40 protein-coding genes are annotated in these 44,053 nt (G+C 67.8%); 24 read left to right on the top strand and 16 right to left on the bottom strand.

Annotated elements, in window-relative coordinates:
• The first annotated feature begins 153 nt into the window (after window positions 1-153).
• Window positions 154-579 (top strand): VOC family protein, encoded by a 426-nt coding sequence (locus ALA01S_RS18715; RefSeq protein WP_066339407.1) that lies wholly within the window; start codon window positions 154-156, stop codon window positions 577-579.
• Here ALA01S_RS18715 and ALA01S_RS18710 read toward each other — a convergent pair.
• Window positions 561-1,340, bottom strand: coding sequence for an SDR family oxidoreductase (locus ALA01S_RS18710; protein WP_066339404.1), 780 nt, complete (start codon window positions 1,338-1,340; stop codon window positions 561-563). The two genes, ALA01S_RS18715 and ALA01S_RS18710, sit on opposite strands and share 19 nt — an antisense overlap.
• Before the next feature lie 456 nt (window positions 1,341-1,796).
• Between ALA01S_RS18710 and ALA01S_RS18705 the strand changes: the two genes are divergently transcribed.
• The 3 genes from ALA01S_RS18705 to ALA01S_RS18695 are packed head-to-tail and all read left to right on the top strand — an operon-like array spanning window position 1,797 to window position 4,669.
• Complete coding sequence (locus ALA01S_RS18705; RefSeq protein WP_066339401.1) at window positions 1,797-2,195, top strand: Zn-ribbon domain-containing OB-fold protein; 399 nt, start codon at window positions 1,797-1,799, stop codon at window positions 2,193-2,195.
• Entirely contained in the window at window positions 2,195-3,385 is a 1,191-nt protein-coding gene (locus tag ALA01S_RS18700) for a thiolase family protein (protein ID WP_066339399.1), read from the top strand. Before ALA01S_RS18705 ends, ALA01S_RS18700 begins: the two co-directional genes overlap by 1 nt.
• Before the next feature lie 45 nt (window positions 3,386-3,430).
• Window positions 3,431-4,669: an NAD(P)/FAD-dependent oxidoreductase gene (locus tag ALA01S_RS18695; RefSeq protein ID WP_066339396.1), complete on the top strand. Its 1,239-nt coding sequence runs from the start codon at window positions 3,431-3,433 to the stop codon at window positions 4,667-4,669.
• A gap of 274 nt (window positions 4,670-4,943) precedes the next feature.
• Here the strand turns inward: ALA01S_RS18695 and ALA01S_RS18690 are convergent, their stop codons facing one another.
• From ALA01S_RS18690 to ALA01S_RS18655, 8 genes are read right to left on the bottom strand one after another with little or no spacing between them, the layout of a single operon-like run.
• Window positions 4,944-5,450, bottom strand: a complete 507-nt coding sequence (locus ALA01S_RS18690; protein WP_066339392.1) for a DUF1993 domain-containing protein — start codon at window positions 5,448-5,450, stop codon at window positions 4,944-4,946.
• A 15-nt stretch (window positions 5,451-5,465) separates the two neighbouring features.
• Entirely contained in the window at window positions 5,466-6,293 is an 828-nt protein-coding gene (locus tag ALA01S_RS18685) for an SDR family NAD(P)-dependent oxidoreductase (protein ID WP_066339389.1), read from the bottom strand.
• A 9-nt stretch (window positions 6,294-6,302) separates the two neighbouring features.
• On the bottom strand, window positions 6,303-7,130 hold the full coding sequence (locus tag ALA01S_RS18680; protein ID WP_066339423.1) for an enoyl-CoA hydratase/isomerase family protein: 828 nt from the start codon (window positions 7,128-7,130) through the stop codon (window positions 6,303-6,305).
• A gap of 7 nt (window positions 7,131-7,137) precedes the next feature.
• On the bottom strand, window positions 7,138-8,103 hold the full coding sequence (locus ALA01S_RS18675) for a VOC family protein (protein ID WP_028998275.1): 966 nt from the start codon (window positions 8,101-8,103) through the stop codon (window positions 7,138-7,140).
• A 29-nt stretch (window positions 8,104-8,132) separates the two neighbouring features.
• Window positions 8,133-10,583 carry an efflux RND transporter permease subunit gene (locus ALA01S_RS18670; protein ID WP_066339386.1) on the bottom strand — a complete coding sequence of 817 codons (2,451 nt, stop codon included), beginning with the start codon at window positions 10,581-10,583 and terminating at the stop codon, window positions 8,133-8,135.
• A gap of 37 nt (window positions 10,584-10,620) precedes the next feature.
• Entirely contained in the window at window positions 10,621-11,721 is a 1,101-nt protein-coding gene (locus ALA01S_RS18665; protein ID WP_169805962.1) for a WD40/YVTN/BNR-like repeat-containing protein, read from the bottom strand.
• Window positions 11,722-11,750: 29 nt separating this feature from the next.
• Window positions 11,751-13,118: a DUF1329 domain-containing protein gene (locus ALA01S_RS18660; protein WP_066339380.1), complete on the bottom strand. Its 1,368-nt coding sequence runs from the start codon at window positions 13,116-13,118 to the stop codon at window positions 11,751-11,753.
• Between the two features lie 23 nt (window positions 13,119-13,141).
• Window positions 13,142-14,857: a DUF1302 domain-containing protein gene (locus ALA01S_RS18655; RefSeq protein ID WP_066339372.1), complete on the bottom strand. Its 1,716-nt coding sequence runs from the start codon at window positions 14,855-14,857 to the stop codon at window positions 13,142-13,144.
• A gap of 700 nt (window positions 14,858-15,557) precedes the next feature.
• On the opposite strand from ALA01S_RS18655, the gene ALA01S_RS18650 reads away from it, so the two are divergent.
• The 17 genes from ALA01S_RS18650 to ALA01S_RS18575 all read left to right on the top strand — a co-directional run bounded on the left by ALA01S_RS18650 (window position 15,558) and on the right by ALA01S_RS18575 (window position 31,807).
• The gene (locus ALA01S_RS18650; RefSeq protein ID WP_066339369.1) at window positions 15,558-15,881 is read left to right on the top strand and encodes a 2Fe-2S iron-sulfur cluster-binding protein; all 324 of its coding nucleotides are present in this window, start codon (window positions 15,558-15,560) and stop codon (window positions 15,879-15,881) included.
• A gap of 376 nt (window positions 15,882-16,257) precedes the next feature.
• The gene (locus ALA01S_RS18645; protein ID WP_084267709.1) at window positions 16,258-17,490 is read left to right on the top strand and encodes an acyl-CoA dehydrogenase family protein; all 1,233 of its coding nucleotides are present in this window, start codon (window positions 16,258-16,260) and stop codon (window positions 17,488-17,490) included.
• Complete coding sequence (locus ALA01S_RS18640) at window positions 17,487-18,236, top strand: TetR/AcrR family transcriptional regulator (RefSeq protein ID WP_066339365.1); 750 nt, start codon at window positions 17,487-17,489, stop codon at window positions 18,234-18,236. The genes ALA01S_RS18645 and ALA01S_RS18640 overlap by 4 nt, the downstream gene beginning before the upstream one ends.
• A gap of 33 nt (window positions 18,237-18,269) precedes the next feature.
• Window positions 18,270-19,925 carry a phytoene desaturase family protein gene (locus ALA01S_RS18635; protein WP_084267708.1) on the top strand — a complete coding sequence of 552 codons (1,656 nt, stop codon included), beginning with the start codon at window positions 18,270-18,272 and terminating at the stop codon, window positions 19,923-19,925.
• A gap of 211 nt (window positions 19,926-20,136) precedes the next feature.
• Window positions 20,137-20,343 carry a hypothetical protein gene (locus ALA01S_RS33215; protein ID WP_157119114.1) on the top strand — a complete coding sequence of 69 codons (207 nt, stop codon included), beginning with the start codon at window positions 20,137-20,139 and terminating at the stop codon, window positions 20,341-20,343.
• A gap of 19 nt (window positions 20,344-20,362) precedes the next feature.
• Entirely contained in the window at window positions 20,363-21,145 is a 783-nt protein-coding gene (locus ALA01S_RS18630) for an SDR family NAD(P)-dependent oxidoreductase (RefSeq protein WP_218011494.1), read from the top strand.
• A 5-nt stretch (window positions 21,146-21,150) separates the two neighbouring features.
• Window positions 21,151-22,446 (top strand): MFS transporter, encoded by a 1,296-nt coding sequence (locus ALA01S_RS18625; RefSeq protein WP_066339421.1) that lies wholly within the window; start codon window positions 21,151-21,153, stop codon window positions 22,444-22,446.
• A 33-nt stretch (window positions 22,447-22,479) separates the two neighbouring features.
• A complete protein-coding gene (locus tag ALA01S_RS18620) occupies window positions 22,480-23,760 on the top strand; it encodes a cytochrome P450 (RefSeq protein WP_066339360.1) in 1,281 nt (426 codons plus the stop codon).
• 57 nt (window positions 23,761-23,817) lie between these two features.
• A complete protein-coding gene (locus ALA01S_RS18615; protein WP_066339358.1) occupies window positions 23,818-24,849 on the top strand; it encodes a hypothetical protein in 1,032 nt (343 codons plus the stop codon).
• A 5-nt stretch (window positions 24,850-24,854) separates the two neighbouring features.
• On the top strand, window positions 24,855-25,205 hold the full coding sequence (locus tag ALA01S_RS18610) for a Cif family virulence factor (RefSeq protein ID WP_028998286.1): 351 nt from the start codon (window positions 24,855-24,857) through the stop codon (window positions 25,203-25,205).
• Window positions 25,202-26,206 carry a flavin reductase gene (locus ALA01S_RS18605; RefSeq protein WP_238455854.1) on the top strand — a complete coding sequence of 335 codons (1,005 nt, stop codon included), beginning with the start codon at window positions 25,202-25,204 and terminating at the stop codon, window positions 26,204-26,206. The genes ALA01S_RS18610 and ALA01S_RS18605 overlap by 4 nt, the downstream gene beginning before the upstream one ends.
• A gap of 28 nt (window positions 26,207-26,234) precedes the next feature.
• A complete protein-coding gene (locus ALA01S_RS18600; RefSeq protein ID WP_064735964.1) occupies window positions 26,235-26,657 on the top strand; it encodes a nuclear transport factor 2-like protein in 423 nt (140 codons plus the stop codon).
• Window positions 26,654-27,487, top strand: coding sequence for an SDR family NAD(P)-dependent oxidoreductase (locus ALA01S_RS18595; protein WP_066339355.1), 834 nt, complete (start codon window positions 26,654-26,656; stop codon window positions 27,485-27,487). The genes ALA01S_RS18600 and ALA01S_RS18595 overlap by 4 nt, the downstream gene beginning before the upstream one ends.
• A complete protein-coding gene (locus tag ALA01S_RS18590) occupies window positions 27,480-28,748 on the top strand; it encodes an MFS transporter (protein WP_259375530.1) in 1,269 nt (422 codons plus the stop codon). The genes ALA01S_RS18595 and ALA01S_RS18590 overlap by 8 nt, the downstream gene beginning before the upstream one ends.
• 252 nt (window positions 28,749-29,000) lie before the next feature.
• Window positions 29,001-30,068 carry a porin gene (locus ALA01S_RS18585; protein ID WP_066339352.1) on the top strand — a complete coding sequence of 356 codons (1,068 nt, stop codon included), beginning with the start codon at window positions 29,001-29,003 and terminating at the stop codon, window positions 30,066-30,068.
• Window positions 30,069-30,124: 56 nt separating this feature from the next.
• Window positions 30,125-30,481 (top strand): type 2 periplasmic-binding domain-containing protein, encoded by a 357-nt coding sequence (locus ALA01S_RS18580; RefSeq protein WP_307189680.1) that lies wholly within the window; start codon window positions 30,125-30,127, stop codon window positions 30,479-30,481.
• 165 nt (window positions 30,482-30,646) lie between these two features.
• Window positions 30,647-31,807 carry a GGDEF domain-containing protein gene (locus ALA01S_RS18575; RefSeq protein ID WP_066339344.1) on the top strand — a complete coding sequence of 387 codons (1,161 nt, stop codon included), beginning with the start codon at window positions 30,647-30,649 and terminating at the stop codon, window positions 31,805-31,807.
• Window positions 31,808-32,011: 204 nt separating this feature from the next.
• Here the strand turns inward: ALA01S_RS18575 and ALA01S_RS18570 are convergent, their stop codons facing one another.
• Window positions 32,012-34,735: a PAS domain-containing protein gene (locus tag ALA01S_RS18570; protein WP_169805961.1), complete on the bottom strand. Its 2,724-nt coding sequence runs from the start codon at window positions 34,733-34,735 to the stop codon at window positions 32,012-32,014.
• A 260-nt stretch (window positions 34,736-34,995) separates the two neighbouring features.
• On the opposite strand from ALA01S_RS18570, the gene ALA01S_RS18565 reads away from it, so the two are divergent.
• The 3 genes from ALA01S_RS18565 to ALA01S_RS18555 are packed head-to-tail and all read left to right on the top strand — an operon-like array spanning window position 34,996 to window position 38,417.
• The gene (locus ALA01S_RS18565) at window positions 34,996-36,222 is read left to right on the top strand and encodes a phosphotransferase (RefSeq protein WP_084267705.1); all 1,227 of its coding nucleotides are present in this window, start codon (window positions 34,996-34,998) and stop codon (window positions 36,220-36,222) included.
• A gap of 10 nt (window positions 36,223-36,232) precedes the next feature.
• Window positions 36,233-37,297: a phosphotransferase family protein gene (locus tag ALA01S_RS18560; RefSeq protein WP_169805960.1), complete on the top strand. Its 1,065-nt coding sequence runs from the start codon at window positions 36,233-36,235 to the stop codon at window positions 37,295-37,297.
• A 10-nt stretch (window positions 37,298-37,307) separates the two neighbouring features.
• On the top strand, window positions 37,308-38,417 hold the full coding sequence (locus ALA01S_RS18555; RefSeq protein WP_066339338.1) for a CapA family protein: 1,110 nt from the start codon (window positions 37,308-37,310) through the stop codon (window positions 38,415-38,417).
• Between the two features lie 50 nt (window positions 38,418-38,467).
• Here ALA01S_RS18555 and ALA01S_RS18550 read toward each other — a convergent pair whose 3' ends face one another.
• The 6 genes from ALA01S_RS18550 to ALA01S_RS18525 all read right to left on the bottom strand — a co-directional run.
• Complete coding sequence (locus ALA01S_RS18550) at window positions 38,468-39,286, bottom strand: tyrosine-protein phosphatase (RefSeq protein WP_066339337.1); 819 nt, start codon at window positions 39,284-39,286, stop codon at window positions 38,468-38,470.
• 672 nt (window positions 39,287-39,958) lie between these two features.
• Window positions 39,959-40,513, bottom strand: a complete 555-nt coding sequence (locus tag ALA01S_RS18545) for a glutathione peroxidase (protein ID WP_066339333.1) — start codon at window positions 40,511-40,513, stop codon at window positions 39,959-39,961.
• Window positions 40,510-41,040, bottom strand: a complete 531-nt coding sequence (locus ALA01S_RS18540; RefSeq protein WP_238455852.1) for a carboxymuconolactone decarboxylase family protein — start codon at window positions 41,038-41,040, stop codon at window positions 40,510-40,512. The genes ALA01S_RS18545 and ALA01S_RS18540 overlap by 4 nt, the downstream gene beginning before the upstream one ends.
• Window positions 41,037-42,212, bottom strand: coding sequence for a thiolase family protein (locus ALA01S_RS18535; protein ID WP_066339330.1), 1,176 nt, complete (start codon window positions 42,210-42,212; stop codon window positions 41,037-41,039). The genes ALA01S_RS18540 and ALA01S_RS18535 overlap by 4 nt, the downstream gene beginning before the upstream one ends.
• Complete coding sequence (locus tag ALA01S_RS18530; RefSeq protein WP_066339328.1) at window positions 42,209-43,114, bottom strand: 3-hydroxyacyl-CoA dehydrogenase; 906 nt, start codon at window positions 43,112-43,114, stop codon at window positions 42,209-42,211. Before ALA01S_RS18530 ends, ALA01S_RS18535 begins: the two co-directional genes overlap by 4 nt.
• Window positions 43,115-43,137: 23 nt before the next feature.
• On the bottom strand, window positions 43,138-44,053 hold a 916-nt coding region (locus ALA01S_RS18525), incomplete at its 5' end, for a fumarylacetoacetate hydrolase family protein (RefSeq protein ID WP_238455851.1).

Genomic DNA, 44,053 nt, shown 5'->3' with positions numbered 1-44,053 from the left:
GCTCAAGCCTCGTTGTGAAAGCGCGACGGCGGCCAACGAGGGTCGTCGCAGGAATCGGGTAAACCGCATCATGCCGTTATTGGGCATTTCGCGCAATTCTGTTCAACTTATGGTTTTCGCCAGGATGATGGCACCCTGGGACAGGAGGACTCGATGAACTGCATTCGACGCATGGACCACTTCACGGTCGTCACGGACCGGTTGGCGCAGACCCAGGCGTTCTATGAGCGGCTGGGCCTGCAGGTCGGGGCACGGCCTGACTTCGGGATCGGCGGCGTGTGGCTGTATGCCGGGGAGCAGGCGGTGTTGCATGTGGTCGAGGTGCAGCACATGCCCGCGCTGCGCCGTGGTGCGCTCGACCACATGGCGTTCCATGGCGACGACATCGTCGCCACGCTGGAGATGCTCAAGCGCGAAGGCGTGACCTACCGGCTGTTGCGCCTGCCGCGCCCGTGGAGCACATGGCAGGTGTTCTTCGAGGACCCCAACGGGGCCGAAGTGGAGATCGATTTCGATGCGGCGCAGAAGGTGCCGCCGCACCTCAAGGACGGCTCGGTCGTTCAGAGCAGCGCGTCGTAGGAGCCCCCGTCGACCTGCAGGTTCTGACCCGAGATGAAGGACGCCTGCGCCGAGCACAGGTAGGCACAGGCATCGCCAAGCTCATGCGGCGCGCCAAGCCTGCGCGCACGCACCATGCGCGTCTGCAATGTGCGGGCCTCTTCGAAGCTGATGCCCCGGTCGTGCATCATGCGCCGGGCCATTTCCTGCTGCCGGCCGGTGTCGATGTGCTGCGGCAGCAGGTTGTTGATGGTCACGTTGTCCGCCACGGTCTCGCGCTGCAGGCCCTTGGCAAACGCCGTGAGGCCGGTGCGCGCCGTGGTGGACAGACTCAAGCCGAAGCGCGGCGTCTTCACCACCGCCGAGGTGATGTTCACGATGCGGCCGAAGCGCCTGCGGCGCATGCCCTCCACCACGGCCGAGATCAGGTGCACGGGTGCCAGCAGGTTGGCCTCCAGCGCCGCCAGCCATGCGTCGTGGTCCCAGTCGGCGAAGGTACCCGGCGCGGGGCCGGCGTTGTTGGTCACCAGGATGTCCGGCTCTGCACAGGCCGCCAGCAACGCGTTGCGTCCGGCTGCAGTGTCCAGATCGGCGGCCACGGCGGCCGGCCTTCGCCCCGTGAGGCGCTCGATGCCATCGGCCGCCTCGGCCAGGCGCCCTGCGTCGCGGCCGTTGAGCGTGACGTCGCATCCCTCGCGAGCCAGCGCGGTTGCGCAGGCCAGCCCCAGACCACGTGAGGACGCGCAAACCAGTGCACGCCGTCCTGCAATACCAAGATCCATGTCGTGTTCAGTGCCCGGTGCAGGCCACGCCAACGCATCGGACCGCAAGGCCTCGCGCGGTGCAGTCATGCTCACCGGGGACACGGGTGCCCTCGGCGCAGCAGCACACGCCCTGGGGCTTCCCGCCCCCGCCCAACCGGCCCGGCCACCGGGTGGCCGCGTGGTGTAAACCCTTGGATTTATACATATTGACTGAATGTGTTCAGCAATTAAACTTCCTGTGCCGAACGACGTCAACCAGGAAGCCCCTTGCGATCCGAAGTCCGCTCCCACTGTCTTCCCCGCCGCCTGCTCGATGGCCCTGCCGGGACTTGGCTTTTCCTGGCCCCAGGAGGGCAACTCGACTGCAGCGCCGGCGGCACCACCGCGACAGCGCCTGGCGTGTGCAACTCGCCGGCCGATGAGCGTCATGCGTCCGGGCTGCCGGGCGCGGCAGCTTGAAAGCCGGAGCAGGCCATGCCACGCAAGCTCCCGGCCCTCACGCCAGACACCGCGCCGTTCTGGCAGGGTGGCGCGCGGGGCGAACTGCTTATCCACCACTGCACTGGCTGCCAGCGCTTCTTTCATCCACCGGCACCGGTATGCCCTCGCTGCGGCAGCCTCGATGTGGCCCCGCGCGCGGTGTCCGGGCGGGCGCGGGTGCTCACCTTCACCGTCAACCACCAGGCGTGGTCGAGCGAGCTGACGCAGCCCTACGTGGTGGCTATCGTCGGCCTGGACGAGCAGGATGACCTGCGCCTGCTCACCAACATCGTTGGCTGCGACCCGGCACAGGTGGCCATCGGCATGCCGGTGCGCGTGACCTTCGAGCCGCAGGAAGACGTGTGGATTCCGCTATTCGAGAGGGCCGCGTGATGGCCGTACCGCTGTACGAGAAGAATGTCGCGATCACCGGCATCGGCCAGTCCGAGGTCGGCCGCCCCTCCTCCAAGTCGGCCATGCGGCTGACGCTTGACGCCTGCCTGGAGGCCATCGCCGACGCAGGCCTCAGGCGCGAGGACATCGATGGTGTCGCCTGCTGGCCCGGTGACAACAACAACGGCAGCAGCTTCTCGCCGGTGGGCCCCAACGCGCTCATGAGCGTGCTGGGCCTGAAGGTGAACTGGTACGGCGCCGGTTACGAGGGTCCGGGTCCGCTGGCGGGCGTGATCAACGGCGCGATGGCCATTGCCGCGGGATTGTGCCGGCATGTGCTCGTCTTTCGGACCATCACCGAAGCCAGCGCGCGGCGTGTGAACAAGGCAGAGGCCGCGCTGACCAACAAGACCGTCGGGCGCGACAGCAGCTACTTCTGGCAGTGGTACACGCCCTTCAACGTGCTCTCGGCCATCAACCTCATGGCGATGTACGCGCAGCGCCACTTCCACGAGTACGGCACCACGCCCGAGCAGCTGGCGCAGATCGCCCTGACCTGCCGCCGTAACGCCGCGCTCAATCCCAAGGCGCTGTTCCGCACGCCCATGACGATGGAGGATTACTTCGCGTCGAAGATGATCTCCACGCCGCTGCGCATGTTCGACTGCGACGTGCATTGCGACGCCTCCACGGCCATCGTGCTCTCGCGCGCCGACGCTGCGCTCGATGGCCGCAACACGCCCATTCGCATCGAGGCCATCGGCGCCGCGCTGCACCAGCCGTGGTCATGGGACCAGATCTCGTTCACCGAGATGGCTGCCTTCGACGTCGGCCGCATGATGTGGTCGCGCACGGACTACAAGCCCTCGGACGTGCGCAGTGCACAGCTCTACGACGGTTTCTCCATCCTGACCATGATCTGGCTCGAGGGCCTGGGGCTGTGCCCTCGCGGCGAGAGCGGGCGCTTCGTCGAGGGCGGCAGCCGCATCGCGCGCGACGGCATGCTGCCCCTCAACACCAACGGTGGCCAGCTCTCGGGCGGACGCACCCACGGGTTGGGCTACGTCCACGAGGCCTGCACACAGCTGTGGGGTCGCGCCGGGGAGCGCCAGATTGCACCGCACCAGGTGGCGGTAGCGGCGGCCGGCGGCGGGCCGTTGGGCGGCAGCCTGCTGCTCGTAAAGGATTGACTTGCGAGGGCGCCACCCGCGCCCGCACTGAAAAAGGATGCCTCCATGTCTTTGAACTCCGTGGTGATCGTCGGCGGTGGCCAGGCCGGCTTCCAGGTGGCGAGCTCGCTGCGCCAGGACGGCTACGCCGGGCGCATTACCATCGTCGGTGATGAGCCGGGCGTGCCCTACCAGCGTCCGCCCCTGTCCAAGGCCTACCTGCTGGGCAAGATCGGCGCGCACGCGCTGCGTTTCAGGCCGCCGGAGTACTTCGACGAGCACCGCATCGACCGTCTCCACGACAGCGTCATCGCCATCGACCGCGCCCATCGCTGCGTGCGTTTGACCTCGGGCACGAGTGTCGAGTATGACCATCTGGTACTGGCCACGGGAGCGCGCAACCGCGTGCCAGCCGTGCCCGGGGTGGAGCTCGACGGCGTGTTCGGGCTGCGTACATTGGCCGACACCGATGCGCTGTCGCCGCGCCTGGGGAGCATCGAGAATGCCGTGGTGGTCGGTGCCGGTTTCATCGGGCTGGAGTTCGCGGCGGTGGCTGCGGCCAAGGGCATCAAGGTGCACGTGCTGGAGATTGCTGACCGGCCGATGGCGCGCGCGCTCTCGCGGCCGATGTCCGAGCTGTTCGCGCAGGCCCACCGCGGCTGGGGCGTGACGCTGGACCTGCAGCAAGGCCTGGTGCGCATCGTCGGCAAGAGCGGCAAGGTCACGGGGGTGGAGACGTCCGATGGGCGTCACCTGCAGGCTGACCTGGTGGTCTATGGCATCGGCGTCCTGCCCAACGCCGAGCTGGCCGTGGCAGCCGGTCTGGACGTCGCCAACGGCATTCGTGTCGACGAGCTGCTTCAGACGAGCGACCCGGCCATCTCGGCCATCGGCGACGTGGCCAGTTTCACCAGCCCGTACGCGAACACGCCTATCCGACTGGAGTCGGTGCAGAACGCGGTGGACCAGGCCCGCTCGGTGGCCGCGCGGCTGATGGGCAAACCCGTGCCCTATGCCGCCCTGCCCTGGTTCTGGACCGACCAGGGCGAGCTCAAGCTGCAGATCGCCGGACTGTCCGACGGCCACGACGAGACCGTGCTGCTGGGCGCGCCCGAGAGCCGGCAGATGAGCGTGCTGTGCTTCCGCCAGGGGCGCCTGATCGCTGTCGAGTCGGTCAACCGTCCGGTGGACCACATGAGCTCGCGCAAGATCCTCGCGCGCGCCGTGACCCTCACGCCGGCGCAGGCTGCCGAGCCGGGATTCGACCTCAAGGCCTACGAACTGGCCACGCGCGAGAACGCCTGACGGCGCCACGCCTGGGTCGAGGCGTCGTTCAAAAGCCGCGCAAAGCGGCGTGCTGCTGGAGGTATGCCGCTTTGGCGGCATGGCAACGCAGCGACAAGGCAACCTGGGACAAGGAGCTCCGTACCGGGAACAGGCTCAGCGGCCTGCAGGAGAGCCACGGCTGGTGCACCAGTGAGGCGGCAAGCACTGCCCCTATCCAAGCGCGTGCAGGCTCCCACGGAGCCCGTGGCACGCCGGGCCGCCTGGTGGCGGGCCCGGCATGGTGCAGCCAAGGTCACAGGCCGAGGTAGTCGGCCTTGCCCAGGTCCACGCCGGCGTGGCGCAGCAGCGCGTAAGTGGTGGTGGCGTGGAAGAAGAAGTTGGGCAGTGCCCAGCGCTGCAGGAAAGTCTCGCCCGTGAAGTGCAGCGACTCTGCGCTGCGCTGAGGCAGCACGATCTCGCGCGCATCGGAACCCTCGATGCTCCGGGGATCGATAGAGCGCACGAACGCCAGCGTGTTGCGCACGCGTTGCGCCAGCGCCTCCAGCGTCGTCTCGTCATCGGGGAACCTTGGTGCGTCCACACCCGCCAGGCGTGCCACGGCGAGCTTGGCCACGTCGGCAGCGATGCGCACCTGCGAGGCAAAGGTGAGCATGTCTGGCGCCAGCCGCATTCCGAGGTAGTTGGCGCTGTCAAAGCGCCGGGACTCGGCATGGGCCTGGGCCTTGACAAGCCAGGTCAGCAGGTTGTCCAGCATGCGCTCGAACACGGGCGCGCTGGCCCCGTACATGGACATCGTCATGGTGCGTTCTCTCCCTCAGAGCTTGTTGGAGCCTTGTCGCTCGAAGTACTGGCGCAGCGGCACCATGGCCGGCGAGTGGCTGGTGAAGCCGCCGTCCACGGGGATCACGGCGCCGGTGATGAACGAGGATTCCTCGCTGGCGAGGAAGGCCACCACGTCGGCGATCTGGCGCGGCCGGCCCAGCTCCGGCGTGAGGTGCTGCTCGAGCAGGATCTGCTTGATCTCCTCAGGCACTGTCTTCTGGGCATGATCGTTGATGACGAAGCCGATCATGATGGCATTGGAGCGGATGCCCTGCTTGCCATACTGCGCCGCTACCGAGCGCGCCAGCGCCATCAAGGCCGCCTTGGACGCGGCGTAGGCGGTAAGCGTCACGTCGCCGAGCTGGCCGAAGCCGGAGGTGGCGAAGACGATGGATCCGCCGCCCGCCTCCAGCATGTGCGGCACGACGTGCTTGCAGCACAGCATCGCGCCGCGCGCGTTGACATCGAGCGCCTTGTCCCAGGCAGCGACGTCGACATTGCACACGTCGCGGTCGGCCTGCCGTTGCGCAGTGTCCAGCGCCGCGGCGTTGTTGTGCAGCACGTCGATGCGCCCGAAGCGCTCGACGACGGCGCTCACCATGGCGCGGATCGATTCTTCCGAGGTGACATCGACCTGCACTGCGAGCGCCTGTCCGCCCGCAGCATCGATCTGCGCTGCCACGCCTTGCGCGGCGGCCAGTTCGATGTCCACCACGGCCACGCGCGCACCCTGCGCCGCCAGCACGCGAGCGGTCTCCGCGCCGATACCGTGGCCCGAGCCGGTGACGATCGCCACCTTGCCTTCCAGTCTTGCTGTCATCGCTTCTCCTCAATGGCCGGTGAACTGTGGTGCGCGCTTCTCGCGGAACGCCAGCGCCGCTTCCTTGACGTCCTGCATCGGCGCCAGCATCGCAAAGAGGTCGAGCTCCAGATCAAGTCCGCTCTTGAGGTCGAGCTGCTGCGCCGCGCGCGCAGCCTGCTTGACATAGGCGGTGGCCATCGGCGGCTTGGCGGCGATTGAATGCGCCAGTGCGGTCACCTCGGCCAGCAACGCTTCCTTGCTGGAGGCCACGCGCGTGACCAGCCCGATGGCACTGGCTTCCTGCGCGCTCATGCGTGCGCCGGTGAGCAGGATGTCCAGGGCACGGCCCGGGCCCACAACGCGCGGCAGCCGCTGCGTGCCACCACCGCCCGGGATGAGGCCCAGCCCCGTCTCCGGCAGCGCCAGCACGGCGTCCGGTGCTGCGAAGCGGATGTCGCAGGCCAGTGCCAGCTCCAGCCCGCCGCCCATGCAAAAACCGTGGATGGCAGCGATGACGGGCTTCTCGACGCGGTCCAGCGCCTCGATCCAGCGCGCCTTTTCCATGCGGCGGCGCACCTGCAAGGAGTTCTCAGCCTGGCGCTGCTCCTTGATGTCGGCGCCGGCGCAGAAGCCGCGCGGGCCCTCGCCGCGGATCACGATCACACGGATCGCTGGGTCGGCCTCGAGCTCGGCCAGCGCCGCGGGCACGCCGCGGCGGATGTCGTCGTTGATGGCGTTGATCTGGCCCGGGCGGTTGAGCACGATCCAGCCCACACCGGCTTCGCGCTGCACGCGCACGGCGCTCTCCACCGCCGCATCGCCGGCCATGGCGGCCTCCTTGGAAACCATCGTCATGGCCATCTCAGACCTCCTCGAACTCGACGAGCTGGCCCTTCAGGTCAGCCGGCTCGACACGGATCAGCGGCTTGCCACCGACGGCCTCGCACTCGTCAATCCAGGTGAAGCGCGTGCCGCGCCGGCGCAAGTCCTCGGCCTTGGCCGCCAGGCCGTTGACGGCAATGCGGATGTAGTACGGACCCGGCCCCCAGCTGTTGAGGTACAGGCCCGCCTCGCCGTTCCAGCGCGTGGCCTCGATCACGTCCAAGGAGGCACTGTTGGGCAGCGCGAACTCCATGGTCGCGCGACGGTAGCCCTCGCGCTCCAGCAACTCGACCGCCCCGTGGGGTTCCCAGTCCAGGTTCGCGGAGCAGCGGCGCAGCGTCTCGTCGAGGTTGCGCACGAGGAAGCCGCGCGCCGAAACGCGCACCATCTCGCCGGGCTCCGGGCTGCGGGGCTTGGGTGCGGGCGTGGCGAAGGTGTCGGCCGGCAGCTGCAGCGGCTCGGTGGGCATGATCTCGATGCACAGGCCACCGTCGACCGAGGGGTCGTAGCGGGGATCCTCAGGCGTGGCACCGAGCCACAACCGGTCGAAGGGCATGTCGGGCGTGCGTTGTGCCATGCGGAAGCGCAGCCGTCGCCGCATGAGCTTTTCCACCAGCGCATCGAACCGCGCCCCCTGCAGCGCCAGCACGATGGAGTGGGTCAGCATGGGGCGATGCCGGCCCTGGTAGTCCTTGAGGCTTTCCAGGAACTCGTGGAACATCGGGTCGCCCAGATTGGGCTTGTCCAGGTGTCCCTGCGGCTCCACGCGCGTGGGCGAGACGGCCAGCGACTTGTGCACGCGCAGGAAATGCGCGATGTACGGGTGGTCATCGAAGGCTTGGCGCCACCGCTCGTGCTTGTGGATGCCCAGCTTGGCGGCCAGCAGGTCGGCCATGGCATCGGGATCCGACACCATCATGTCAGCGCTCAGCAGCAGGTCGAACATTTGCGACTCCTTGTTGTCGAAGAGTTGGTTCAGGCGGCCGGACGCGGCTGCACGTGGGCCACGGGCTCACGACGCCTGGGATTGAGCAGGAAATGGGACAGCGCAGGAATCAGCACGAGCGCGCCGAGCATGTTCCACAGGAACATGAAGGTCAGCAGGATGCCCATGTCGGCCTGGAACTTGATGGGTGACCAAGCCCAGGTGATCACGCCGGCGGCCATCGTCAGGCCGACCAGGGCCACCACGCGCCCGGTGAAGTCCAGCGAGCGACGGTAGGCCTGTGCCAGCGTGGCGCCGCGGCGCTGCATGGCGATCTGCACGCTCAGCAGGTACAGCGCATAGTCCACGCCGACGCCCACACCTACCGCGATGACGGGCAGCGTGGCCACCTTCAGCCCGATGCCCAGCCACACCATCAGCGCCTTGCACAGGATGGAGGTGATGATCAGCGGGATCATCGCGACCACCGTGGCGGCGATGCTGCGGAAGGTCAGCAGGCACAGCAGCGCGGTGGCACCGTAGACCGCCAGGTACATCTTGACGATGCCGCGCTCGACCTCGATGTTGGTGGCAGCCTCGATGCCTGCGCTACCCGCGGCCAGCAGGAACTGCGTGGGGGTCCTGGCGTCGGGCGCGGTGTTGTGGCGCTGCGCGAAGTCCTCGCTTACCTTCAGCACGCGTGCGAGCGTGTCGGCCTTGTGGTCGCTCAGGTACGCCACCAGCGGGGAAACCGAACAGTCCTGGTTGGTGATGTCAGGCGTGGCGATCATCGCGGCACCGACCGCGGCGTTGGTGATGGCCTGGTCGCGGCTGATGGTGAGCCACTTTCCACTGCCTTCGGACAGGCCGGCGGTGAAGAAGCGGGTCGTCTCGGCGACCGAGGCCGTGGTCTGCACACCCGCGGTCGAGCGCAGCGACTGCGCCAGGTTGTCCATGAGCTGCAGCGACTCGTACAGGCGGCAGCCGTCGGCGCCCGTCTTCATGATGACGACGAACTGGTCACTGGACAGGCCGTAGTGCTCCGTGACGTAGGCGTTGTCGAGGTTGTAGCGGGAGTCGGCGCGCAGCTCGGGTGCGCCGGGATCGAGGTCGCCGATGCGCAGCTGCATCATCACCACCGAACTGATGGCGGTGACCACGAAGGCGGCGCCAATGGTCAGCGATGCGTAACGGCGCTCGGTGAGGCGGTCCAGTCCCAGCCACAGCCGGGCCATCAATCCTTTGCCCTTGCTTGTGTCGTGGTCCTCGGCCAGCGCGCGCTTGGCCGCCGCGGGGCTCACACCGATGTACGACAGCGAAACCGGGATCAGCACGAGCTTGGTGAAGACCAGCACCGAAACGCCAACGCTGGTGGTCAACGCCAGGTCACGAATGACGGGGATGTCGATGATCATCAGCACCGCGAAGCCGACGATGTTGGTCAGCAGCGCCGTGAGACCGGCCATGAACAGCCGACGGAACGTGTAGCGCGCGGCCACGTACTTGTGCGTGCCCCGGCCCACGTCCTGCAGGATGCCATTCATCTTCTGTGCGCCATGCGACAGCCCGATGGCGAAGATCAGGAACGGCACCAGGATGGAGTACGGGTCGAGCTCGTAGCCGAGCAGCTGCATCAGCCCCAGCAGCCAGACCACGCCCGCCGTGGCCACCGTCACCAGCAGCACGGTGGAGCGCACACAGCGCGTGTAGGCCAGCACGAATACCGCCGCCACCAGCACCGATGCGCCGAAGAACAGCATGACCTCGTGCAGGCCGGCGATCAGGTCGCCCACGATCTTCCCGAAGCCCACGATGTGGACGCCGACCTTGTCGCTTTCGAAGGAGCGGATCTTCTGTTCCAGCGCACGCGAGAAGGCGCCGTAGTTCAGCGGCTTGCGGGTGTTGGGATCGAGCTCCAGCAGCGGCGCGACGATCATCGTGGACTTCAGGTCGTTGGCGACCAGGCTTCCCACGATGCCCGCACGCGTGATGTTGAGCTTGAGCTGCTCGATTGACTCGGGCGATCCGCTGTAGTCCTGCGGCATTACCGGCCCGCCGCTGATGCCCTCCTCCGTCACCTGACGCCAGCGCACGATGGGCATCCACAGCGACTTCATCCACGAGCGGTCGACGCCCGGGATGAGGTAGAGCGTGTCGTTGACCTTGCGCAGCGTCTCGAGGTACTCGGGATCGTAGATGTTGCCGGTCTTGTTCTCGACGACGATGCGGATGGTGTTGCCCAGGCCGGGCAGCTCCTTGCGGTTGTCGAGGTAGTTCTTGATGTACGGGCTCGACGTCGGAATCATCCGGTCGAAGCTCGCATTGACGTCGAGCTTCAGCGCGAAGAAACCGAAGACGACCGTGGCCAGCAGGCACAGCGCCAGCACCAGGGCACGGTGGTTGAAGATCAGGCGTTCGGCCCGGTTGCCGGAGTGGACGTCGAAGTCCCGCGGGTCGGCGATCACCGGCATGCCGCCGGTGTTTTCGGTATGGCCGCTCATGGCGTGAGTCCTTGAATCGTGGTGCGCGCGCGCCAGGTCATTGCAGGGAGTAGCCCGTCAATTCGACGACGCGGATGCCGTTGATCTGCCCGAAGACCAGGCCCTTGCTGCCGGCAGCCACAGCAGAGAGAACCTCGCTCGTGAAGGGCACCTGCAGCGGCTGCACCTTCAGGCTCCCGGGCTTGAGGGCGAGCACATGTCCGGCCTGCGACACCAGCAGCACGCGGTCGTCGCCGGCATTCACGGCGGCGACGATATGGGCGTCGATGCCGGTGTCGACCTTGTCCCACTGCTGGCCATCGTTGCGGCTGAGGTAGACATTGCCGCGCAGTCCGTAGGCCAGCAGGCGGCCGGGCTGCACGTCGACGCCGAAATACGTTCCCTTGTACGGCGTGGCTACCTTGACGAAGCGGCCCTGCTGACGGTCCAGCCGCAGCAGCAGCCCCTGCTCGCCGGCGACGTACAGGCGCTCGGCCGTACCCGATACACCGTAGAGGTGGAAACGACTGTCGTTGTCCACATGCTCGATCCACGGCACCCAGGTCTTGCCGTGGTCGGCCGTGCGCAGGATCAGGCCGAATGCGCCCACGAGGTAGCCCTCGCCGTTGGCCCCGAACCAGACGTCGAGGAAGGGCGCTGGCAGCACGCCGGGCGTGGCCGACTGCTCCATCGCCCGCTCAAACTCGTCCAGCATGGCCTTGGCCCGGGCATCTCCCGCCTGAGCAGCGGAGCCATAGGTGGACTGCAGCAGCTTGAGCACCGAGCGGCCGTCGAGCACGCGCTCCCAAGTCGCACCGGCGTCCGCCGAGCGCAGCGCCACGGCATCGTGGCCAACGGCCCAGACGGTATCGCCGGCGGCGAACTTCACCGACACGAGGTCAGCGCTGACGGGCGCGGGCACCTGCTTCCAGCTGCCACCGCCGTCGACGGACAGCAGCACCAGGCCCCGGGGACCGACACCGACCAGGCGGTCACCGCGCCGGGCCAGGCTGCTGACCATGCTGCGTTGTGCGCGCGCCGACGGCGCCGCCGGCGTGTCGAGCACATCCTGTAGGGGCGCCGGCGGGGTTGCAGGGCCGGCGGCCATGACCGCCGCCATGGCCACAACCAGCCCCGCTGCCGAGACGAGACGATGCAAGGAAGGCATTGTGCAGAGACTGTTTTCTGTCAGCGCGCCGTCTCGCGCGTCACGATCGACTCGGGGTTGAGCTCACGCTCGGGCGCTGCCTTCGCCGCGATCGTGTGTCCGCCCACGTTCACGTCGTTGAAGTAGCCGTACATGTTCTTGTTGAAGTCGAAGATGACGTTGCGCACCGCCCAGGGCAGCTTGTGGTCGTACAGCTGGACCATGCCGTTGAAGATGGAGCGGTAGAGCTGGCCGTTCTGGTCGAATGCGTCGTACAGGCCGGCGCCGGTCATGTCCTCGTCCAGGTAGTAGTTGCGCTTGGAGTACGCGTGGCGCATGCCGGACTTGAGGGTCGCCTCGACGACCCAGACGCGGTGCAGTTCCCAGCGGTGGCAGTCCGGATTGGCGTACTTCGGCTTGAGCGCCATCTCGACCGTAGGGCATTCGAACGAGCCCTTGTACTCGTTGTAGGGGATGTACATCTCCTTCTTGCCCGCGAGCTTGTAGTCGAAGCGGTCGAGCTTGCCCGAAACGATGAACAGCTCATCGAACAGCGTGAGGCCGCCCTGGCTGGCCACCGGGGTGTCGTAGGAGAACTCGGGCGACTGGCGCACGCGGCGTTGCCCCGGCGTGTAGCTCCAGGCCTTGCGCGGCGTGGCCACCGGGTCGATGAAGTCAGTGAGGCCGGTGGCGGCGCCGGCCAGGCGGGCCGGTTGCTTGGTCACCGAGAACACGCGCCACGCCATGTTGGGATCGCGGTCGGTCAGGTCGGCCTGGTACCACACCGGGTCGGTGTAGGTGCTCTGCTCGGACGTCATGGTCGGCTTGCCCGACGTGTCAACGACCCAGGAGCGCGACGCCGAGGTCGTGATCGCGGTGTCGCCCTGGTAGTGCAGGATCTGGTTCCACATCGCCTCCAGGCCGTTCTTGGGGATGGGGAACGGCAGGCCGCCGCGGCAGGCCGTATCGACGGCGATGCCGTCGCGCAGCGTCTTGCAGCTGGTCGCATTGCGCACCGTGGCCTTGAGCATCTTCTCCGGATAGGCCGCAGAGCGGCGGCTCGGATAGATGTCGAGGTAGTACTCGGGATTGTTCTTGAGCAGGTGCTTCTGGCCGTCGCTGAGCTTGTCGGCGTACTTTTCCCAGTTCTTCGAGTCGATCCGGAACAGGGGCTTGTCGTCCTTGAACGGGTCGACCCACTTGCCGGTGCCGGGCTTGAAGCCCGCCGGCGCCGTGGTGACGCCACCGGTGTAGGCCGGGATGGAGCCGTCGGCGTTGCCGGCCTTGGTTGCGCCGAACTCGGTCAGCGTGTTGCCCAGCTGTTTGGCCTCGTCCGCCGAGACTGCGGCCAGCGCGGGTGCCGCCAGGGCTGCGAGCGCCACGGCGCCCAGGGTTTTCTGCAGGTTCATGTGTCGGTCTCCGTAATCTGGGTTCAGAACGCGGTGCGGTAGGTAAAGACGAGCCAGCCGCGGTCGGTTGCGCCGATGCTGCCTCCCGATGCGCCCCCGCCGATGAGCGCGGTTCCTGCGGCGTTGTACTTGCGCGGCGCGCTGATGTCGGCGTACCGCAGTGAGAATTCGTGCTTGGACTGATACGTCATGTTGGCGCCGATCGACCAGGTCAACAGCTTCTCGAAGCCGCCGCTGCCGGAGGGCGCCACGCCCTTGATGCCGTAGTTGACGGTAATGGGCACCGACAGGTCCCACGACGGCAGGATGCCCAGGTACTGCGGCGTGAAGTTGAACGCGACCTGCCAGAAATTGCGGCTCGAGCACGCGTCGGACTCGTCGCCGGGCACTGCCGGCACGCCGCCCGAGCCGGTGCCCGTGCGCACGCAGCCGGCATAGCCCACGCCCTTGTACAACTGCTCGTTGGTCGTGACCTTGTCCAGGCGGCTGTAGGCAATCTCGGCCGCCACGCTGCCGGTTTCGAACAACGCGGTCTTGGGCAGCAGGTACGTGCCGTTGGCCACGGCATGCCAGGTGTTGCCGCGCGCGCCGGTGTCCAGGGTCGGGGCCGCGTAGCTGCCGACGGTGTTGAGCGCAGCGTTCTTGCGGTACGAGAGATCCGCGCCGAAGCTCACCGGGCCGATCGGACGCGCCAGGCTCAGGCCGATCAGCTTGGTGTTCTGCGGGTAGACGAAGCGGAAGGTCGCCGGCAACGGTCCGGCGAAGCTTCGGAACTGGATGCCGTTCTCCGGGTTGTAGTCGTCGAACTCCCGGTAGTACAGGCCGATCGTCGAATTGATGGGCTCGACGTTCATGCGCGCGCTCAGGCCCCAGTTGCCGCGCTGCCGAGGCTTGCGCGCCTCGGCGTTGGTGGCGGCGATGCCGTTGGGGAAGGCCGCATTCGGCCCCACGATGCTCAGGCGGTCGACGTTGGGCGAGGTGTCGGATCCCGACAGGTAGGTGCCCCCGTTGGGAGCACGGGTTTCCTCCCACTCGAAAAAGTACTGGCCTGCAAGCGTCAAGTCGCTGGTGGCCTGCACCTTGAACGAGACCTGGTTCAGCGGCAGGAACAGTTCCTTGGTCTCGATGCCGGGGCTGGCCACCGCCTTCTGACCATCCAGCGGTGCCTGGGAATACGAGATCGCATGGGCACCGATGAGCAGGCCCTCGCCCCACACGAGGGAGTGCCGCCCCAGCTTCACGTTGACGGGCACCTCGCCCACGTTGAAGTTGGTCCAGACGAAGGCATCCAGCAACTCGCCCGAGGGTCCGTTGATGTAGCGCTTGACGTGGTTGTTGTAGGTATTGTTGAAGTAGCTGGTCACGCCACCGGCGGGCGACGTCACCGTGCGGTCGGAATAGGCATCGTCGTACCAAGCGGTGGCGCTGATACGTGCGCCGAACTGACCCTTGTAGTTGAGGTCGAATTCGCTGAGCAGGTCAAGGCGGTTGGTGACGATGTCGTGCTTGCCGAACTTGGCGTCCGACTCGTCGTAGGGCGCGCTGGCCAGGATCCGCGGATCCTGCTTCTCCATGCGGGTGCCAAGGTTGTAGCGCACGGTGTTGTCCCACCGGGCCTTCAGGTCCGGATTGCCGAAGTCCAACTCCATTGCCGAGGCGTGGGTGCCCCAGACCGCCAGCACTGCGGCCACAGCACGCAGCCGGCGCTCATCCCTCTTGGTCCGCGTGAACTTTTTCATGTGCCTTGTCTCCATCGCCTGGTTAACTTTGTCGGGTACGACAGCCCGGCCATCTGAGGCCAGGAAGGGCTGCGATGCATGTGCGCAGGATCAAGGCCCCTGGGCCCGGCGACTGCCGCAATTCTGCATTGCGATGGGAATTCTAAGAATAGAATTTGAACAGATGCTCAGAGTTTGTACCTATAAAACTCCGCAACGTCTGCCTTGCAACCTTGTGTTTGCCTGGCTGCTGCTACCAGGAAGGAGCCCATTTGCTTGGCAATGCAACCCGGGTTTGCCCCAGGCAGGCAAGCCTGTTGCAAGCGAGCGCGCAGGCACGGAGCTGTTCAGCAGGCTCTCTGAGCCGGCGATGCAATACGGCGCACAGCTGGGTAGCGCCGGATTCTGGTGAGGGCGCCATTCCTGCAGGTCGGCAAGAGCCTTGGCGTCGTGCTGCAGAGTGAGGGCAGGTGCCAGTTGGCAACAACCCCATCAGGCGAGTCCGGTCCACTCCGACGACCTCCTGTATTAATAAACAGATTCTTGGAATCTGTTCACATTTTGTTCTATCATCGATACGCACAGCGATTTCGCCGCATGTCCATTCGTACCCGCCCTGGCCATGCGCGTAGCGCGCTTCCATGACCGCGGCCGTGGCTCTCTCGTCACAAGGCCCGTCCGCCGACCCAACCCGACTTTGAGCTGCTAGCAAGGAAACGCCATGCCCCACATCCACTATGTCGCTGCCGATGGCAGCCGCACCGAACTCCAGGCCGATGCCGGTGTGAGCGTCATGCAGGCCGCCCTCATGGGCGGCCTTCCCGGCATCAACGCCGACTGCGGCGGCGCCTGCCAGTGCGCCACCTGCCATGTCTATGTGGATGAAGCCTGGACATCCAAATTGCCCCCGGCGGAAGACATGGAAGACGCCTTGCTTGACTGCACCGCGGAGCCACGCCAGCCGGGCAGCCGTCTTTCGTGCTGCCTCACGATGAGCGCGGAACTTGACGGTATCGTCGTGCGCCTGCCCGCCGCGCAGGCCTGATTCGCGCTTCACGAGTTCCGGCACATGCTTTGTCGGGCCTCGCTTCCCGGCCGCACGGCCCCAGCCCGCATATCCCAAGGTCCTTGTGCCATGCGCGGCACCACGCTGCGCGGCAGCGCGGCGTGCAATTTGCAGTTTGCAGCGTGTGCGGGCGAAGGACTCCCTCCTCATACCTGCTCTGGCGCCGCTGTGCTCGACAGGCCAGCCCGGACTGACTGGCCATCTCGCCTGCAATCGACCCTGCCATTCGCGCTTTGGCATGAGCCTGCTGCGTTTTAGTGACCCTGGGAACGCATGCGACTCTCAGAGTAAACACCAGTGTCACCATGACGAAAGATGAACATACTGCACGCATCTGTTCATTTTCAAGTCCGTCATGAGCCGCACTCTTCTTGCCGCCCCTGAAGTGCCTGCCGATCCCGTGGCGGTGGCCAAGTCCCTGGCACCGTTGCTGGCACGGTACGCCGAGGAGGCCCAGGCGTTGCGCCGCCCCACGGATGGAGCCATTGCGGCGCTGCGCGAGGCAGGCCTGCTGGGGATGATGTTCCCGCGTCGCGCAGGGGGCACTGGCCACAAGCTCATCACACATGTGGAGACGGTGGCCGCGCTGGCCCGTGGCTGCCCGGGCACGGCCTGGGCGTTCGGGCTGCTTTCGGGGGTCACCGCCTCGGCCGCCTCTATGCCGCCGGCAGTGGGCCAGCGCGTGTTCAGCCGTGGAGACGAACTGGTGTGCAGCGTGGCGGGTCAAGCCGGTACCGCCCGGCCTGACAAAGACGGTTACATCGTCAACGGCAACTGGGGCTACGCCTCTGGTTGCATGCACGCGGCGTGGGCACTCAATGGCGTGCGCATCCTTGACGACGCGGGCAGTGTGGTGGATGCCGGCTTCGCCTTCCTGCCCCTGCCGCACGGGCCGCATGCCGATGCCACCGTGTCCGTGCTGGACACCTGGCATGTCGCCGGGCTGGCGGCTTCGGGCAGCCACACGGTACAGGCCAGGGACACTTTTGTGCCAAACGTGATGGTGCTGCGCTTCTCGCAGCTGCGCGCAGCAGCGGCCGGCGCACCAGCCTCGGCGCTGGAGCCGCGTGACCGCTGGCCGGTCGAGCCGTTGTTCCCGCTGGGAGTGCTTTCGCCCATGCTCGGAGCGGCCGAGGAGTTGCTCGAACAGGTCAAGGCCAACCTGCCGCGGCGCACGACGGTGGGCTGGAACTACCCGACCCAGGCCGATTCCCAGACGCTGGTGGGGCAGCTTGGCGAGGCGGCGCTGGAAGTTGACTCCGCCTGGCTGCACGTCCGTCGCGCGGTGGCGATGATTGACGACACCGCGCAGCTGCGTCCGCTGTCCGGCCGGGAAAAGGCACGCATCCAGGCCGACTGCGGCTACGCGATGCGGCAGCTGCGCCGAGCGGCTGATCGGCTCATGGACATCGCCGGCCCGGGAGCCTTTGCCACCTCCAGCGCGCTGCAGCGCCTGTGGCGTGACTTGAGCCTGGGCAGCCGCCACACCGCGCTCAACGCGATGCTGGGCAGTGAGCTCTATGGCCGCGCGCTGCTGGGGCAGCCGTCGAATCTGGCACTGCTGGCCGACATCGGGGAGCCGGCATGAGAAAGCAAGCCGTCGCGGCCGCAGGCGAGCCGCTGCCACAAGGGCACACCAACGCCGATGCATCGCCTGCTCAGGACCACCGCGTGCGCGTCGCCGAGATCAAGCGCGAGCGCATGCGCGAGCGCCTGATCGAGGCCACCATGGCGGCGTATCTCGAGTGCGAGCCCGGCCACCACCCGGTGGTCGACGACGTGATCCGCATCGCCGAGGTCTCTCGCGGCAGCTTCTACAAGCATTTCGAGGCCATCGACGAGGTCTTTGCCGAGATAGGCCGGCGCATGGCCCGCGAGATGCTGCAGACCTATGGACGCCTGACCGCGTCGTTGCAGGATGGCGCCGCACGCATGGCCCTGGGCCCGCTCATGGCGCTGGTGCGCGCCGCGATGGAGCCCCGCCACGGCGCCTTCATCGCGCGCGTGGACTTCATCGAGTTCCTGGCCAGTGATGAGCCTCGTGCCAGCCTGGTCGCGATGAGCCTGCACGAGGGGCGCTTGCATGGTGCGGTGACCTTCGACTCGATACAGGCCGCCATGGACCTGGTCGTGGGCACCACTGTCGAAGGTGCACGACGCATCGTGCGCACGCGCACGCTCGACGGTGGCTACATCCGGGAACTTGCAGGCATGGTGCTGCGCGGCCTGGGCGTCTCGCCGCTGGCCGCAGACCGTGCTGTGAGCCAGGCGTGGCAGCGGCTGGTTGACGAGTCGACCACGCTGTCCTGGTGGAAGCCGGTGAGCCCGGCCTGAATTTCAATTCGCCGCATCCTCGCAAGGAAACGTATGCCTTCAAGCACGATCTACGACACCGCCATTGTCGGCGGTGGCCACAACGGGCTGGCCGCAGCCTGCTACCTCGCCGCGGAAGGCCGCAAGGTCGTCGTCATCGAGGCCTTCCACAAGGTCGGCGGCATGGCGTCCTCGGGCTACTTGATACCGGAGGCGCCGCAGCACCTGGTGCATCCCTGCGCCCTGGACCTGATGTCGTTGCGAGTGCATCCCATGATGCCGCAAGAGCTCGAACTCGACCGCCACGGTTTCCGCCACGTGGAGATGACGCCCGCCTACGCCTACCTGCATCCGGACGGCAGCTCGCTGGTGTTCTGGCGCGACATCGAGAAGACGGCGGCCGAATTCCGCCGCTTCTCCGAGTCCGATGCCAAGGAGTTCCTGGCACTGATGCAACTGGTCAACGCCTTCATCGACATGGCGATTCCGATGATGCGGGTGGACCCGTCGCAGCGCAACCTGGGAGCCAAGTGGGAGGCGCTCAAGGCCGTGCTGCGCAACAGGCACCTGAAGCCCGAGATCATGGCGCTGGTGGGCTCCCCGGCCTACACGTCGATCATGGAGCGCTTCGAGCATCCTGTGACCCAGTCGGCGCTGTGCAGCCTGCTGGGCGCGGCCGGTCCGATCACCAACGAGGCCACGGGCATCTACTTCGCACTGCTGGGCTTCATCCAGCGTTTCGGCGTGGGCCGTGTCATCGGCGGCATGCAGAGCATCTCCGACGCCCTGGCCTCGCGCTTGCGGGAACTCGGCGGCGAGATCCGTGTGTCCTCGCCGGTGGCGGAGATCGTCGCGCGCAACGGGCGCGCGCAGGGCGTGCGCCTGGTCGATGGCAGCATGGTGCATGCCAGCGCCGTGATCGCTTCCATCCACCCGAAGGTCGCCTTCGAGCTCGTCACGCCCGGCGCCATCGAGCGCAGGCTGCTCACCCGCATGGCACTGGCGCCGGCCAACGCGCATGGTGCCTCGCCGCTGAAGGTGGATGTGGCCCTGCGCGGCCGGGTGCAGGTGGGCAAGCACCAGGCGATGCGCACCGACGGCGTGGACCTGCGCAAGTGCGTGCTGCTCGTTGGCACGGTGGAGGCCGTGCTCGAGAACTTCCGCTCCAGCGCTCGCGGCGAGGTCCCCAAGCTGCCGTACCTGTGGGTCACGGCGCCCAGCGCGGTGGATCCGTCGCAGGCACCCGAGGGCCAGGACGTGGTCTACCTGTACCCGGTGGCCATGCCCGTGAACCCCAACGAAGGCTGGGACGCGATTCGCCAGCGCGTGGGCCAGATGGTCATCGACCAGGCCGACGCGTACATGCACGGCATCAAGGCGCTTGAGATCGGCCGCCGTGTGGAGGCGGCGCCTGACCTGGCCCACCGGCTCAACGTGCACAACGGCTGCGTGGTGCACATCGACACCGCCACCACCCGCTCGTCGCTGATGCGCCCGGCCGCAGGACTGGGCGGCGATACGCTGCCGGTGGCAGGACTTTTCCTGGGCGGGGCCGGTATCCACCCGGGTGGGGGCATCAACGGGCTGCCGGGCCGCATCGCCGCCGGCCGCGTCCAGCGCTACTTGGCCACGGCGCCCAAGGCCGTCGCCTCCGGGGCCGTGCAGGACGGTGCGCGCGACGGTGCGCCACAGGCGCGCTCCTCCTACTGAGCTGTCCATTTCGAGGTGACCGAGGTGACCCAGCCACCAAGCCAGCCCACGCCCGAGGCATCGCGTATCCGCAGCCCCCTTTTCGACCAGGTCTTGCACTGGAAAACGGGCCACAGGCAGGCGTTCATGGGCCTGTATCGCCGCATGGCCCACGCGAGAGTGACGCTGGAGTACGTCGGCAAGCACCAGGCCAGCGGCGATGGGGCCTGGGATGACGTGGAGCCGCGGTCGGACACCTGCAACCGGCAACCGGCAACTGCAACTGCAACTGCAACTGCAGATGGTGGAGTGTCTGGTCAATGGCTCCGAAGCCGCACGCTGCCTGCGCAGCCGCTGGCCAGGGCCGCAAACCTTTTCCACTGGCATCGAGCTCCACAGCTTGCGTGCCGGCGCGCTGCACGCGCGGTTCTTTCATTGATTCCATGGAGGCAGCGAACGTGAAACGATTCGAAGGCAAGTCGGCGCTGGTCACTGGTGCCGGCCGTGGCATCGGTCGCGCCATTGCACAGGCGCTGGCCGCCGAAGGAGCGCGTGTGCTGGTGTCGGCGCGTACCCGCACTCATGGCGAGGCTGTGCTTGCGGCCATCCAGGAGCGCGGTGGCGAGGCCGTGCTTGCGGTGGGCGACATCGGCGTGCGCGAGGACATGCGTGCCACGGTGGCTGCAGCCGTGGAGGCCTTTGGCGGCCTGGACATCGCCGTGCACTGTGCGGCCGATGCAGCGATGGGGCGGGTGGCCGACATGGACGAGTCTGCGTTCGACCGCCAGGTCCACGCCAACATCCACTCGCTGTTCTGGTTGGCCCGTGATGCGCTGCCGGCGCTCTCGCGCGCAAGCGACAAGGGGCGGCTGATCTACATCTCCTCGGGCGCGGCCAACCGCAGCTTCACGCCGGGGCTGATTCCCTACATGGCCAGCAAGGCCTACATGAACGCCTTCGCGCGCGGCCTGGCCAACGAGGTGGGTCACCAGGGGGTGCTGGTCAACGTGGTGGAGCCCGGGTTGATTGCCTCCGACCGCATGCGCGAGCACCTGAGCGACGACTACAGCGCCCGCATTGCCCGGCCCTTTCCCGTGCCCCGCCCGGGCCTGCCCTCGGAGATCGCGGCGGCGGTACTGTTCCTGGCCTCCAGTGATGCGGCCTACATCACCGGCACGTCGCTGCTGGTGGACGGCGGCGCGACGATGGCGCCCATCGCGGGCATCGAGGACCAGCTTTGAAGCCCGTGGCCTCGTCTCACAGCCAAGCTGGTCTGCCGGCCGGCCCGCACGGCGAGATCCGGCGCGGCTGGCCCGTGCTGTTCATGGCCCTCGCCGGTGTAAGCACCAGCGTCAGCGCGCTGCTGCTCTACAGCTTCGGTGCGCTGGTGGTCCCACTGCAGGAAGCCTTTGGCTGGACACGCGCCGAGCTGCAGCTCACCTCCAGCTTCATTGCCGCAGGAGGGGCGTTGTCCGTCAACGCCGTGGGCTGGCTCAATGCGCACCATGGCATGCGCCGCATCAGCGCCGTGTCGCTGCTGGCGCTGTCGCTGGGGCTGCTGGCCATGACGCAGCTGCAAGGCTCCATTGGCTGGCTCTACCTGGGCTACTTTCTCCTGCCCTTCCTGGGCCTGGGGACCACCCCGGTGACCTGGACCCAGTGGGTCAACCTTTGGTTCGAACGCCACCGCGGGTTTGCGCTGTCATTGGCGCTGTGCGGCACCGGCGTGGCCGCGGCTGCGCTGCCCCCGGCCATCACCTGGGCCGTGGGTCGGTGGGACTGGCGCGCCGGCTACGTGGTGCTGGCCCTGCTGCCCTTGCTGCTGACGCTGCCCTGGGCCCTGCGTGCGCTGCCAACCCGGTCCCAGGCACAGGCAGGCGCCGCGGCTGCGTTGCCCCTGGCGGGGATGCGCTTTGCGCAGGCGGTGCGCAGCCATCGGTTCTGGTTGTGCAACGTCGCGCTGGCGCTGGTGGTGGCGGGCGTGGTGGGCATGGTGGCCAACACCGTGCCGCTGCTGCGTGACCTGGGTCTGTCGGCGACTGCGGCCGGTGCCGTCTTCAGTGTCTTCGGCGCGGCGCTCATCGCCGGGCGGCTGCTGGTGGGCGTGCTGTTGGACCGCCTGTGGGCGCCGGGCGTGGCGGCCGTCACGCTGAGCCTGCCGGCACTGGGCTGCGCCATTTTCCTGCACGCCGACGCCAGCACACCTCTGGCGCTGCTCATGCTGGGCACCGCTTTGGTAGGCGCAGGCTCGGGTGCGGAGTTCGACATCGCGGCCTACCTGGTGGCCCGCTACTTCGGGATGCGCGACTACGGCAAGGTCTTCGGCGTGCACCTGGGCGTGGCCACGGTCGGCTCGGCCGCGGCGCCCTTCCTGTTTGCGGCGCTGCTGCGCTCGGGCAGCGGCTACGGACCGTTGCTGCTGGTGTGCATCGCCTGCTTCCTCTTCGGCCCCTTGCTGCTGCTGGCACTGGGCCGCTACCCGCGGTTCGACACCGCCGTGGACGAGCCTTGCGCCGCCGGCACGCCCGTGCGGGCCACTTGAGTTCTTACCCTGAGACAACCACTGGAGACCATCATGAGCAACGTATCGAACGCTGAAAAGCTGGAGCAGGCCTACGCCAGCGTGTCCGACACCTACCGCGGCTTGACCGACGACCTCTACGGCGCGTGCCGCCAGATGCGCGAAACGACGCCTGTCTACGAAGGCGACTACATCGCCAAGTTCCTCGGCGTGCCGACCAACGCCGGGTTGCAGGCCGGCACCAGGCCGACCTACGCGGTGTTCAAGTACCAGGACGTGATGAACGTGCTCAAGGACGCCAAGCGCTTCACCAGCAGCTTCATCCTCGAGGGCATGGGCAAGGTCTGGGACGGGCTGATGATCCTGGGCATGGACGGCGAGGCGCACCGCCACGTGCGTGCGCTGCTGCAGCCGGCCTTCATGCCGGACAACGTGAACAAGTGGCGCCCCAAGATCGATCGCGTGGTGCGCGAGGACTTCGTGCTGCCGATGCTGCCGAAGAAGAAGGCCGACCTCATGGACATGGGCCTGCACTTCCCGGTGCGGGTGATGTATGCGCTGGTCGGCTTCCCCGAGAACGACGCCGACGAGTACAACCAGTACGCCGCGTGGGCGCTGTCGATGCTGGCTGCCAACCAGCTTGACAAGGCCAAGGCCGAGGAAGGCCGCAAGATCGCCGCCCAGTCGGTCAAGAGCCTGTACGACGCACTGATGGTGCAGGTCAAGCAGCGCCGCGCCGAGGGCGCCAAGGGTGACGACCTCATCAGCCGGCTCATCAACGCCGAGTACGAGGGCCACAAGCTCGACGACCACGAGGTCGCCACCTTCGCCCGCTCGCTGCTGCCCGCCGCCGGTGAGACGACCACGCGCACCTTCAGCGCGGCGATGACGTTCCTGCTCACGGTGCCGGGCCTGGTCGAGCGCGTGCGCAGCGACCGCACGCTGGTGCCCAAGCTCATCGACGAGGCGGTGCGCTTCGAGCCGTCGTCCACCTTCAAGGTGCGCGAAACCGCCGAGGACGTCGAGATCGGCGGCGTCACCATTCCCAAGGGCTCGTTCGTGCAGTGCATGGTGGCCGCGGCCAACCGTGACCCGAGCGTGTTCGAGAACCCCGACGTGTTCGACATCGACCGTCGGCAGAAGCCGTCGTTTGGCTTCGGCTTCGGGCCGCACATGTGCATCGGCCAGTTCGTGGCGAAGCTCGAGTTGCTGTGTGCCATCAACGCGCTGCTTGACCTGTGCCCGAACCTGCGCCTGGACCCTGAGCAGCCCTCGCCCAGGATCGAGGGCGCGCACCTGCGTGGCGCCAAGAGCGTGCACGTGATCTGGGATTGAGCCCGCGGCCCGATCCGCGACCGACCGTACGACAGCAACACGGACAGGACACGACCCATGCGTCACTTCACGAACGTCCCCGAGCGCGCCGACTTCGCCTACCAGTGCCTGGTGGGCCCGCAGAAGGTCAGCGGCGCCAAGCTTGCCGACCTGCGCGACCACTTCGGCCTCAGGCTCACCAAGCACATGCCCTTCGGCAGCGTGCGTGACGAGGAGGGGCACATCTACTCGATGGTGCGCGCCCTCAACGCGCCCGGCAGCACGCCCAACCCCACCAAGTTCATTTACCAGAGCACGCGGCTGGACAACAAGCACATCCGCGTCGACAAGGAGAAGATCGCGCCGCGCGCGCTGACCATGTTCCCGGCGCGCGGGCTGGACAACGACACCGCCTGGTGGGCCAGCCTGGAAGGCGAGCCAGGCCAGCCCTGGCGCCTGACCGCCTCGGGCAGCGCCTTCAGCTGGCGCGAAGAGGGCCTCTTTGACCTGCATGGCAAGCTCATCGGCAACGGCATGCAGTGGTATCTGCCCGGCGTGGACTGGGGCACCTTCTACGTCTCGCAGCTCTACGACGTGGCAGGCACCTGCGAAGGCCGCAAGGTCAAGGGCGTCATCGCGCTGGACCAGGCCTGGATGGCGGAGGGCGGCGCCATCCACATGAGCAAGGACCTGGTGGTCAACCACAAGATGCACGTCATCTGGTGGAGCTTCGCCACCATCTACAAGGACGGCACCTGGGATGCCGGCTCGTTCATGGTCGGGCACGACAACCTCGGCTACGCCATCTTCCAGAACGAGAAGGGCGAGATCCGGTGCACCACCGACATCGAAGGCACGGTGCGGCACAAGGACGGCAGCTGGTTCGCCCAGGACGCACGCATCGTGCTCGAGGGCCAGGAGGAATGGGAGTTCGTGCCCGACCCCAAGGGCGAGATGATCGACTTTGTTGGTGGCTTTCCCATCACCGCACAGCAGGAAGGCCGCTGGCGCCGCGTGGGCGACACGCGCGAGCCCGACCGCTGGATGGCCTGGGGCGAGAGCGACAAGCGCAACGGCAGCGCGCGCAACGTGCGTGGCCAGGAGGCCTGAACAGCATGGACGCCCGAGCCATCGAGGGTTTCCTGCACGCGCAGGTCAAGGCCTGGAACGCCGGCGACAAGGCGGCGTTCCTTGCGGCCTACCGCACGGCTGCGCCAGAGGGCCTGGAGATCGAGTACGTGGGTCGCGGCCCGGCCGCCGACGGCTGGGCCGTGCTCGAGGGCATGTGGGCGCAACAGAGCGCACGCATCGAGATCGAGGAGGTCGCCGCCGTCGTCAACGGCAACGAGGCGGCCTGCCACAACCGCAACCGGCTGCGCGGCACCTCGACGGCCATCGAGACCATCGAGCTCTACCGCTTCGACGCCGGGCGGCTGTCGGTGCGCTACTTCGTGCGCCAGCCGTGAACGCGGTCGCTCCCGTGGAGCAGCCCACCGCCCCTGCGCTGGACCCGCGGGCGTTCCGTGCCGCGCTGGGGAGCTTCGCCACCGGCGTGACCGTCATCACCGCGCGGGCGGCCGATGGCACGCCCGTCGGGCTCACGGCCAACAGCTTCAACTCGGTTTCCCTGGAGCCGCCGATGGTGCTGTGGAGCCTGGCACGCAAGTCGCTGAGCCTGCCGGTGTTCGCACAGGCCCAGCACTGGGCGGTGCACGTGCTCGCCGCGGATCAGGAGGCGTTGTCCACGAGCTTTGCGCGCTCGGGCACGGACAAGTTCGCCGGACTGGCGATGGAGGACGGTCTCGGGGGCGTACCGCTGCTCGAAGGCTGTGCGGCACGCTTCCAGTGCCGCACGGCTTTCCAGCACGAGGGCGGCGACCACCTGATCTTTGTGGGTGAGGTGCTCGCCTTCGATCGGGCCGAGCGCGCGCCGCTGGTTTTCCATGCCGGGCGCTACGCGCTGGCCGCGCGGCGTGACCCGCAGTTGCCGCAAGCCCGCAGCGCCCGCGTGGCCGGGGGCTTGGGCGAAGACCTGCTGGGCTACCTGCTGGGCCGTGCCTACTTCCAGTGCCACCTGGAAATGCGCGAGCGTGCCGCCGCGGCCGGCCTCGATGAGCACCAGTGGGTCATCGTCGCGGCCCTGACCGTGCGCGACGGCGTCGGTGTCGCCGAGTTGGAGGCGGCGCTGGGCTACGTGCTGGACGGCCCCGTGGAGCCCGTACTGCGATCCCTGCGGGCTCAGGGCTGGGTCACGGCCACCGGCAGCGATCCCTCGTCTACCGCCCGCTACACCCTGACCCCTGACGGCCGTGACCGCTCGCTGCACCTGCTGGCTGCGGCCAAGGCGCACGAAGCCGAGCTGCTGGCGCGCTTCGGCTACGACGAGGGCGCGCTGCTGAAGCTGCAACTGCAAAAGTTCATTGCCGCCACCAATCCCGGGCTACCCGACCTCTGGCACGACGCCTGAGGGCAGCCCCTTTCCTGGAGACACCCCCATGCACACCGTGGACCCCGCAGCGGTCGAGCGCTTCATGCTCGGCCAGGTCGCCTGCTGGAACGCACATGACAAGGCTGGCTTCCTGGCCCTCTACCGCGAGATGGCACCGCAGCGGCTGGAAATCGAGTACGTCGGCCGCGACGAACAGGCCGACGGCTGGTTCGTCATCGAGGAGATGTACGACAAGCACAACCACCAGATCACGCTCGACGTGGTGGCGACCATCGTCAACGGCAACGAGGCTGCCGTGCACCACCGCAATTGCATCGTCGGCACCGACCTGGCCATCGAGAGCATCGAGACCTACCGCTTCGAGCCCGGCGCGCTGTACGTGCGCTATTTCCTCAAGCCGCCCGCACCTGGTGCGCTCGAGCTCGATCAATTCCGCGGCTTCGCCGCCGCCAAGGAGGTGTCGGCATGAGCCCCGCTTCAAGCCTGCCCGGCCCGCATCCCGGTCGCTTCAACGGTCAGGTCGCCATCGTCACCGGTGGCGCCTCGGGCATCGGCGAAGCCACCTGCCGCCGCCTGGTGGCCGAAGGCGCGACGGTCGTGATCGCCGACGTCAACGAGGAGCGCGCGCAGGCCCTGGCCGCCGAGCTGGGCCCTGCAGCCAGCGCCCAGGTGTTCGATGCCGCGGACGTCAAAAGCATCGAGCGCCTCGTGCTCGGCACGGTCGAGCGCCTGGGCCGCCTGGACGTGCTGCACAACAACGCCGCGCTCAGCGCGCCGGATATCCACAAGCGCGACAACAACGCCATCGACATCGAGTTCGAGGTCTGGGACCACGTGATGGCGGTCAACCTGCGCGGCTACTTGGCCGGCTGCAAGTACGCTTTGCCGACCATGATCGCGCAAGGCGGCGGCGCCATCGTCAACACCGCCTCCACCGGCGGCTTCGCAGGCGACGTCACGCGCATGGCCTACAGCGTGTCCAAGGCCGCCATCATCGGCCTGACACGCCAGATCGCCACGCACCACGGCAAGCAGGGCATCCGCTGCAACGCCGTGGCACCTGGGTTGGTGCTCACGCCCGGCACCCGGGGTGCCGCGGCCTCCGTGATCGAGGTCATGCAGCGCCACCTGCTGGTGCCGGAGTTCGGCGAGCCCGAGGACATCGCCGCGCTGGTGTGCTTCCTGGCCTCCGCTGAAGCGCGCTACATCAACGGGCAGACCTACATCGCCGACGGCGGCATGCTGGCGCACAACCCCACGATGGCCGACCTCGTCGACATGGCACGCCGCGGTGGCTGAGGACGCGACGCCCGGGCTGCGGGCCCCCTTGTCACGCCCGGCGTTTCGCATGCTGTGGCTGGCCTGGCTGGCCGGCAACATGACCATGTGGATGCACGAGGTGGTCGCGGCCTGGCGCATGGCGCAGCTCACCGACAGCCCGCTGCTGGTGGCCGGCGTGCAGGCTGCAGGCACGCTGCCGCTGTTCCTGCTTGGGCTGGCCAGTGGCGCATTGGCCGATTCGCTGGAGCGCCGGCGCTTCCTGGCCTTCGCACAGGCCTGGATCGCGCTGACGGCCGCGGTGCTGGCCGTGCTGGCGGCGACCGATGCGATGACGCCCGTCACGCTGCTGGTGTTATGCCTGCTCAACGGCGTGGGTCTGGCGCTGCGCTTTCCGGTGTTTTCAGCGCTGGTGCCCGACATGGTGCCGCGCGAGCAGCTGGCCGCAGCGCTCACGCTCAACGCCGTGGCCATCAACCTGACGCGGGTTGTCGGTCCGATCGTGGCGGGTGCCGTGCTGGCCTCGTTGGGCACCGTGGCGGTGTTCGTCCTCAATGCTGCGATGTCGGTACTGGCATGCTGGCTGATCCTGCGTGCCCGCGTGGCCACGCATGCCAGGCCCGCGGCACGCACGCCCATGCTGTCGGCAATCGGCCAGGGCCTGCGCCATGTGCACGGTTCGCCCGTGCTGCGGGCCGTGCTGCTGCGCGCCTTTGTCTTCTTCACGCAGTCGGTGGCGCTGGTGGCCCTGCTGCCACTGCTGGCCAAGCGCATCGGCGCCGATGCCACCACGTACACCGCGCTGCTGGCGGCCATGGGCGCCGGGGCCGTGCTGGCCGCGTTCGCCCTGCCCCGCTTGCCGGCTGCGGCAGCGCGCGATCGAATCGTGGACGCCGGCGTGTGGCTCTACGCCGCGGCTACCGTGGCCGCCGTGTGGGCTCCCGATGCCTGGACACTGGCGCCGGCGCTGGCGCTGTCGGGCGCGGTGTGGCTGTGCGTGGCCAACACGCTGACCATGTCGGCTCAGCTCGTGCTGCCCACCGCGCTGCGCGCGCGCGGCATGGCGATCTACCAGATGAGCATCATGGGCGGCAGTGCCGGCGGTGCGGCGCTATGGGGTGCCGTCGCGGATCGCTCCTCGCTGACCACCGCGCTGCTGGGGTCGGCGGCGGCAGCCGTGGTGCTGCTGCTCGTGACCCGGCGTGTCAGCATCGATGAGCGAGCTGCCCCTGAGCCGTGCCACCCCCCTGGTGCGGCCCGTGGCGCGGCAGCGATGGAGTGACACCGAGCAGGAGCACGTTCCAGGGTTATCCCGGTGCTCAATGAACTGCAGAACGTGAACGGTTTGGCAATCCGCCGTTCACATTCCTGTGGCCGATTGCCGATACCGCAGCAGGCACCAGCGAACGCACCTGACTCGGACAGTGCCTGACAAGGGCTTCCCGAGCAGCCTGCTGCCTGCGTGCCGCCCCTCAAGCCCGAAGGGCGGCACGGTGACGCAATCAAGAACGCGATGTACGAGACATTCCCTCCCATGCGCACGGTAGCCGTGTTGGCTGCTCTGGGCGCGTGTGCATTCGGTGCCTGCGCCGAGGCGTCCTTCACTTTCGGCGGCTATGGCACGCTGGGTGCAGTGAGGGCCTCTACCGACGAAGTCCAGTTCCGCAGCGGTCCCCGCCAGCACAAGGGCGCGGACCGCTCGGTGGACCTTGGGGTGGACTCGCGCCTGGGCCTGCAGGCCACACTGCACGTCGACGAGGTCTTCTCCGCCGTGGGCCAGGTGCTGGCCAGCCGGCGTGATGGCCGGGAAGGTCCCCAGCTCGAGTGGCTGTATGTCCAGTCCACGCCGATGCAAGGCCTGGACCTGCGCGCGGGCCGCTTGGTGCTGCCCATCTTCATGGTCTCGGACACCCGCAACGTCGGCTACGCCAGCCATTGGCTGCGTGCCCCCAACGAGGTGTACGGTCCTTACGCGCACACGTCCTTCGATGGCGCACAGCTGCTGTGGCGCAGCAGTGACGGTCCAGTCAACCTGGGCGTGCAAGCCTCGGCAGGCACCAGCGAGGCGCCGCTGTTCCTGGCAGTCAGGACCGACCTGAAATACCGGCGGCTTTACTCGGTGGCGGTCACGGCGGAAAGGAACGCGTGGACGTTGCGCGCCAGCAGGACGCTGGGCAAGGGGGCGACGTTTTCTGGTACTCCGGTCCCCAGCGGCGACGACACCTTCACCGACCTCGGCGCGCAGTACGACGACGGCAGGTTCATTGCGGTGGGCGAATACATCTGGCGCAGCTACAGCGCCATGGGTCTGCTCGACCACGCCGCCTTCTACGTCAGTGCCGGCTTGCGCCTGGGCAGCTTGACGCCCTACGCGACCTATGCCCGCTTCATGCCTGAAGGCCTTTCTTTCGGCGTCAACGCGCCGGACGGCACGACGCGAGCGGTGGGCCTGCGCTGGGACGTGGCCCGCAACGTGGCGTTGAAGGCCCAGATCGAAGCCACTCGGCACTCGAAATACGCCTTCGTCGATCCGACGCCGGCCTTCACTGCCAGGCAACCCAGCGTGCGCGCGATGAGCGTGGCCATGGACTTCGTGTTCTGAAGCAGGCCATAGGGATGCGCAAGAGGCAAGTCGTTGCAGGCGTCGCATTGACGCTGGTGCTGACCAGCGCCCACGCCGGCATCGTGGTCGTTGGCCACCCGTTGGCCCCGGCACTGAGCAAGGAGCAGGCGGCCGCGATTTTCCTGGGCAGGAGCACCGCGCTGACGCCGCTGGACCAGTCGGATTCGTCCCCCATCCGCGCCGCTTTCTACAGGAAGGTGGCCGGGCGCGACTTGGCGCAGGTGAAGGCCATCTGGTCGCGCCTGCTGTTCTCGGGCAAGGGACAGGCGCCCAGGGAACTTGCCAACGCCGCCGAGGTAAAGAAGACCGTGGCGGCCAACCCCAAGGCGGTAGGCTACATCGACAAGGCGGCCGTGGATGACAGCATCAAGGTTCTGCTCGACCTCGACTGAGCCCGGCGCACCTGGCGGCATCCCCTTCCTGCATCGAGCCCTGCGTGCAGGGCCGACCCGGGGCCCGCGTCCTGGGCATGGCATGGGGCCCGGGCGTGTGCAGCAGTGCACACGCTGCGCCCGCCGCGGCATCGAGCCGGCTGCGCAGCGGCCGATAGCGCAAACATGCATGCCCTGACCCTGATCGACACCCCGGCCCTCGTTGTCTTCAACATCATCCTTGCCTCGGCCATGGGGGTGGTGCTGCTGGTCACGCGGCTGGGCCTGGATACGGCCGCGGTCCGGCTCGACACCTGGCTCATCGGTGCGTCCTTGTTGATCCTCTCCCGGTTGATGACCCCGCTGGAGGAGGTCTTCGCGTTCCTGGGCCTGCATCTGCCGGGCATGACACTGATGCTGCCGCTGATGCTGTGCGGCCTGTACTGGCAGGCCATGGGGCTGCGTGGCCTGCGCGGGTGCGAAGTGCGCCGCAGCCGCCTGCTATGCCACTCGCTGCTGGCGGGTGCCACCGTGGTCGCCTTGGATACCGTCCTGGACATCACGGTGTTTCTGTACATCTTCCTGGCCGGGCTGCTGCTCGTGGGCATGCTGCTGCTGCGCGAGGCACTGATGCTGGCACGCCGCACCTGGGGCGGACGGCTGCTGGCTGCGACGGCGGGGCTGATGTTGATCAGCAACCTGCTCCTGCTGGACACGTCAGCTGCGTCCTCGGAACAGGTAGCCCGGCGCGGGCTGCTGGTAGAGATGCTGTGGGCGCTGTTCAGTACAGCAGGTTTCCTGCAGTGCCTGTACCAGGACCTGCGCGAAAAGCTCGCCGCCACCGCCATGACCGACGCCCTCACCGGTGCGCTCAACCGTCACGGCCTGTTGCCGCAACTCGAGCGCGAGCTCGCGCGCGCCCGCCGCGGCCAACCGCTGTCGGTGGTGCTGTGTGACCTGGATCATTTCAAGAAGATCAATGACCAGCACGGCCATGATGTAGGCGACACGGTTCTCAAACGCTTCGTGGCACGCGCGCGGGCCGGGTTGCGGCGCAGCGATCTGCTGGGCCGCTGGGGCGGCGAGGAGTTTCTCTTCGTGCTGCCCGATACCGCCGCCGCCGAAGCCGTCCGCGTGGCCGAGCGCGTACGGGCCAACCTCCTGGCCGACAGCGCATTGCCCCCCATTCGGTTCAGTGCAGGCGTGGCCAGCACAACGGAGCCCGCGCTGCAGTGCGACCTGCAGCGCCTGCTGAGCTGCGCTGACCGCCGGCTCTACATCGCCAAGCAGCAGCGGGACCGGGTCGTTGGCAACGACGCCGGTGCACTCGACAAGCATGTCGGCTGATCAAGGCTGCACGTCCGGTGAGACTGCGCATCGAGTTGCTGCACGACACAGGGTCATCAGCTGGCCTGGTCCAGAAGCTGCCGAAGCGTGGCGTGCATGCGCACCCGGCCCTGTGCACCAAGGGCATCGGCCGACAGCGCGATGCAGTGACAGGCTGTGAGGAGCCGCCGCTGCAGCCCCTCGCGCCATGCCTGTCGAACACGTTCAGCCCGTTGGGGACTGGTCCGGATCGGCCGCAGCCCCGACAATCGGAAGCTCCAGCGTGAACACGCTGCCGCCAGCAACTCCCCTGGCGGCGCGCAAGTCGCCGTGCATGAGCTGCGCCAGCCGTCGGGCGATCACGAGCCCGATACCGGTGCCTTCGACCTTCGAGCGCTCGGCACCCAGGCGCTTGAAAGGCTGGAACAGTTGCTCGAGCTGCTCGTCGCTCAAGCCCGGCCCGGTGTCTTCCACGTCAAGGCGCATGCGGTCGCCGACAACCTGGGCCGACACGCGCACCCAGCCACCGCGACGGTTGTACTTCACGGCATTGGACACCAGGTTAAGCAGCACTTGGCGCAGCCGCAGGGCGTCGGCCTGTACCGCCGGCAGCCCGATGGGGACATCGTTGGTGAGCAACACACCGGCAGCCGCCGCCTGAGGCTCCATGACGTCCAGGCTGGCCGTGGCTACCGCGTGAATGTCCAGCAACTCCAGGCGCAGCTCGATACCCCGGGCCTCGATGCGGGCAAGGTCCAGCATCTCGCTGATCATGGCCAGCAGGTGCTCACCGGCAGCATGGATCTTGCGCACCCACTCGACATGGTTGGGCGCCAGCGGCGTCTGCGCGTCCAGCTGCATCAGCTGCGCAAAACCCAGGATGGCATTCAGCGGCGTACGCAGCTCGTGGCTGATGTGCGTAAGGAATCGGCTCTTGGCCTGGTTGGCCTGTTCCGCTGCCTCGCGCGCAGCGCGGTCGCTCTGGGCCTGCTTGAGCTGCGTGACATCCCGGAAGAACACCGTCAGGCCCTCCTCAGCGGGATAGGCCGTGATTTCAAAGTGGGCGCCCAGTGGTGCGAACGGTTCCTCGAAGCGAACGATGCGTCCGCTGGCCAGGCACTGCTCATACTGTCGCTGGAACTCCGAACCGGCTGCCTGCGGGAACTCCCGCCAGATGTTGCGACCCAGCAGTTCGTCGCGTGGGCGCTTGAGCATCACCTCGGCCTGCCGGTTGAGCAGCGTGAAGCGCCACTCGCGATCCAGCGCGAAGATGCCGTCCGTGATGCTTTCCATCGTGGACTCCAGCCGACGGGCCAGCGCGCGCGCGGACTGCTCCAGCCGCTTGTTGTCGTCGATGTCGATGGACGATCCGTACCACTTGCGGGTACCGCTCTTCTCGGTGGATACCAGCACCGCACGTGCCTGATGCCAGCGGTAGACCCCGTCAGCCCGCCTGAGCCGCAGCTCGACCTCTAAAGGCTGTCCAGTCTGGACCGCCCTGTTCCAGGCGTCCCTTGCTTGGGCCCGATCCTGCGCATGCACCAGGGCATCGAAGCCTTCGGACAGCAACCGCTCGCCCGGCAAGCCGGCATAGCAGGAAAGTGCCGGACTGACGTAGTCGACCTGCCCATCGGTGCGCGCCGTCCACACGATCAGTGGCATGGCCTCGGCCAGAAGACGCCAGGTTTCTATCTCGGCGCGCCGCTCGGTGATGTCGCGGAAGTAGACCGCCAAGCCTTCGTCGGACGAGTACGCGGTGACGTCGTACCAGCGATCCTGGCGCAGGTAGTGATACTCCAGCCGCGCAGTGCGGCCGCTCGCCATGACATCGCGGTAGGTGCGCTCGAGCTCCGAGCCGACAATCCCGGCAAATACCTCCCAGACGCGGCGCCCCAGCACCGCGGCGCGTGGCTTGGCCAGCACCTGTTCGGCCGCAGCGTTGAAGTAGAGCATGCGCCAGTCGCGGTCGAGGAGGTAAAAGCCGTCGCTCATGCGCTCCAGCGTCGCTTCGAGCTGGCGCCCGACGCGGTTTCTCTCCTCGACGGCGTGCACCTGCTGCGTGATGTCCTGGAATGCGCCTTGCACGCGCACGACACGGCCTTCGGCATCCCGCACCGCCTCGCCGATGGAGCGCGTCCACAGTGCTTCGCCGCGGGTGTTGGTCATCCGCAGGACCAGGTCGTAGGGCCGTGCGTCGCGGCAGCAGCTCTCGAACGCGGCGCGCAGCCGCTCCCGGTCTGGTGGTGCGAAATGCTCGAAGACCTGAGCCACATCGGGCTGCTGGTGCACGTCTAAGCCGAAGATGTGGAACAGCTCCTCGTCCCAGTGCAGGGCCTGCTGCGGGACATCGAAGTCCCAGGCGCTGAGCCGGCCCAGGCGACAGGCCAGGCGCAGGCGCTGGCTTGCCAGCTCCAGCTCCCGTGTGCCGACATGGCCCACGGCCTGCAACGCCTCCAGCCGCTGCGAGGTTTCCTGGTGACGCCGTCGATCCAGGCGCGCCTGCAGCAGGCACACCGCCTGCCGCGCTTGGAGCCGCAGCAGGTCCGCGGCCTCGGCGTCGAGATGTTGGGGCACGCTATCGAATACTTCCAGCATGCCTGCGCGCTCCCCGCTTTCCAGCACGAGCGGCACGCAGGCGTAGAAGGCGATGTGCGGCTCCTCCTTCACCAGGGGACTGTCGCGCCAGCGGATGTCGAGCCTGGCATCCTCCAGCACGAACAGACCACTGCCGGCGATGGCCTGTGCGCACAGCGACACGCCTTGCGCCACCTCCGGCATCACTGCGCCAAAGCAGGCCTTGACCCAGGTTTGCTCCCCATCCATGAGCGTCAGTGCAGCCGAGGCCGTGCCGCACAGCCGCGCCGTCACCCGTACGAGGTCGTCGTACTCGGGCTCAGGCGCCAGCAACGCCAAGTCGCGCAGGCTCCACAGGCGATGGGGGTTGTCCATCATTCTTGTTTTAGGAGCAAATTCCGAAGCTGCAAGAGCTGGACGGCCTTGTGCAGGTTTGCACCGCGGGCTGCCGTGTTCGTCACGGGGAGTTGCCGGCAACCCGTGCAGTTTCTTCCTGTCGACATCCGGCCCCTTGACTTGTGACAAATTCCAACCATACCAGCCCGTCGGCCATCGATACGTCAGGCGCGTTCGGCGATAGACAAAGCTGAGCGTAGCGGTTGCCCGCGTCGCAGGGCGCTCGCTACGCTGGCTGCATGCTCCAGACACACGCAGCCGACGCCTCGCCGCCCACGCCATCGGACCGTCCCTACCCCACACGCCAAGGCCGCCTGCCACGCCACCTGCACGAGGTCACCCCGCAGTGGCTGAGCCGCCTGCTGGCGCACCGCTACACCGGCATCGAGGTGCACGGCCTGTCGGCGGTGGAGATCAAAAACAGCCACACCACCAAGCTGCGCGTGGCACTGGAACTCAACGAGGTTGGACGAGCCGCCGGCATTCCCAGCCAGGTATGCCTGAAGTCCAACTGGTCGGAGGGATTCGAGAGCGGGGATATCTGCGAGTTGGAGGCACGTTTTTACCACCTGATGCGCGACCAGTTGCAAGCTCCGGTGCCGCGCTCTTACTACGCCGACTGGGACGGCGACGGTGGGGGCCGGGGCATCGTGGTGATGGAAGACCTGGGCGCGGCCGAGGGCGAATTTGGCAACAGCGCGCACCACCTCGGCGTAGACGGGGTGGCCAGGGGCCTGGAGTCGCTGGCGGCGCTGCATGGCGCCTTGTGGGACAGCCCGCTGCTGGCGGCACAGTCCTGGCTGCAGGCTTCCATGAACACGCCGGTCGACACCGACCAGGTTCTGCGCATGTACAACTACATCAAGCTGAACCTGGCCAAGCCGAGCTACCAGGCCTTCCTGCCGCGCTGGCTTTACGACCAGCCGACGCTGCTGGCGCACGCCTTTGACGAGCTGGCGGAGTTCGCGCGCACCCAGCCCGGGCCACGCTGCCTGGTGCATGGCGACTCGCACCAGGGCAACAGTTTCCTGCGTGCCGGCGGCGAGCGTGTCTGGCACGACTGGCAGCTGGTGCGCCAGGGCCAGCCTTGGCGTGACGTCACCTACTTCATGCTGGGCGCCCTGACGATCGAGGAGCGTCGCTCCTCGGCGGCCGAGCTCATCCGTCACTACCGCGAAGCCTTGTCGGCCACGGGTGCGCGCGACGTGCCGGACCAGGACAGCGCCTGGGCACATTTTCGCCGCTGGCCGGTCTACGGCATGCAGGCCTGGCTGGCCAACGTCGACCACTGGGGTCAGGGCGGCATGCACATGGTCGAGCGCTTCTTCTGCGCGGCTGAGGATCTGGAAACCATCCCGCTGCTGACTGCTGGCAAGGCACCGCGGCGCACCGTGTGTCTGGGCCAAGGCGCACGGCCGATCGCCTCGGGGCTGCGCAAGCTGCTTGGAGTCGGCATTGAGCCGTAACCATTCCATGATGAAGGAACATGCCGCTCCCATCAGCACCGCCTCTCTGATGGAACGCCTGCGCGGCTGGCTGCCCACGCGGATGCCTGGTGCCCGCGACCTGGGCATCAGCGACCCGGTCGAGCCGGCACAGGGATCGTCAAGCCGGACCATCCTGTTCAAGCTGAGCTGGAATGAGCAGGGCGTGGCGCACGAGCGGGACCTGGTGGCTCGCATCCAGCGCGAGGCGGCCTGTCCGCTGCAGTCCGACGTGCTGCATCAGTACCGGACCATGGCCGCGATCGCCGATGCTGCCGACGTGGCCGTCCCAGGCCTGTTCCTGGCGCAGGAGGACGCCGGGATCCTGGGGGCGCCGTTCTTTCTCATGGAGCGGGTCGAAGGACGGGTGCCCGCCGATTTCCCGAGCTACCACGCGCAGGGCTGGTTCGCCGCTGAACTGACGGCCCCACAGCGCGAGCGGGCATGGTGGAACGCCATTGCGGAGATGGCCAAGCTCCACCGGATCGGCTGGCAGCACTTCAGCTTCATGGCGCGGGAGATGCAGCATGCGCCGGATGCCGGCTTCTACCTGGAGCACTTCGTCGGCCGGTGGCTTGCCTGGGCCGCGCAAGGCGAGCCCTACCCGCTGCTGGAGCGGGCGCTGCGCCATCTGCTGGAGCATCGGCCGCCCGTGGAGCACGCCGGACTGGTCTGGAACGATGCCCGGATGGGCAACACGATATTCGCAGCCGACCTGCGCGTGGCGTCGCTGCTGGACTTCGAGGTGGGGACGCTCGGACCGGCCGAGATCGACCTGGCCTGGTGGCTGTACGCGGAAGACCTCTTCAGCTTGCGCCTTGGTCACCAGCGCATCGCCGGCATCCCCGACCGGGAAGCCGCGATACGTGGCTTCGAGCGTCTCTACGGCCGTCCGATGCCGCATTTCGAGTACTACGAAGCCATCGCTGCGCTCAAGCATGCAGTGATTTCCATCCGGGACTTCCGCAACGGCAAGAGCGTCAACCGGTCCGAGACCTTGCTCGACTTCGCCACGCAGCGCCTGTCGCGGTATCTGGACAGTGACCGCCGGGCCTAGGAGCAACACCGTGACCACGAAAACCACATCGGGACGCGCCACGCTCGTGGGCGTGGGCGACGTGATGATCGCCCGCTACGACGCGACACTGCTTGACCCCGCCGCACCCGTCCTGCAGGCAGCCGACTTCACGTTTGGCAACTGCGAATGGCCTTACGCGGAAGAGGCAGGGGACACGCATCCCGTCGAAGCGCACCTCAACGACGACGTGGAGGGCGAGGACCTGTTCACTCCAGGGGATCCGCAAGCCATCCGCCTCAAGGCAGCCAAGGGCTTCGATGTCCTGTCCTTCGCCAACAACCACTCGATGCACGCCGGTTACCGGGTCTTCCTGCGCTCCATGGAGCTCATGCGGGAATCAGGCATCGCGCCGGTGGGCGCAGGCCGCAACATCGCCGAGGCGCTGGCGCCGGTGGTGCTGGAGCGCAATGGCGTGAAGGTCGCATTCGTGGGCTGCACCGCCGCACTGCTGCCCGGCGCCCACGCCGGGCGCCGCACACCCGGCGTCGCCCCGCTGCGACGGCACAGCTACTTCCACAACCCCAACTGGAACGACTGGGGGCTGGCGCCGCAGGTCGGGACACTGGTGGACCGCAAGGACCTGGCAGCGGTCTGCGCCAGCATCAGCGCGGCACGCGAGCAGGCCGACATCGTGGTGCTCAGCGTCCACTGGGGCCTGCTGGAAGACCGCGTGGCGATCGGCGACTACCAGCGCGAGGCCGCGCGTGCCTGCATCGACCATGGCGCCGACCTGATCCTGGGCCACGGCACGCTCGTGACCAAGGGCATCGAGGTCTACAAGGGCAAGGTGGTTTTCTACTCGCTGGGCAAGTTCCTGATGAAAGGGCCACGCGACACCGGCGACACGCCCATCGGCGTGAGAGCTGTCGTCGGCAAGGACAAGCGCAGGGGCCTGGCGGCCAGGATCGACATCGAGCAGGGACGCATCGCCCGGGTCGCCTTCACGCCGGTGTTAGCTGACGAGGCCACACGGCCCTCGTTCCTGGATGCCAACGATGCGCTGTTTGGCGAGATCGCGGACGAGACCGAGGCGATCAGCGCGGCGGCGGGCCTGCAGGCCCGCTTCACCCGGATGCACGACCGCGTCGTGATTTCCTGATTTGGCGGGTGCCACAGCACCCCGCCTTAGGTGCGGCGGGCTGGTCCGGCCTATTGGCCGGCGGGCTCCAGCAGCCGATGGCGCAGGGCAGCCATGCCATCGGCACCGACGCCCAGCGCCTCGTGCATGTAGCCCAGCACCGAGCCGTGCCGGGCCTCGACCGCCCTGAGTGCACCCTCCAAATAGGCCGGATGGCACTTCAGCAGCGGGGCGCGCAGGTTGGGCGGCATGGCCCGCAGGTAGGCGAAGCCGGCAGCAGCGGTATCGGAGCCCGCTGCACGCGGGGTGGCCACCAGTGCATCGATGTCGAGGCAGCGGTCCGTGAGCAGGTAGTCGGCGAGCACCGTCGCTTCCGGGACACCCAGCACCCGCAAGATCAGGGCGGCCAACAACCCGGTGCGGTCCTTGCCGGCCATGCAATGGAACACCAGCGGCACGTCGCCACTGACAATGTGGTTGATGACGCATCCGTACGGACCGGCAAAGTGCCAGGGCATCTTCCGGTAGGTCGCCGCCAGCGCATCATGCACATCCTGCGGGGTGGCCTCCCGGTCGGCAGCGACTTGGCGCAGGCGGCTGTGGCCGGCGTCGTAGTCCCAGCCCCGATGCCACGCGCTGAAGCCGGTGACCGATGGCTCCTTCTCGCGCTCCACGCGTGTACGCAGGTCGCACACGACCCGGATGCTCTTGGACGCCAGCAGCGCCACGTCCTGCGACGTCAGCCCCGAGAGCTTGCCCGAGCGGTAGAGGACATGCCGGCGCACGCGCTGGCCGTCCGCGGTTTCGTAGCCCCCAAGGTCGCGAAAGTTGTGCCCGCCTGCCAGCGGCAGCAGGCGATGCTCGTCAGGTGTCCCGGTCGATGCAGGCATGTGTGTCCTTGGGTCCTGGAAGGCGCCTGGAGAGCCGCCAGGCTCGCTCAGCGCTCCTCACTGCTGTCTCGGCAAACCGCACACCGGCCGGGGCCCGGCTGATCGGGGCCGGCGTGGCCGCTCGCAGCGCCAGGGCGCCGTGACGCTCACATCGCCACCCCGAAACGCCCCGCGCTGCGGCAGGGGCACAGTAGGAAGCTGCGCGGTGGGACCGCAGGATGAGCGTGCTGGATGCCCCCATCTGCTTCGGCGGCCGACCTTGCGCGTGAGCAGCTGCAGCGCCTGGCCAGACACGTCCTGCGGCCCCGCGCCGCCAGCCACAGTGCAGCAACTCCGGGCACGCTGAGCCGACCGGAGCGGCGCTGCAGTTCGTCCATGCCGTGGCGGTGTACGGTTCACAGTCAGGTCACGGCAAAAGCGCAGCGTGTCGAACACGAAAATGCCGCGCTCGGCCGTGCGTGGCCAGCACCGCGGCCCACGTGACAAGGGCCTCGCTGCGTGCTCGCGGCCTCGTACAGCGCGCTGGGCTCGCTGCGCGGGCGGATGTGCCCTTGCAATGAGCAGCGCATGGCCATGGTGCCCGCGACAGTGCGCAGCGCAAACACCACAGCAGTTCAGTCTTTCCCGTCATCGTCTCACGCGTTTGCGCAATTGACGATGGCGCCTGAGAAATCAGCCCAGCGCCGCCTCGATGGCCGCGCTCAGGCGCGCATCGTCCGGCGTGATGTCGGGTGCAAAGCGGCCGATCACGCGGCCGTCACGGCCGACGAGGAATTTCTCGAAGTTCCATGTCACGTCGCTGGCGTGCTTGGGCAACAGGCCGTGCTTGCCCAGCGTTTCGTGCAACTTGGCGTCGCCGGAGGGCTGTGCCTGCGGCTGCGCGGCAATCAGTGCCGCGTAAAGCGGGTGCCGGGGCTCGCTGTTGATGCTGAGCTTGGCGAACAGCGGGAACGTCACGCCGAAGCGCGTGTCGCAGAAGTCGCGAATGTCCGCCGCACTGCCGGGCTCCTGCGCAGCAAAGTCGTTGCACGGGAAGCCCAGGACCTGCAGCCCGCGGTTGCCGTAACGCTCGTGCAGCGCTTGCAGGCCTGCGTACTGCGGCGTGAGGCCGCACTGCGATGCCACGTTGACCACCAGCAGCACCTGCCCCTTCCAGGGCTCGAGCGTGGTGGGCGCCCCGTCCAGGGCCTGCAGCGGGATGTCGTACAGGGAAGTGGTCGTGGTCAAGGTTTCTCCTCGTAGGCGCGCTGCACCAGCGTCATGCGGCCACCGGCCAGCATCAGCGCGCAGAACATCTGCAACTCCACGATCTCGGCGGTCGTGAAGTGGACAGTCAAGTGGTCGAAGTCGCCATCGTCGATGGCATGCGGGTCCACGGCGAAGCGCTCGGCGTAGCGCAACGCCGCGCGCTCGGCCGGGCTGAAGTGCTCGCTGTCGGCATCCTGGCAGGCCAGCACCGCCAAGTCCCGGGTGTCCACCGCGTCGCTCTTGCGGGCGACCTGGCAGGCCTGGCACTGGGTGAAGGTGGCAATGCGCAGCCGCACCAGTTCGCGCAGCCGCGCATCGAGCACACCATGGTTGTGGAATTGGTCCAGCAGCGCCAGCCAGGCCAGCGCGACCTGCGGGCGATGCGCCCAGACCTGTACCGGCACGGTGGAGCTGAGCATGCGGGTGGCGCGGCCATGCCGCACCGCCTGAGCGAGCTCGCCCGGCAAGGCCTCCAGCGGTACCAGCGGCAGCCGCGCCACCGTCACAGCCGCTCGATGATGGTGGCCGTGCCCATGCCGCCGGCGCAGCAGATGGACTGCAGCGCGAAGCGGCCGCCACGGCGTTCCAGCTCGTGCAGCATCGACGTCATCAGCCGTGCGCCGCTGGCGCCGAGCGGGTGGCCCAGCGCGATGGCGCCGCCATTGACGTTAAGCCGTTCGTGCGCCACGCCGATCTCCTTCATCCACACCAGCGGCACCGGCGCAAACGCCTCGTTGACCTCGAAGAGGTCGATGTCGTCAAGCGTGAGGCCGGCGCGGGCGAGAACCTTGCGGGTGGCGGCAATCGGGCCCGTGAGCATGAGGGTCGGATCCGAACCGACGGTGGTGACCGCGCGAATGCGCGCACGGGGCTTGAGGCCCAGTGCACGGGCCTTGTCGGCCGACATCAGCAGCAGCGCCGCGGCGCCGTCCGAGATCTGCGACGAGTTGCCCGCGGTGAGCCGCCCGTCGGGACGGAAGCTCGTCTTGAGCGTGCCGAGCTTTTCCATCGCCGTGCCGGGGCGGATGGTCTCGTCGGCCTGGAACAGCGCTGCCTCGTCCTCCAAGCCCTTCTCCCGCACCTGGGCCACCGGCACCGGCACGATTTCCTGGCGGAAATACCCAGCCGCGGCCGCGGCGGCGGCACGGCGGTGGCTCTCCACGGCATAGGCGTCGAGTTCCTCGCGGCCCAGGCGCCACTCGTCGCACAGGCGCTCGGCGGCTTCGCCCTGGCTGGTGAGCTCATGGCGATCCGCGGCCATCCAGCCGAAGGCCTCCCCGTGGATGGCACGGTTGCTGCCCATGGGCACGCGGCTCATGTTCTCGGCCCCGCCGGCCACGACCACGTCAGCCGCGCCGCAGGCGATGAGCCCGGCGGCCACATGCACCGCCTCCTCGCCGGAGCCGCACTTGCGGTCGATGGTCAGCCCGGGGATCGAGACGGGCCAGCCCGCGCCCAGCAGCGAGGTCCGCGCGATGTTGGCCGACTGCTCGCCGATTTGCGTGACGCAGCCGAAGATCACGTCATCCACCACCTCCGCCTTCAGGCCGCTGCGGCTCACAAGCTCGTTGATGACCACGGCCCCGAGATGGTCGGCGCGTACGCCGGCCAGGCTGCCCTTGAACTTGCCAACGGGCGTGCGCGCCGCGCCGACGATCACGACATCGGTGGCGCTCACAGCACGCTCGCCTTCAGGCCGGAGCCGGGGATGCGCTGGCCTTTCTCGTCATAGCGGTAGACGCCGGCGCCGGCCTTGCGGCCCAGGCGGCCAGAGGCGACCATCTTGATGATCAGCGGGCAGGGGCGGAACTTCTCCCCCAGCGTCGAGTGCAGGTAGCGCAGCACCGACAGCCGGGTGTCCCACCCGGTGAGGTCACCCAGCTCCAGCGGGCCCATGGGGTGGTTGAAGCCCATGCGCAGCGCCGTGTCGATGTCCTCGGCCGTGGCGACGCCCTCCTGCAGCATCCACATGGCCTCGTTGCCGAGCATGGCCGACATGCGGCTGGTCGTCAGGCCAGGCGCCTCGTTGACGACGATCGACGTCTTGCCCAGCGCGTCGCTGTACTCGCGCGCACGGGCCACGGCCTCGTCGCTGGTCGCGAGCCCGCGCACCAGCTCCACCAGCTTCATCTTGTGCACCGGGTTGAAGAAGTGCATGCCCACGACGCGCTCGGGCTGCTCCACGGCCGTGGCGATCTCGGTGACGCTCAGCGCGGAGGTGTTGGTGGCGATGAGCGCGCCCGGCACCATCTTCGGCGCAGCGGTGGACACCACCTGCTTCTTGACCGCGAGGCTCTCGGTGACGGTCTCCACCAGCAGCGCCGCACCCTCGGCGGCCACGGCCAGGTCCGCCTCGACCGTCAGCCGCGCCTTGCCAGCCTCGGCAGCCGCAGCCTCGACCTTGCCCAGCCGCACGCCGTCGTCCAGGATCTTGGCCACCGCCGCCAGTGCCTTGTCGGTGGCTGCGGCATTGCTGTCCACCAGCACGGTGGTGAAGCCACTGCTGGCAAAGGCATGCGCGATGCCCGTTCCCATCAGGCCGGCGCCGACGACGACGACCTTGTTGTTCGTGATGCTCATGAAGTCTTTCTCTCTGTCTGGGTTCAATCCATCAACGTGACGACGTTGCGCAGCGTGCCGATGCCCTCCACCTCGGCCTCCACCACATCGCCGGGCTGCAGGAACTTGCCGCTGCCTTGCGCCGTACCCGCCGGGGAGCCCGTGAACATGACGTCCCCGCACTCGAAGCTCGAGCGCTCATCCACGAAGGACACCAGCTGGCCCACGTCCCAGGTCATCTCGGCGGTGTTGCCGTCCTGGCGCACGTCGCCGTTGACGCGCAGCAGCAAGCGCAGCTTCGGCGAGCCTTGCGGGAACTCGTCGCGCGTGACGATCCAGGGCCCCAGGCCGGTGGTCTGGTCAGCGCTCTTGGCGGCGAACAGGTCCATGCCCACGCCGGGCGGGCCGCTGCGCTGCAGGTCGCGCGCGCTGACGTCGTTGCCCACCGTGTAGCCCAGCACGCTGGACAGCGGGTTGCTGCGGTCCACGCGCTCGGCGCCGATCACCGCCACCAGTTCCACCTCGTGGTCGAGCTCCTTGGTCAGCGGCGGGTAGCGCAGAGCGTCATTGGCGCCGATGAGCGCACCATGGGCCTTGAGGAAGGCGATGGGCTGGCTGTGCGACTTGATGCCGAAGTCGGCCGCCAGGTGCTTGGCGTAGTTGGCACCGGCGACGACGACACGGTTGGTCCTCTCGATGGGTGGCAGCAGCCGCACGCTGGAGATGGGCCGCTGTGCGCCGGTGAAGCGCAGCGCGGCTTCCCCTTCGCCTCTCGTGAGCGCGGGCCCCCATTGCGCGACCGAGCCTTCGATGGGACGCAGCGTCCCCTTCTCGGGCTCGACAACGGCCCAGAACGGCGTGCCGCCGTCGGTACAGCGGGCGAGCTTCATGCGCTCACCGCCGCCGGTTGCGTGGCGGGCCGGCTGAGCTTGGCCGGGTCCAGGTGCAGCAGCTCGCAGG

Source organism: Azohydromonas lata NBRC 102462, from assembly GCF_001571085.1.
In the GTDB taxonomy this organism is placed as follows: Bacteria; Pseudomonadota; Gammaproteobacteria; order Burkholderiales; family Burkholderiaceae_C; genus Azohydromonas; species Azohydromonas lata.
Note: the sequence above shows the minus strand (reverse complement) of the source record. Positions and strands in the feature narration are given on the sequence as shown.

Coding starts and splice junctions, on each gene's coding strand:
- ALA01S_RS18715 (WP_066339407.1), top strand. CDS start 154: ATGAACTGCATTCGACGCATGGACCACTTCACGGTCGTCACGGACCGG.
- ALA01S_RS18710 (WP_066339404.1), bottom strand. CDS start 1,340: ATGGATCTTGGTATTGCAGGACGGCGTGCACTGGTTTGCGCGTCCTCA.
- ALA01S_RS18705 (WP_066339401.1), top strand. CDS start 1,797: ATGCCACGCAAGCTCCCGGCCCTCACGCCAGACACCGCGCCGTTCTGG.
- ALA01S_RS18700 (WP_066339399.1), top strand. CDS start 2,195: ATGGCCGTACCGCTGTACGAGAAGAATGTCGCGATCACCGGCATCGGC.
- ALA01S_RS18695 (WP_066339396.1), top strand. CDS start 3,431: ATGTCTTTGAACTCCGTGGTGATCGTCGGCGGTGGCCAGGCCGGCTTC.
- ALA01S_RS18690 (WP_066339392.1), bottom strand. CDS start 5,450: ATGACGATGTCCATGTACGGGGCCAGCGCGCCCGTGTTCGAGCGCATG.
- ALA01S_RS18685 (WP_066339389.1), bottom strand. CDS start 6,293: ATGACAGCAAGACTGGAAGGCAAGGTGGCGATCGTCACCGGCTCGGGC.
- ALA01S_RS18680 (WP_066339423.1), bottom strand. CDS start 7,130: ATGACGATGGTTTCCAAGGAGGCCGCCATGGCCGGCGATGCGGCGGTG.
- ALA01S_RS18675 (WP_028998275.1), bottom strand. CDS start 8,103: ATGTTCGACCTGCTGCTGAGCGCTGACATGATGGTGTCGGATCCCGAT.
- ALA01S_RS18670 (WP_066339386.1), bottom strand. CDS start 10,583: ATGAGCGGCCATACCGAAAACACCGGCGGCATGCCGGTGATCGCCGAC.
- ALA01S_RS18660 (WP_066339380.1), bottom strand. CDS start 13,118: ATGAACCTGCAGAAAACCCTGGGCGCCGTGGCGCTCGCAGCCCTGGCG.
- ALA01S_RS18655 (WP_066339372.1), bottom strand. CDS start 14,857: ATGAAAAAGTTCACGCGGACCAAGAGGGATGAGCGCCGGCTGCGTGCT.
- ALA01S_RS18650 (WP_066339369.1), top strand. CDS start 15,558: ATGCCCCACATCCACTATGTCGCTGCCGATGGCAGCCGCACCGAACTC.
- ALA01S_RS18645 (WP_084267709.1), top strand. CDS start 16,258: ATGAGCCGCACTCTTCTTGCCGCCCCTGAAGTGCCTGCCGATCCCGTG.
- ALA01S_RS18640 (WP_066339365.1), top strand. CDS start 17,487: ATGAGAAAGCAAGCCGTCGCGGCCGCAGGCGAGCCGCTGCCACAAGGG.
- ALA01S_RS18635 (WP_084267708.1), top strand. CDS start 18,270: ATGCCTTCAAGCACGATCTACGACACCGCCATTGTCGGCGGTGGCCAC.
- ALA01S_RS33215 (WP_157119114.1), top strand. CDS start 20,137: ATGACGTGGAGCCGCGGTCGGACACCTGCAACCGGCAACCGGCAACTG.
- ALA01S_RS18620 (WP_066339360.1), top strand. CDS start 22,480: ATGAGCAACGTATCGAACGCTGAAAAGCTGGAGCAGGCCTACGCCAGC.
- ALA01S_RS18615 (WP_066339358.1), top strand. CDS start 23,818: ATGCGTCACTTCACGAACGTCCCCGAGCGCGCCGACTTCGCCTACCAG.
- ALA01S_RS18610 (WP_028998286.1), top strand. CDS start 24,855: ATGGACGCCCGAGCCATCGAGGGTTTCCTGCACGCGCAGGTCAAGGCC.
- ALA01S_RS18600 (WP_064735964.1), top strand. CDS start 26,235: ATGCACACCGTGGACCCCGCAGCGGTCGAGCGCTTCATGCTCGGCCAG.
- ALA01S_RS18595 (WP_066339355.1), top strand. CDS start 26,654: ATGAGCCCCGCTTCAAGCCTGCCCGGCCCGCATCCCGGTCGCTTCAAC.
- ALA01S_RS18585 (WP_066339352.1), top strand. CDS start 29,001: ATGCGCACGGTAGCCGTGTTGGCTGCTCTGGGCGCGTGTGCATTCGGT.
- ALA01S_RS18575 (WP_066339344.1), top strand. CDS start 30,647: ATGCATGCCCTGACCCTGATCGACACCCCGGCCCTCGTTGTCTTCAAC.
- ALA01S_RS18570 (WP_169805961.1), bottom strand. CDS start 34,735: ATGGACAACCCCCATCGCCTGTGGAGCCTGCGCGACTTGGCGTTGCTG.
- ALA01S_RS18565 (WP_084267705.1), top strand. CDS start 34,996: ATGCTCCAGACACACGCAGCCGACGCCTCGCCGCCCACGCCATCGGAC.
- ALA01S_RS18560 (WP_169805960.1), top strand. CDS start 36,233: ATGAAGGAACATGCCGCTCCCATCAGCACCGCCTCTCTGATGGAACGC.
- ALA01S_RS18550 (WP_066339337.1), bottom strand. CDS start 39,286: ATGCCTGCATCGACCGGGACACCTGACGAGCATCGCCTGCTGCCGCTG.
- ALA01S_RS18530 (WP_066339328.1), bottom strand. CDS start 43,114: ATGAGCATCACGAACAACAAGGTCGTCGTCGTCGGCGCCGGCCTGATG.